The sequence below is a fragment of the Bacteroidales bacterium genome (assembly GCA_035299085.1).
Taxonomy (GTDB): Bacteria; Bacteroidota; Bacteroidia; order Bacteroidales; family UBA10428; genus UBA5072.
In genome coordinates this window covers 115,344-173,014 of sequence record DATGXG010000045.1, presented here as the reverse complement: position 1 = coordinate 173,014, position 57,671 = coordinate 115,344, and the positions used below count along the sequence as shown (strand labels likewise).

The 57,671-nt window shown below is 40.6% G+C and carries 54 protein-coding genes (2 of these 54 cut by a window edge); 23 read left to right on the top strand and 31 right to left on the bottom strand.

Features of this window, described 5'->3' with window-relative positions:
* A protein-coding gene (gene dapB, locus VK179_14980; protein ID HLO60050.1) for a 4-hydroxy-tetrahydrodipicolinate reductase crosses the window boundary here: on the top strand, positions 1 to 14 show its end. Its footprint begins 703 nt before the window's first position; the window shows 14 of its 717 coding nt (coding positions 704–717); the start codon falls outside the window, past its left edge; the stop codon is at positions 12 to 14.
* A gap of 193 nt (positions 15 to 207) precedes the next feature.
* Positions 208 to 1,584 carry a S26 family signal peptidase gene (locus VK179_14975; GenBank protein ID HLO60049.1) on the top strand — a complete coding sequence of 459 codons (1,377 nt, stop codon included), beginning with the start codon at positions 208 to 210 and terminating at the stop codon, positions 1,582 to 1,584.
* A gap of 155 nt (positions 1,585 to 1,739) precedes the next feature.
* Here VK179_14975 and rplI read toward each other — a convergent pair whose 3' ends face one another.
* The 4 genes from rplI to VK179_14955 all read right to left on the bottom strand — a co-directional run bounded on the left by rplI (position 1,740) and on the right by VK179_14955 (position 4,429).
* Positions 1,740 to 2,186: a 50S ribosomal protein L9 gene (gene rplI / locus VK179_14970; GenBank protein ID HLO60048.1), complete on the bottom strand. Its 447-nt coding sequence runs from the start codon at positions 2,184 to 2,186 to the stop codon at positions 1,740 to 1,742.
* A gap of 17 nt (positions 2,187 to 2,203) precedes the next feature.
* Entirely contained in the window at positions 2,204 to 2,485 is a 282-nt protein-coding gene (gene rpsR, locus VK179_14965) for a 30S ribosomal protein S18 (protein ID HLO60047.1), read from the bottom strand.
* A gap of 3 nt (positions 2,486 to 2,488) precedes the next feature.
* A complete protein-coding gene (gene rpsF, locus VK179_14960; protein ID HLO60046.1) occupies positions 2,489 to 2,848 on the bottom strand; it encodes a 30S ribosomal protein S6 in 360 nt (119 codons plus the stop codon).
* 180 nt (positions 2,849 to 3,028) lie between these two features.
* Positions 3,029 to 4,429, bottom strand: a complete 1,401-nt coding sequence (locus VK179_14955) for an MBL fold metallo-hydrolase (protein ID HLO60045.1) — start codon at positions 4,427 to 4,429, stop codon at positions 3,029 to 3,031.
* A gap of 121 nt (positions 4,430 to 4,550) precedes the next feature.
* Here VK179_14955 and VK179_14950 point away from each other — a divergent pair, with 121 nt between their 5' ends.
* The 6 genes from VK179_14950 (at position 4,551) to VK179_14925 (ending at position 11,370) form a co-directional block, all read left to right on the top strand.
* The gene (locus VK179_14950; GenBank protein ID HLO60044.1) at positions 4,551 to 5,285 is read left to right on the top strand and encodes an NUDIX domain-containing protein; all 735 of its coding nucleotides are present in this window, start codon (positions 4,551 to 4,553) and stop codon (positions 5,283 to 5,285) included.
* A gap of 25 nt (positions 5,286 to 5,310) precedes the next feature.
* On the top strand, positions 5,311 to 6,801 hold the full coding sequence (locus tag VK179_14945) for an FGGY family carbohydrate kinase (protein HLO60043.1): 1,491 nt from the start codon (positions 5,311 to 5,313) through the stop codon (positions 6,799 to 6,801).
* A gap of 33 nt (positions 6,802 to 6,834) precedes the next feature.
* Positions 6,835 to 8,163 carry a xylose isomerase gene (gene xylA, locus VK179_14940; protein HLO60042.1) on the top strand — a complete coding sequence of 443 codons (1,329 nt, stop codon included), beginning with the start codon at positions 6,835 to 6,837 and terminating at the stop codon, positions 8,161 to 8,163.
* Positions 8,164 to 8,173: 10 nt separating this feature from the next.
* Complete coding sequence (xylE, locus tag VK179_14935; protein HLO60041.1) at positions 8,174 to 9,553, top strand: D-xylose transporter XylE; 1,380 nt, start codon at positions 8,174 to 8,176, stop codon at positions 9,551 to 9,553.
* 161 nt (positions 9,554 to 9,714) lie between these two features.
* Positions 9,715 to 10,389, top strand: a complete 675-nt coding sequence (locus VK179_14930) for a YggS family pyridoxal phosphate-dependent enzyme (GenBank protein ID HLO60040.1) — start codon at positions 9,715 to 9,717, stop codon at positions 10,387 to 10,389.
* 3 nt (positions 10,390 to 10,392) lie between these two features.
* On the top strand, positions 10,393 to 11,370 hold the full coding sequence (locus tag VK179_14925) for a dihydroorotate dehydrogenase-like protein (GenBank protein ID HLO60039.1): 978 nt from the start codon (positions 10,393 to 10,395) through the stop codon (positions 11,368 to 11,370).
* Here the strand turns inward: VK179_14925 and VK179_14920 are convergent.
* The 7 genes from VK179_14920 to VK179_14890 all read right to left on the bottom strand — a co-directional run bounded on the left by VK179_14920 (position 11,364) and on the right by VK179_14890 (position 17,444).
* Positions 11,364 to 11,879 carry a hypothetical protein gene (locus VK179_14920; GenBank protein HLO60038.1) on the bottom strand — a complete coding sequence of 172 codons (516 nt, stop codon included), beginning with the start codon at positions 11,877 to 11,879 and terminating at the stop codon, positions 11,364 to 11,366. The two genes, VK179_14925 and VK179_14920, sit on opposite strands and share 7 nt — an antisense overlap.
* A 9-nt stretch (positions 11,880 to 11,888) precedes the next feature.
* Entirely contained in the window at positions 11,889 to 13,223 is a 1,335-nt protein-coding gene (gene tilS, locus VK179_14915; protein HLO60037.1) for a tRNA lysidine(34) synthetase TilS, read from the bottom strand.
* A gap of 45 nt (positions 13,224 to 13,268) precedes the next feature.
* Entirely contained in the window at positions 13,269 to 13,772 is a 504-nt protein-coding gene (locus VK179_14910; protein ID HLO60036.1) for a hypothetical protein, read from the bottom strand.
* On the bottom strand, positions 13,769 to 15,079 hold the full coding sequence (gene creD / locus VK179_14905) for a cell envelope integrity protein CreD (protein ID HLO60035.1): 1,311 nt from the start codon (positions 15,077 to 15,079) through the stop codon (positions 13,769 to 13,771). The genes VK179_14910 and creD overlap by 4 nt, the downstream gene beginning before the upstream one ends.
* Before the next feature lie 55 nt (positions 15,080 to 15,134).
* Positions 15,135 to 15,431, bottom strand: coding sequence for a transcriptional regulator (locus VK179_14900; protein ID HLO60034.1), 297 nt, complete (start codon positions 15,429 to 15,431; stop codon positions 15,135 to 15,137).
* Positions 15,428 to 16,057, bottom strand: a complete 630-nt coding sequence (locus VK179_14895) for a hypothetical protein (protein HLO60033.1) — start codon at positions 16,055 to 16,057, stop codon at positions 15,428 to 15,430. The genes VK179_14900 and VK179_14895 overlap by 4 nt, the downstream gene beginning before the upstream one ends.
* Positions 16,058 to 16,253: 196 nt before the next feature.
* A complete protein-coding gene (locus VK179_14890; protein HLO60032.1) occupies positions 16,254 to 17,444 on the bottom strand; it encodes a Gfo/Idh/MocA family oxidoreductase in 1,191 nt (396 codons plus the stop codon).
* Positions 17,445 to 17,567: 123 nt separating this feature from the next.
* Here VK179_14890 and VK179_14885 point away from each other — a divergent pair, with 123 nt between their 5' ends.
* Both VK179_14885 and VK179_14880 read left to right on the top strand, forming a co-directional pair.
* Positions 17,568 to 17,972, top strand: coding sequence for a hypothetical protein (locus tag VK179_14885; protein ID HLO60031.1), 405 nt, complete (start codon positions 17,568 to 17,570; stop codon positions 17,970 to 17,972).
* A gap of 37 nt (positions 17,973 to 18,009) precedes the next feature.
* Positions 18,010 to 20,211, top strand: a complete 2,202-nt coding sequence (locus VK179_14880; GenBank protein HLO60030.1) for a CotH kinase family protein — start codon at positions 18,010 to 18,012, stop codon at positions 20,209 to 20,211.
* A gap of 2 nt (positions 20,212 to 20,213) precedes the next feature.
* On the opposite strand, the gene VK179_14875 is transcribed toward VK179_14880, so the two are convergent.
* Positions 20,214 to 20,741: a C40 family peptidase gene (locus VK179_14875; GenBank protein HLO60029.1), complete on the bottom strand. Its 528-nt coding sequence runs from the start codon at positions 20,739 to 20,741 to the stop codon at positions 20,214 to 20,216.
* A gap of 231 nt (positions 20,742 to 20,972) precedes the next feature.
* On the opposite strand from VK179_14875, the gene VK179_14870 reads away from it, so the two are divergent.
* Positions 20,973 to 21,998, top strand: coding sequence for a polysaccharide deacetylase family protein (locus VK179_14870; protein ID HLO60028.1), 1,026 nt, complete (start codon positions 20,973 to 20,975; stop codon positions 21,996 to 21,998).
* Between the two features lies 1 nt (position 21,999).
* Positions 22,000 to 23,076, top strand: a complete 1,077-nt coding sequence (locus VK179_14865) for a hypothetical protein (protein ID HLO60027.1) — start codon at positions 22,000 to 22,002, stop codon at positions 23,074 to 23,076.
* Here VK179_14865 and VK179_14860 read toward each other — a convergent pair.
* The 3 genes from VK179_14860 to VK179_14850 form a co-directional block, all read right to left on the bottom strand.
* The gene (locus tag VK179_14860; protein HLO60026.1) at positions 23,070 to 23,489 is read right to left on the bottom strand and encodes a hypothetical protein; all 420 of its coding nucleotides are present in this window, start codon (positions 23,487 to 23,489) and stop codon (positions 23,070 to 23,072) included. The genes VK179_14865 and VK179_14860 overlap by 7 nt on opposite strands.
* A 173-nt stretch (positions 23,490 to 23,662) precedes the next feature.
* Positions 23,663 to 24,400, bottom strand: a complete 738-nt coding sequence (locus VK179_14855) for a response regulator (protein ID HLO60025.1) — start codon at positions 24,398 to 24,400, stop codon at positions 23,663 to 23,665.
* Between the two features lie 42 nt (positions 24,401 to 24,442).
* Positions 24,443 to 26,566 carry a histidine kinase dimerization/phosphoacceptor domain -containing protein gene (locus VK179_14850; protein HLO60024.1) on the bottom strand — a complete coding sequence of 708 codons (2,124 nt, stop codon included), beginning with the start codon at positions 26,564 to 26,566 and terminating at the stop codon, positions 24,443 to 24,445.
* A 96-nt stretch (positions 26,567 to 26,662) separates the two neighbouring features.
* Here VK179_14850 and VK179_14845 point away from each other — a divergent pair, with 96 nt between their 5' ends.
* Positions 26,663 to 27,016, top strand: a complete 354-nt coding sequence (locus tag VK179_14845; protein HLO60023.1) for a DUF2752 domain-containing protein — start codon at positions 26,663 to 26,665, stop codon at positions 27,014 to 27,016.
* On the opposite strand, the gene VK179_14840 is transcribed toward VK179_14845, so the two are convergent.
* From VK179_14840 to VK179_14815, 6 genes are read right to left on the bottom strand one after another with little or no spacing between them, the layout of a single operon-like run.
* Positions 27,013 to 28,356, bottom strand: a complete 1,344-nt coding sequence (locus tag VK179_14840) for a DUF58 domain-containing protein (protein HLO60022.1) — start codon at positions 28,354 to 28,356, stop codon at positions 27,013 to 27,015. The genes VK179_14845 and VK179_14840 overlap by 4 nt on opposite strands.
* A 12-nt stretch (positions 28,357 to 28,368) precedes the next feature.
* A complete protein-coding gene (locus VK179_14835) occupies positions 28,369 to 29,343 on the bottom strand; it encodes a MoxR family ATPase (GenBank protein HLO60021.1) in 975 nt (324 codons plus the stop codon).
* Positions 29,344 to 29,351: 8 nt separating this feature from the next.
* On the bottom strand, positions 29,352 to 30,539 hold the full coding sequence (locus VK179_14830) for a DUF4350 domain-containing protein (protein ID HLO60020.1): 1,188 nt from the start codon (positions 30,537 to 30,539) through the stop codon (positions 29,352 to 29,354).
* On the bottom strand, positions 30,526 to 31,254 hold the full coding sequence (locus tag VK179_14825) for a hypothetical protein (GenBank protein ID HLO60019.1): 729 nt from the start codon (positions 31,252 to 31,254) through the stop codon (positions 30,526 to 30,528). The genes VK179_14830 and VK179_14825 overlap by 14 nt, the downstream gene beginning before the upstream one ends.
* Before the next feature lies 1 nt (position 31,255).
* Positions 31,256 to 32,122: a hypothetical protein gene (locus VK179_14820; protein ID HLO60018.1), complete on the bottom strand. Its 867-nt coding sequence runs from the start codon at positions 32,120 to 32,122 to the stop codon at positions 31,256 to 31,258.
* Positions 32,103 to 33,080: a stage II sporulation protein M gene (locus tag VK179_14815; GenBank protein HLO60017.1), complete on the bottom strand. Its 978-nt coding sequence runs from the start codon at positions 33,078 to 33,080 to the stop codon at positions 32,103 to 32,105. Before VK179_14815 ends, VK179_14820 begins: the two co-directional genes overlap by 20 nt.
* Before the next feature lie 76 nt (positions 33,081 to 33,156).
* On the opposite strand from VK179_14815, the gene VK179_14810 reads away from it, so the two are divergent.
* Complete coding sequence (locus VK179_14810) at positions 33,157 to 33,870, top strand: RDD family protein (protein HLO60016.1); 714 nt, start codon at positions 33,157 to 33,159, stop codon at positions 33,868 to 33,870.
* Between the two features lie 3 nt (positions 33,871 to 33,873).
* Here the strand turns inward: VK179_14810 and VK179_14805 are convergent, their stop codons facing one another.
* Together VK179_14805 and VK179_14800 are read right to left on the bottom strand one after the other, a co-directional pair.
* Positions 33,874 to 36,186 (bottom strand): hypothetical protein, encoded by a 2,313-nt coding sequence (locus tag VK179_14805; protein HLO60015.1) that lies wholly within the window; start codon positions 36,184 to 36,186, stop codon positions 33,874 to 33,876.
* 52 nt (positions 36,187 to 36,238) lie between these two features.
* The gene (locus tag VK179_14800) at positions 36,239 to 36,859 is read right to left on the bottom strand and encodes a dihydrofolate reductase family protein (protein HLO60014.1); all 621 of its coding nucleotides are present in this window, start codon (positions 36,857 to 36,859) and stop codon (positions 36,239 to 36,241) included.
* Between the two features lie 110 nt (positions 36,860 to 36,969).
* Here VK179_14800 and VK179_14795 point away from each other — a divergent pair, with 110 nt between their 5' ends.
* The gene (locus tag VK179_14795; protein ID HLO60013.1) at positions 36,970 to 38,979 is read left to right on the top strand and encodes a TonB-dependent receptor; all 2,010 of its coding nucleotides are present in this window, start codon (positions 36,970 to 36,972) and stop codon (positions 38,977 to 38,979) included.
* Here the strand turns inward: VK179_14795 and VK179_14790 are convergent, their stop codons facing one another.
* Together VK179_14790 and VK179_14785 are read right to left on the bottom strand one after the other, a co-directional pair.
* On the bottom strand, positions 38,980 to 40,773 hold the full coding sequence (locus tag VK179_14790; GenBank protein ID HLO60012.1) for a glycoside hydrolase family 15 protein: 1,794 nt from the start codon (positions 40,771 to 40,773) through the stop codon (positions 38,980 to 38,982). It abuts the gene before it with no gap.
* An 85-nt stretch (positions 40,774 to 40,858) separates the two neighbouring features.
* Entirely contained in the window at positions 40,859 to 41,518 is a 660-nt protein-coding gene (locus VK179_14785) for an NAD-dependent epimerase/dehydratase family protein (protein HLO60011.1), read from the bottom strand.
* A 93-nt stretch (positions 41,519 to 41,611) separates the two neighbouring features.
* On the opposite strand from VK179_14785, the gene VK179_14780 reads away from it, so the two are divergent.
* Complete coding sequence (locus VK179_14780) at positions 41,612 to 44,128, top strand: hybrid sensor histidine kinase/response regulator (GenBank protein ID HLO60010.1); 2,517 nt, start codon at positions 41,612 to 41,614, stop codon at positions 44,126 to 44,128.
* 1 nt (position 44,129) lies between these two features.
* Here VK179_14780 and VK179_14775 read toward each other — a convergent pair whose 3' ends face one another.
* From VK179_14775 to VK179_14755, 5 genes are all read right to left on the bottom strand, one after another.
* Entirely contained in the window at positions 44,130 to 45,467 is a 1,338-nt protein-coding gene (locus VK179_14775) for a sigma-54 dependent transcriptional regulator (GenBank protein HLO60009.1), read from the bottom strand.
* A gap of 198 nt (positions 45,468 to 45,665) precedes the next feature.
* Positions 45,666 to 46,376, bottom strand: coding sequence for a hypothetical protein (locus VK179_14770; protein ID HLO60008.1), 711 nt, complete (start codon positions 46,374 to 46,376; stop codon positions 45,666 to 45,668).
* 203 nt (positions 46,377 to 46,579) lie between these two features.
* Positions 46,580 to 47,500 carry a DUF3078 domain-containing protein gene (locus VK179_14765; GenBank protein ID HLO60007.1) on the bottom strand — a complete coding sequence of 307 codons (921 nt, stop codon included), beginning with the start codon at positions 47,498 to 47,500 and terminating at the stop codon, positions 46,580 to 46,582.
* A 34-nt stretch (positions 47,501 to 47,534) separates the two neighbouring features.
* The gene (locus VK179_14760) at positions 47,535 to 48,287 is read right to left on the bottom strand and encodes a DUF72 domain-containing protein (GenBank protein HLO60006.1); all 753 of its coding nucleotides are present in this window, start codon (positions 48,285 to 48,287) and stop codon (positions 47,535 to 47,537) included.
* Between the two features lie 63 nt (positions 48,288 to 48,350).
* Positions 48,351 to 48,614 carry a heavy metal-binding domain-containing protein gene (locus VK179_14755; GenBank protein HLO60005.1) on the bottom strand — a complete coding sequence of 88 codons (264 nt, stop codon included), beginning with the start codon at positions 48,612 to 48,614 and terminating at the stop codon, positions 48,351 to 48,353.
* Positions 48,615 to 48,765: 151 nt separating this feature from the next.
* Between VK179_14755 and VK179_14750 the strand changes: the two genes are divergently transcribed.
* The 4 genes from VK179_14750 (at position 48,766) to VK179_14735 (ending at position 53,099) form a co-directional block, all read left to right on the top strand.
* Positions 48,766 to 50,979: a transglycosylase domain-containing protein gene (locus VK179_14750; GenBank protein HLO60004.1), complete on the top strand. Its 2,214-nt coding sequence runs from the start codon at positions 48,766 to 48,768 to the stop codon at positions 50,977 to 50,979.
* A 67-nt stretch (positions 50,980 to 51,046) separates the two neighbouring features.
* Positions 51,047 to 51,898: a hypothetical protein gene (locus tag VK179_14745; protein ID HLO60003.1), complete on the top strand. Its 852-nt coding sequence runs from the start codon at positions 51,047 to 51,049 to the stop codon at positions 51,896 to 51,898.
* Positions 51,899 to 52,057: 159 nt separating this feature from the next.
* On the top strand, positions 52,058 to 52,789 hold the full coding sequence (locus VK179_14740) for a redoxin domain-containing protein (protein HLO60002.1): 732 nt from the start codon (positions 52,058 to 52,060) through the stop codon (positions 52,787 to 52,789).
* Positions 52,790 to 52,805: 16 nt separating this feature from the next.
* Complete coding sequence (locus tag VK179_14735) at positions 52,806 to 53,099, top strand: glutaredoxin family protein (GenBank protein ID HLO60001.1); 294 nt, start codon at positions 52,806 to 52,808, stop codon at positions 53,097 to 53,099.
* Positions 53,100 to 53,147: 48 nt separating this feature from the next.
* Here the strand turns inward: VK179_14735 and VK179_14730 are convergent, their stop codons facing one another.
* On the bottom strand, positions 53,148 to 53,615 hold the full coding sequence (locus VK179_14730; protein ID HLO60000.1) for a GNAT family N-acetyltransferase: 468 nt from the start codon (positions 53,613 to 53,615) through the stop codon (positions 53,148 to 53,150).
* Positions 53,616 to 53,673: 58 nt separating this feature from the next.
* Between VK179_14730 and VK179_14725 the strand changes: the two genes are divergently transcribed.
* The 3 genes in view from VK179_14725 to VK179_14715 are tightly spaced (at most 6 nt apart) and all read left to right on the top strand, a layout consistent with a single transcriptional unit that may run on beyond the window.
* Positions 53,674 to 56,076: a PAS domain S-box protein gene (locus VK179_14725; protein HLO59999.1), complete on the top strand. Its 2,403-nt coding sequence runs from the start codon at positions 53,674 to 53,676 to the stop codon at positions 56,074 to 56,076.
* A complete protein-coding gene (locus VK179_14720) occupies positions 56,073 to 56,513 on the top strand; it encodes a response regulator (protein HLO59998.1) in 441 nt (146 codons plus the stop codon). The genes VK179_14725 and VK179_14720 overlap by 4 nt, the downstream gene beginning before the upstream one ends.
* A gap of 6 nt (positions 56,514 to 56,519) precedes the next feature.
* Positions 56,520 to 57,671: the 5' portion of a response regulator gene (locus VK179_14715; protein HLO59997.1), read on the top strand. It continues 795 nt past the right edge of the window; only the first 1,152 of its 1,947 coding nucleotides appear in the window; the start codon lies at positions 56,520 to 56,522; its stop codon lies off the right edge, out of view.

Below are 57,671 nucleotides of genomic sequence, written 5' to 3'. Positions count from 1 at the left end.
TGATTAGAATCTGAAGTAGTCTCCCTGAGCGTCTACCCTGAGCTTGTCGAAGGGAGTCGAAGGGCAATTAGAATATGCTTCGACTACGCTCAGCATGACAAACCGTTAAAAATATTTAAAAGGGGTGTTTTTTGAGAGCACTTCATAATCACCGGAATAAATCACCCGAAAAAAATAGTACATTTAGCACAATAAATAATACTTACAATGAAAGCAGATCGCAGAGACTGGATATGGTTTGGTACTGTTGCCTTTATCTATATCCTTTTTGTCATTTGGTTACAAAATTTCTGGTTTATCCTGGGTTTGGGTGTAATCTTTGACATGTACATTACAAAGAAGGTTAACTGGACATTCTGGAAGAAAAGAACCGGCCCTAACAGCAAAGCTGTTGAATGGTTAGATGCTGTAATTTTTGCTGTAATTGCCGTTACCCTCATTAACATCTTCCTTTTCCAGAATTATAAAATTCCAACCGGTTCCATGGAGAATACCCTTCTCATAGGCGATCATCTCTATGTAAGCAAGGTTGCTTACGGACCAAGAATCCCCAATACCCCGCTTTCATTTCCTTTCACACAACATACAATGCCCTTCACCCGTGGCACAAGGTCTTTTGTGGAGTGGATTAAGCTGCCTTACAGGCGACTTGCCGGTTTTGGCAAGGTGAAACGCGATGATGCAGTTGTGTTTAATTTCCCTGCTGGTGACACTGTAGTGATTGATCATCAAAACGTCAGCTATTATTCAATAGTCAGGGATTCAGCCAGGGAGCGCAAGGCAAGGGATCAATATTACGGCCGTCCTGTTAAAACGGATAAGGAATACTACAATCTTGCAAGGAACGCGGTATGGAAAAATTTTGATATCACTATCAGACCGGTTGACAAACGCGATAATTATATAAAGCGTTGTGTGGCTATTGCCGGCGACACCTTGCAGGTTATAAATAAAAGAGTTTATGTTAATGGTGTACCTGAAAAAGAGTATCCTGGCATACAACACAATTATTATATTTTTCTGAAGGACGGACAGAATATTTCAGAAAGGGTTTTCGATCGTATGGAGATTTATGATGTAAATCGTTATGCAAATGTAATACAGGCTTACCTGACTGAAGATGAAGTAAATAAAATAAGGGAATTTAAGAGTGTGCAGCAGGTGGTACCCAATGATTATTTTGATAAATACATGTTTGACACCTTTCCTCAAGACACAAATTATAAATGGACGATTAATAATTTCGGTCCCTTATATATTCCCAGGAAAGGCACTACAGTTAAAATCAACACAAAGAACCTGTGTTTATACGAGCGCATCATTTCAACCTATGAAAATAATAAGCTTGAAGTTAAAGATTCGACTGTCTACATAAACGATAAGCCTGCTACAGAATATACATTTAAAATGGATTATTACTGGATGATGGGGGACAACCGTCACAGCAGCCTGGATTCCCGCTTCTGGGGTTTTGTTCCCGAAGATCATATCGTGGGAAAACCGAAACTAATCTGGCTGTCGATTGACAAAAACAAAAAGTTCATCAACCGGATACGGTGGGAGAGGATGCTGAAGAGGGTGTAAGCGAAAAACCTGACAGCGTCCGAAGGACCTGTAAGCGTTTGAGCGTTTATATAAACAACGCTGTCAGGTCCTCCGGACGCTGACAGGTTGGTGCGCAGACAAACAAAAAAACCCGGCAGTTAAACTGCCGGGTTTTTTTTACTCCTTACTCCTTACTATTCCCCTACAATTTCGAAAGGAATTTCAACGTGAACTTCTTTATGAAGTCTTACACGGGCGTGGTAGGTACCCACTTCCTTTATAAGATCTTCCTTGAAAGTGATATTCTTACGGTCGATATTAAAGCCTTTTTCCTGTAATGCTTCAGCAATCTGGATGGCATTCACAGATCCGAAAATCTTACCCTTTGTGCTTGTTTTGGCACCGATGGATAAAGAAACACCTTTAAGAGTTTCAGCCATTTGCTGAGCTTCCTGTTTGATTTTCTCTTCCTTGTGAGCTCTCTGTTTCAGAATCTCATTGTGTGACTTGAGAGTGGAACCGGTAGCAGAAACAGCTAATCCCTGGGGAATCAGATAGTTTAATGCATATCCGTTTCTGACGGTTACGATATCGTCTTTGTATCCGAGGTTCGGTACATCATGTTTCAGTATAATTTCCATGATTGATCTGGTATTAACTATTTCAACAAATCGGTTACATATGGCAGTAAGGCGAGATGACGGGCCCTTTTTACTGCTGTGGCCACTTTACGCTGATACTTCAGTGAAGTACCGGTAACGCGCCGGGGTAATATTTTACCCTGTTCATTCAGGAATTTCTTCAGAAATTCAGGATCTTTAAAATCCACATATTTAATATGGTTTTTCTTGAACCTGCAATATTTCTTCTTTTTTACTTCAACAGCCGGCGGTGTTAAATACCGAATCTCTGACTGACTTGTTTGTGTTGGTGCTGCCATAGCTTATTCCTCCGTTACTTTTACTGCTGCTGATTCTTTCTTGTTTCTTCTCTTTTCGGCATACTCAATTGAGTATTTATCGAGCCTGGTTGTGAGAAAGCGGATAATCCTCTCGTCACGTTTGTACTCAATTTCAAGAGTTTTTACCAGGTCCCCCGGTGCCTTGAATTCAAACAGATTGAAAAAGCCGGTTGATTTTTTCTGAATGGGGTAGGCCAGTTTTTTTAATCCCCAGTTCTCCTCGTTGATGATCTCACCGCCTTTGCCGGTGATCACACCACGGAATTTTTCAACCGCTTCCTTCATCTGGGCCTCAGACAAAACGGGAGTTACAATGAAAACGGTTTCATATTGGTTTAACATAGTAAATAAATTAAAAGGTTAATTTTTAATGAGCCGCAAAGATAATATTTTTTATTTAGAGAACAAATTGTTAAGAACTTCATTCCCTATAAAGGCTTTAAGAAAACTCTGACAGGTCCTGCCGACTCTGTCAGCTCATTAACTACTCCGGTATTCTTCTGATCGGGGAAAGGGTAAAAGCTAAATTTCGATTGTTTCCCCGATTTCCGGAATAGAAATATTGGTATAGCCCGCCTTCTGCAATTCGTTCTGGAAAAACTGCTGAGATTTGTATTCCCCGTGAACAAGGAATAGTTTTTTTATTAAGGATTTATCCTGACATTCCAGAAACCTCATAATCTCACTGTAATCGGCATGTCCACTGTATGAATCAAGTCTTTCAATATCCGCTTTTACAGGATAAACCGTACCGAAAATGGATACTTCTTTATCGCCTCTTAAAATCCGGGCACCCAATGTGGACGGTGCACAATACCCCACAGCAAGAACAGTATTTTTTGGATTCGAAATACTGTTGGCAAGATGATGTTTCACCCGGCCGGCTTCCATCATACCCGATGCGGAGATGATTATGCACGGCTCCTGTGTGTCATTCAATCTTTTCGAATCCTCTACCTGCGATATGAAATGCAGGTCATTGAAGCCGAAGGGATCGGGATCCGTTTCCATTAGTTCGGCAATGGTTTCGTTAAAACACTCCTTATGAAGCCTGAATATATTGGTGGCATTAACGGATAAGGGACTGTCAACGAACACTTTTATTTTAGGAAGTTTTCCACTGTTATAAAAACTATTGAGAGAAAATAGCACTTCCTGGGTACGGCCTACACTAAATGACGGAATAATCAGTTTGCCTTTCTTTTCAATACAGGTATGCCTTATGATATCCAGTAATTTATCTTCCGCATCGCGTAACGGTTCATGCAGCCTGTCGCCATAAGTCGATTCGCATAAAAGGATATCGGCTTGCTTAAATGGTTGTGGAGAAATCAGGATTCGGTTCACCGGCCGGCCTATGTCACCTGTAAAGGCTATATAAGTCACTTTCTCGCCTTCTTTTATCTTAATGTTGATTACAGCGCTGCCTAAAAGGTGACCACTGTTTGTGAAAGTAACTTTCACCCCTTTTGTAACACGGTAAGGCTTATCATAGGCTACACCGATGAAATTCTGCATGGCCATTTCGGCATCAGCTTTCGTATATATAGGTTCTAAAGGGGGTAAATTTTTTCTTGCCCTTTTCTTGTTGTTTACCTGTGTATCATGTTCCTGGATCTTTCCGCAATCGGCCAGCATAATGGCACATAAATCACGCGTTGCATGCGTGGTAATCACTTTGCCGGTAAAACCGTTCTTGGATATATAAGGTATTAATCCCGAATGATCAATATGGGCATGACTGAGCAGAAGAAAATCAATTTCAGGGGGATTAAAGCCCAGGTTGCGGTTCATTGTATCGGTATTCATGCCTTTTCCCTGGTACATACCACAATCGAGAAGGATTTTTTTACCACTGTCAAGTGTAATCAGGTGTTTGCTGCCGGTAACCTCACGGGCGGCTCCAAGAAATTGAATTTTCATAGTGTTTGATTTCTTTACCCACAAACTTAATCATATTTTTTTTCAATTTTCACAAAAAGCTTAGCGTAAAATATACGCTAAGTTTTTTGGAAATACAATTCTTTTATTTTAATTTGGTGTCATGAAAAAAAAGACAGAAACCAGCCTTAACCCTCATGTATCCGTTGACTGCGTTGTATTTGGTTTCAATGATCAGAAACTTAAGGTATTGTTGATTGAAAGAGAAAAGGTTCCCAAGAGTCATTTAAGAGGTCACAAATTAAAATTACCGGGCAACCTGATATCTGAAATAGAGGAGTTGGATCTTTCAGCCACCAGGACACTCAAAGAACTTACCGGGTTAAACAATATTTTCCTGAAGCAATTCGGGGTGTTCAGTTCCCCTAACCGGCTTTCGCCGCCTGAAGATCTAAACTGGCTTAGAAAAACAAGCGGACTTTTAGTGGAAAGGGTTGTTACGGTGGCTTATTATTCACTGATCAAAATATCGGAAAGCAATACAACGGACAGAACGATATGGCATACTGTAAATGAGTTGCCGGAATTAATCTTCGACCATAATCTTATAGTGCATAAAGCGCTTGAAGCGCTAAGAAAAGAGATCCGTACAGAGCCCGTGTGTTTTGAGCTTCTCCCAAAAAAATTCACAATAAGGCAAATGCAGAACCTCTACGAGGCTATTTTGGGTGAACGATTAGATAACAGGAATTTCAGAAAGAAAATAAAACCCCTTGAATTCCTTACACCATTGTCTGAAAAAGAAAAGGAAGTGAATCACAAACCGGCACAGTTATACAAATTCGATAAAAGGCTGTATGAAAAACACCGCAAAGTGATCAGCGGCTTTAACCTGTAATTATTTACTCATTATAATTTAAACTATGTATTTATTAGGTTACGACATTGGAAGTTCATCCGTAAAGGCCAGCCTTGTTGAAATCAATACAGGCGAATGCATTGCAGGAGTCTTCTATCCGAAACAGGAAATGCCTATTATAGCGGTGAAAGCCGGTTGGGCTGAACAGGATCCTGCCATGTGGTGGGATAACCTGAAACTGGCAACCCGTGAAGTACTGCGGACTTCCGGTATAAAACCTTCTGATATCAAAGCCATCGGTATCTCTTACCAGATGCACGGGCTTGTTTGTGTTGACAAATACAATAAGGTGCTCCGGCCTTCAATAATCTGGTGCGACAGCCGTGCTGTTGAAATAGGCAGCAAGGCATTCAAAGATAATACTGAAGAAAAATGCCTCAGTCATCTGCTCAATTCTCCCGGTAATTTCACAGCTTCTAAACTGATGTGGGTAAAGCAGAATGAACCTGCCATCTTTAAAAATATACATAAAATCATGCTTCCTGGCGATTATATCGCGATGAAGCTTACAGGCGAAATCTGCACTACGGTAACCGGTTTGTCCGAAGGTATGTTTTGGGATTTCAGTAAAAAGACGCCTGCCGGTTTTCTCATGGATTATTATGGCTTTTCACATGACGTGCTTCCGGAAATTAAGCCGGTCTTTTCTGTTCAGGGAACAACAAACCGGTGGGCTGCTGATGAACTCGGCCTTGCTGAAGGTATTCCGGTTGCCTACCGCGCCGGTGACCAGCCAAACAATGCTTTCTCACTCAATGTGCTTGAGCCGGGTGAAATTGCTGCAACAGCCGGAACTTCAGGCGTAGTTTACGGCGTGTCGGATGTGGTGCGTTATGATCCGCAATCCCGTGTAAATACATTTGCCCATGTGAATTATACTAATGATCAGACAAGGCTTGGTGTGCTGCTATGTATTAATGGCACCGGTATACTGAATTCATGGGTAAAGAAAAATTCAGGATTTGCAGGCTATGATGAAATGAACGCCGCAGCTTCCGGAGTACCTGTAGGTTCGGATGACCTGTCTATTCTTCCTTTCGGAAACGGTGCCGAGCGGATGCTTGGAAACCTTGATCCCGGCTGTTACCTGGGTCATATCGATTTCAACAGGCATAGCAGAAATACAGTTGCCCGTGCCGCCCAGGAAGGAATTGTGTTTGCCTTTCATTATGGTATGGAAATCATGAAGCAAACAGGCATTAAACCTTCGGTTATCCGGGCGGGACATGCCAATATGTTCCTCAGTCCCATTTTCCGTGAAACCCTTGCCGGCATATCCGGTGCAGTCATTGAACTGTATAATACCGATGGCTCACAGGGTGCAGCGAAAGGAGCGGGAGTCGGTTCAGGATATTACAAAAGCGCAAAAGAAGCTTTTTCGGGACTCAGGAAAATCGCAGTTGTAAATCCCGATTCTTCAAAAACTGAGCAATACAGGGAAGCTTATAAAAAGTGGATCGACATGCTGAATAAATTTTTACCAGAAAATAAGTAACAACCAATAAAAATTACCTAACAAACAATTCATATGAAAGTAACAATCGGCAAAAAAGAGTTTTTTCCGGGTATTGGAAAAATAAATTTCGAAGGCTGGGAATCAAAAAATCCCCTTGCTTTTCGCTGTTATGATGAGAACCGCAAGGTTGGCAAGAAAACAATGAAAGACCATTTCAAATTTGCAGTGGCTTATTGGCACTCATTCTGTGGTGGCGGCAGAGATCCGTTCGGTCCTGAAACAAGGCCAATGCCCTGGAACGAAAGCACCGATCCTATACAGAATGCCAAGGATAAAATGGACGCCGCTTTCGAATTCATCACAAAAATGGGAATTCCGTATTACTGTTTCCATGATATAGACCTGGTTGACGAAGGTAATCTTTTCAAAGATTATGAAAAGAGGCTGAAAACTATGGTTGACTATGCAGGTAAAAAACAAAAGGAATCAGGAGTTAAATTGTTGTGGGGAACTGCCAATGTTTTCGGAAATCCGCGATACATGAACGGTGCTGCTACCAATCCCGACTTCAATGTTCTGACCTGTGCAGCTTTCCAGGTAAAAAATGCTCTTGATGCTACTATAGCTCTTGGCGGCGAGAATTACGTTTTCTGGGGCGGTCGTGAAGGCTATATGAGTCTCCTGAATACCAATATGAAACGCGAGCAGGAACACCTGGCAAAATTCCTCCATACGGCTAAGGATTATGCCCGCAAGAATGGTTTCAAAGGCTGGTTCTTTATTGAACCCAAACCCATGGAGCCCACAAAACACCAGTACGATTTTGATGCTGCAACCGTTGTTGGATTCCTCCGCAATTACGGACTTGACAAGGATTTCAAACTGAATATCGAGGTTAACCATGCAACACTTGCAGGCCATAGCTTCCAGCACGATCTGCAGGTAGCTGCTGATGCCGGAATGCTGGGCAGTATTGATGCAAACCGCGGTGATGCTTTCAACGGATGGGATACAGACCAGTTCCCCATTGACCTTTATGAACTGACTGAGGCTATGCTTGTAATTCTTGAGGCAGGTGGCTTACAGGGCGGCGGAACAAACTTTGACGCAAAAATCCGCAGAAATTCAACGGATCTCGAGGATCTTTTCATCGCTCATATTTCTGCCATGGACGCATTTGCAAGGGCTCTTACAATTGCAAATAATATCATGGAGAAATCACCGTACCTCAAAATGCGCAAAGACCGTTATGCTTCATTCGACAAAGGCAATGGAAAAGCTTTTGAAGAAGGCAAATTTACCCTCGAAGATCTTGCTGCCCTCGCTCAGAAAAATGGCGAACCTAAGCTGATCAGCGGTAAACAGGAGCTTTATGAGGCATTGATAAACATGTACATTTGATTCTCAAAACATGAAAGGTCGCAACGTAGTTTACATTTATAGCCTGACACTGGTTGCAACCCTGGGAGGTCTGCTGTTCGGGTATGACACTGCAGTTATATCCGGGGCTGAAAAGTCCCTGCAGACCTACCTGATCACGAGCCTTGGATTGAACTCATGGATTCATGGGGCTACAATTTCAAGCGCACTGATCGGTTGCATCATTGGTGGAATTTTCTCCGGAGTGCTTTCTTCACGATTGGGCAGAAAGAGAACCATGCTGCTTTCATCAGCTTTGTTCTTTATATCTGCTTTGGGTTCAGGATACCCTGAATTCCTGTTTTTCACCAAAGGTGTACCAACTCTCGGAGTCCTCTTTATGTTCAACTTTTATCGTATCATCGGTGGGATAGGGGTTGGACTTGCATCAGCGGTTGTACCCATGTATATTGGAGAAATTGCACCTGCGGATATAAGGGGAAGACTTGTATCGTGGAACCAGTTTGCCATCATATTCGGAATGCTGGTTGTGTATTTTGTGAACTGGGGTATTGCCCATGGTAAAACCATCGAATGGATTGACAGCATTGGCTGGAGATGGATGTTCTTCTCCAACGCCGTTCCTGCAGGATTATTCGGTATCTTGCTTCTTTTTGTGCCCGAAAGTCCACGTTTTATGGCACTTTTAGGTCATGACGGGAAAGCGCTTGATGTTCTCACAAAAATTAACGGCGCCGAAAGGGCAAAGGACATTTTCAGGGAGATCAAAGATACAGTTGAAAAATCTTCAGGAAAGCTGTTCTCTTATGGTAAGATTGTAATTATCATAGGAATCCTGCTCTCGGTGTTCCAGCAGTTTGTTGGAATTAATGTGGCCCTGTATTATGCTCCCAGAATTTTTGAAAGCATGGGATCAGGAAAAGATACCTCTATGATGCAGACTGTGGTTATGGGATTGGTAAATGTAATATTTACAGTTCTTGCTATAATTACAGTCGACAAATGGGGCCGGAAACCATTGCTGATGGTTGGATCCATAGGCATGGCCATTGGTATGTTCGCCATCGGCGCCCTTGCATTTTTTAATGTAATCGGTATAGGTACACTTATTTTCATTATTATCTATACTGCTTCATTCATGATGTCGTGGGGACCGATATGCTGGGTACTGATATCCGAGATATTCCCGAATAAGATCAGGGGACGCGCTGTTGCTATTGCCGTAGCGGCACAATGGGCGGCCAACTATCTTATTTCATCCACTTACCCTGCCATGATGGAATTAAGCAGCGCAGGAACCTATTGGTTTTATGGTGCTATGAGCATTCTTTCATTCATATTCGTCTGGAAAATGGTTCCTGAAACCAAAGGCAAAACGCTTGAGGAGATGGAAAAGCTTTGGAAGAAATAGATCTTTAAAGACGTGGGCCTGTAGTAGAGACGCACGGCCGTGCGTCTCTACGAAACCGAACGCCGAATACCAAATACCGAATACTGAATACCTCAACGTATTCAGTATTCTCTTTTTGTACAGACCCCTTTTTTAATTAAATTTGTTATACACACTATGAAATGGGTATAGCAGAGAACATAACCTCCCTCAGGAAAGCCATTCCTCAGAACGTTGAGATCATCGCAGTGTCTAAAACAAGACCTGTTACTGATCTGCTCACTGCTTATAATGCAGGTCAGCGTGCCTTTGGTGAAAATAAAGTACAGGAAATCATTCAAAAGCAACCTCTTATGCCTGATGATGTGGAATGGCATATGATCGGACATCTCCAAAGTAACAAGATCAAATATATCATTTCCCGGATTCATCTTATCCATTCGGTCGACAGCCTTAAACTGCTGGTTGATATCAACAGGGAAGCCGCTAAAATAAACCGTATTGTCGACTGTCTTTTACAGATTCACATAGCAAGCGAGGAATCGAAATTCGGATTGAGTTTTGATGAGGCTTCTTCACTGCTGAATTCTGATGAATATAAAAAAGCATCGCATATTCGCATCAGGGGCCTGATGGGCATGGCCACTTTTACGGATGATGAAATACAGGTCAGACAGGAATTCGATCAATTGGCATCCTTTTTTAAGGTTATTCGTGAAAAGTGGTTCACTACAAATACCATGTTTTCCGAGCTGTCAATGGGTATGTCGGGCGACTATAAACTGGCAATTGATGCCGGGTCAACAATGGTCAGGATCGGAACCTCAATATTCGGGGAAAGAAACTATAATCTTTAAATCATGGCGGATATCACCACAAATTATCTTGGTATGGGCCTTAAAAGCCCTTTGATCATTAGTAGCTCCGGTCTGACCAATTCTCCGGAGAAAATTTTGAAGTATGAACAATATGGCGCAGGTGCAGTAGTTCTTAAATCTCTTTTTGAGGAACAGATAAACTATGATTCAGGAAGACTGGTTGAGGACGGACTGTCACCCGAAGCTCACGATTATATTACAGGATATTCAAAAGCCAATTCTGTGGAAGAATATCTGAAACTGATCGAAAAAGCTAAAAAGACTGTAAGTATCCCTGTAATTGCAAGTATTAATTGCATGAGTTTGCGTGACTGGGTTTCCTATGCCAGGAATATTGAAAGTGCAGGTGCTGATGCTCTTGAACTGAACGTATTCTTTCTGGCTTCAGATTCAGGCCAATCGTCAGAGAGTATTGAAAATTTATACAACGACATCCTTATTAAGGTAAGGTCGATAACCAAATTTCCCATTGCTGTGAAAATGAGCAGTCATTTCACCAACCTGGTTCATACCGTCAATAATTTATACGTAAGGGGAGCAAGCGGTGTGGTTCTGTTCAATCGTTTCTATGAGCCGGATATCGATGTGAATAAGTTGGAAATCACTTCTTCCGCGGTATTTAGCAAACCGGCAGATATAAGACAATCCCTCAGGTGGATCGGCATCATTTCAGATAAAGTGGAAAAAATCCACATTGCAGCATCAGGTGGCGTGCATGACGGTGAAGCGGCAATAAAGCAAATTCTGGCAGGGGCAAAGGCAGTGCAGGTTTGTTCGGTAATTTATGAGAAAGGTGCCGAATACATTAAGCAAATAAACAGTGAAATAAGCTCCTGGATGGATTCAAAAGGATTTTCATCCATTGAACAGTTCCGTGGAAAACTCAATTATAAAAATAACGGCAATCCTGCACTTTATGAGAGATCACAGTTCATGAAGTACTTTTCGGAACATCAGTAACTTTCAACAACCTTACGAAGCTCCCTGAACAGTGGCATTTTTTCTTCGGCTATTATATTCTCCGAGTCTTTGAGAATATGAATGCATTGGTGTATTTCTTCATCCCCGGCATTGGGCAATGACTCTTCAATAACTGTAAAGGCTTCAAGAGCGGTTTCGTAATTTCCGCTGATAAAAAGGCCTGTGAAAACATCCAGGAATTTACTGAAATCGAGTCCCGACTGCCAGCACGCAGCAATGATGTCCTTCTGGTTGTCACCATAATCCTTGTTTTGAAGGGATTTGGCTATGACCGGAACAGCATTTTGCGACTTAATCTCACTGATCATTTTAATAATCTCATTGCTTATTACGGGGAAATCGTTCCTGTGCAGCTGCTCAAAAAGCACAGGAAGAATATTGATTGAACCCGAATTGCGAACTTCCATGATGGCCTGCATCATTCGTTTTGCATTCGAACTTTCAAAAGATGCCACCCAGCTTTTTTCTATACTGTTCAATTTTTCCATAAAGAAGAATTACTGCAATTCAATTATAAGAATATTTTGCGTTTGTTCAGTTATCTTAAACCTGTCATCAATTCTTAGGTTCACTATCCATGCTATTTTTCCTTCTGATTCAATTACCCACACGTTATCTTTGTCGGGAAGCGGAAGCTTAATGTTGATCAGAAAGTCACTCAGTTTTTTAGAACCGTTTGAACCAAGAGGATAAAAACGGTCGCCATGGGTCCATTTTCTAACTAGTATTGGAAATCGGATCAGGTCAGCATCCAACGCAGCAGTTTTTGGACTTACCGGTATCGTAAAATCGTCCGTTTTTTTTATCCTTGTGAGTTTAATAGATAGAGGAAAACGGATTTCAGATGTGTTTTCATGAATCATCACTTCAGCGTTTTGATGATTCTTATTCTTTGTGACAATCAGATAATCCCTGTCACGGGTGAGAATATGTGAACCGGTATGAAATTGCTTTCCCGAAGCGGAACAATCAAGCGTCCTGATCAATGCATCCTGGTTCAGATGAGTAATTCCGAATGGCTTAAGAAATTCAAACAGGATCAGTTCATAAGCTGGTAATTGTTTTAATCCTTCTATATCAATCAGTATCCTGTCATCCTTTTCATTCCACAACTTTTCTTTAGCCTGCGCAATAAAATGATCAAGTATAACGCCTGTCTGCTGCACACGATCTATTGTATCCAGGGCATTCTGGAGAAACGCGGGATTAATCGATTCAAAAGCAGGAATAATCAGATGCCGTATTTTGTTCCTGTGATACTTGGTTTGTTCATTGGATGAATCATCGCGCCATCGAAGATTATGTTCACCGGCGTATTTTTCAATGTCAGCCCTTGTTGCAAATAACAGAGGTCTAATGATAAGGCCATTAACCGGTTTTATGCCCATCAATCCCCTTAAACCGGTTCCTCTGGATAAATTGAGCAGCATGGTTTCAACCACATCATTTTTATTATGACCAGTAGCTATATAATCGTAGTTGTATTCACCTGAAAGGGTTGTGAACCACTCATACCGGAGGTCGCGGGCTGCCATCTGGATTGAAATTCCTTTATCAGTGGCATATTCGGATGTTTGAAACCGGCGTGAATAAAAAGGTACGTTATACTGCACTGCCAACTCCCGGACAAATTTTTCGTCACCATCGGATTCAGCGCCACGAAGGGCGAAATTACAATGGGCTATGGCGAACGGCAATCCGGCGGAATGAAAAAGATGGGACATAACAGCGGAATCGATGCCACCACTTACGGTGAGCAAGAATCTTCCGCTGTTATGTCCCTTGCATATCGAATCAAGGTATTGCAGGAATTGCTGAAGCATGACTGTCATACAATAACTGCGCGAAGTTAATTATTCTTCTGCAGTAAGCTGTCGTCAGTATAGTTTTATCCTGATCCTCTTGAATTCATTCAGATTCAGCACGTCACCCATGAGCATATATCCTCGGACCATCACGTAAAGATTCTTTGCATTTCGCGGAACATCAAATATTAATATGGTTTCCTGTGAATCTCCATGTTCCGTGATATATTCCTTTTGCCAGTTAAATGGATGTAATGAATTATAGGTCTTCTGCAAAGCAGTGTTGTTTTCAAATATGCTTCCTTTTTCAGTCATCACATAGGCAATTGTATTATCCCATTTATGATCCACTCTGAGTGCGTTGTTCTGAACTCTGTAGTGAACAATAACAAACCGGCCTGCCGGATATATCCATGATTTTTCCGATTGAATAGAATCGGCCTTTTCAAAACCTGTAACGCTGTACTCGAAATCGTCATGGCGTATGCTTTCATTGAGGCCGATGATCTGATTCTTGCAGCCTGCTGTAATTCCAAAGAAAAGCAGCAAATAAAATAAACGGAATGCATTCATCATACTCTTTTTTTAGTCGTGGAATACCAGTCTATTTTTCTTGAGAAATACATAATAATCCCGAGAATGATTATTAGGCCAATATTTCCGAAAAGCAGTGAATAATCCGAAAGCTGCAGAATGACAAACAAAAAGGTATACAGCGATATTAGTGCCAGGCAAACCGTAAGGGTTACCTTCCTGATTCTATAGATCGAGTGTGTGTACAGGCCCATCATCATAAGGATTACAAGCGCAGCCACAAAATAGGATAGATTGAAAGGTAAATACTCCGCCAGGGCTATGAGCAACGAATAGAATATGGTTAACGCAAAACCTGATAAAATGTAACTCACAGGGTGAACACGGATGCCGGTCATAATTTCTGCGAAAAAGAATACAAGAAAAGTTAGGCCGATAAAAAGTATGGCATACTTTGCCGAACGTTCTGATTTCTGGTAAGTGTCCACCGGTGTTAGTAAGTCAACACCGAAAGCGGATTCTTTAATTGAATAGTTATTGTTGATCCACTGCTGGGGATAATTTCTGTTAATTTCCAGGATATTCCAGGTTGCTTCGAATCCTTTTTCATTCACCTTATTGCTATCCGGAAGAAATGATCCGCTGAAGCTTGGAGATGACCATGGAGAAGTAAGATGAACACTGGTTTCTTTTCCGATGGGGACAAAATTAACCGACTGGCTTCCATTCAGGTCAAGATCAAAGGAAAACTCAGCTCCTGACGAAGGATCAGCCATTACTATCGCGTGAATCCCGGATTCAGCGAAATCGTTGGTTTTCAAGCCGGGAATAACAGGAACCGTTGTATCGCCCCATTGGATACTAATGTTCTTATTTATACCCCGCATATCGGGTATGCCGATTTCAATATACGCCTTATTCCTGCCAGCCAGATTCAGATTCAGGTTTTTCAGGTCGAGGGCTGAGAAGTGTCCTTTCACATGAAGCCTTGCATTATATAAGGTTACAGTATATATTCCCCTGTGCCGTTCCTCCGGTAATACTGTACCCTCAACAGTAAGGTTATCCGGCAAAAAATGGGCATATTCCGTAACAGTGTAGGACTCCTTACCATTCTTATGAAGGCTCTGATAAGGAATGGTTAAAACGGGACCTGTAATAGTCTGTGAATTTCCCCATGACGACGATACTTCATTGATGGTTTCTGTCCGGCGCTGCTGCCGTTCCCTGATCAGGTCAAGAATCATCGCTGCAGGAATCAGCAGAAGAAGAGAAAGAAAACCGATAAGTCCGAGCTTGAATCCGACGGAGCTGAAGAAACCGCTCACTGATTTTTCTAATGTTTCCATAATTTTAATTTTAAAAGTACTTTGAAATACAGAGTGAATGAATAAAAAAATAGAATTATTTTTTGGTTAATAATTTTGATAAGTTTTCAAGATGTTCTGAAAAGGCTTTCCGGCCATAGTCTGTCACACTGAATGTTGTATTTGGTTTTTTACCAACGAACTGCTTATGCACTTCAATAAGACCGTTCTTTTCAAGCGCGGTGAGGTGACTGGCCAGGTTACCATCAGTCACATCCAGCAGTTCGCGCAGGCTGATGAAGTCAATCGTGTCGTTAACCATAAGGATTGACATTATGCCTAATCGTATACGGTTTTCGAACTGCTTATTCAGCTTTGAAATAATCTCTTTCACGATTCAGATTTTTCGTAGCGGTTATACATGAACGAACCGTAAACTATATGTAGAAACCCGAATCCGAAAGCCCAGATAAGCAGGGCATAATCGGGTAAAAATCCTGAGATAAGTCCCAGGACTGTTTCAAAAATCCCTAGCAGCCTGATTTCGTTAAAAGTGTACTTTCCTGCATTTAAAAGGGCCAGACCGTAATAAATCAGGGTTGACGGTAGGATGAGGAAAAAAAGTCCATAATAGGCAAGCAGGCCGCAAAAGATTCCGCCTGTAGCAAGCGGCAGGCACAGATTAATCACAAGCCGGCGGGCGGTCCGGTCCCATACCTTCAGTCCCTTGCTCCTGGCTCTGCGAGTGGTAAAAAAGACTGCTGCAATGAGTGCAACAACAAGGACTACAAGGGCACCGGCAAGGATATATAACCAGCGATAGTCGCCCGGTTCAAAATCCCTTAAGTTGAAAAACTCAAGATTATAATCAAGGTATATATAAACTGCCACTGTGCCGATAAGGGCAATAATTCCTGCTGAAATGCCTGATAAACCGCTCAACGAAATGAATCTCGATGAGCGTTCCATCAAATCGCGGATTTCATTTAGCTGCTGTATGGGTTCCTTATTTTGTGCCATAAAAAGTACTTTGAATGACAAAGTAACGAATATTATTTTTATTCTCCAAATGGTTTCACCCTTGAAGGGTACCGATTCCTTTTATAATATCAGTAGATAGAGAGTTACAGAAATAAAAGACACCCTTGAAGGGTATAGGTAACTGATTTAAGATTAACGAAGTTTAACCCAAACCTCAAACCTCAAACCTCAAACCTCAAACAAACCTCTGACTTATAACACCGGTATTTTTATGCTTAAGGATCAATTTCACCTTGCCGTCGGGTAAGGTTTCCTGCTTTACAAGAAGGTGATTTGCATCAAATTCTTTCAATGCGTTGATGGGATCCGTTTTTTCATTTCCCAGCCAGATTTCGGTTTTTACAGGTTCCCATTTCTTTGATCTGGATGACCGGTAACAGGCATCCATAATCTCATTCACAATGTAGCCATCATAAAATGTTTCTTTGGGTTCCTTTTTATTTTCAAATGAGCTGAACATGTCAGTAAACATATCGGTATAACCCAGCTCAACCACTTCGTCACCAACAGGGAAAAGCCATCCCTTTTCAGTCTCTGCTTTTTCAGCTACATAACTGCCCTTTCCGCCTGCAGTGAACATTTCAAACCCGGTTCTCATAAAATTGTTTACCCAAATGGTGCCTTCTGTTCCCATCACTTCATCACGCAGATCCATACCGCCTCTGAATGACCAGCTGACTTCAAACTGGCCAATGGCTCCGTTTTCATATTTTACCCAACCCAGTGCATTGTCCTCGGCTTCGATGGGTTTAACAAGGGTATCAGCCCAGCACATCACTTCAACCGGTCTTATATTTTTTCCAATGTAATTCCTGGATATTTCGATGCAATGGCAACCCATATCGAGCAAAACTCCACCGCCGGATATGTCTTTTGTCCAGAACCACGCACTGTGCGGGCCGGGGTGTGTTTCTCTTGATCTTGCCCATGTAACCTGTCCGATAGCTCCTGAGCGCACTGATTGTACCGCTTTCAGTGTTTTGGGCGTATAAACCAGGTCTTCAAGGTAACCGTGCATAATACCTGCTTTCTCAGCTGCATCCAGCATCTGCTTTGCTTCATCGGCATTGCATCCCAATGGTTTTGTGCAGAGAACGGCTTTCCGGGCGGCAGCTGCCAGTTTCACCGCTTCAAGGTGAAGATTATTAGGAAGCGCTATAACTACAATATCTATGTCAGGGTCTTCTACAGCAGCTTTCATGGATGTCGTCCATTTGGGAATACCGTGCTTCATAGCAAATGCTTTGCCCCTGGCGTCATCTCTTGAGTAAATAATTTCAACCCGGTCACGGCTTCGCTGACCGTGAAGTGAAAACGTATAAAAATCGCCGATAAAACCGGCACCCAGCATGGCTATCTTTGTCATAAAATAAAAATTAAGGCTTTTATCAAATTTACATTTTCATCTTTTACAAAAGAAATACTGGTGATATCTTTTTTGAATTCCTGCTTATTTCTTCGTATCATCGTCAGCTAAAATTTAACCATCATGAATAAAATTTTCATCATCGCACTGGCAATCTTCTGGCCGGTTGGTATTCAGGCACAGGACAAAAAAGCCGTAAATAATAATCTCAAAACCATTAAAACATATGAACAGAAATGGGAAAAGGGAACTGCCGGCAAAGTAAACTTGGAAAGCATGGTTACTTATGATCAGAAAGGAAATTTAATTGAAGAGATAGAATACAAGGAAGGTAAAATTGACAGGCATTTCACCTATAAGTATGATGAAAACAACAATAAGACCCAGGAGACAGAGCTTGATCCTTCAGGCAAAAAGATAAAGATCATCGTTTATGTGTATGATAAAAATCTGAAGACTGAAAAAACAGTGTATGATGGAAGCAATCATATTCTCTCTAAGAAAACTTATAAATACGAGACTTATTGATCAGATTTTCGTACGATAGGTATTTCAATCTCATTTTATGCGGAAACAAATACTATTTTGCTCTGTCCTCACTATTTTCTTACTGAACCACGCATTTTCACAGGTAGCTGATCACTGGGAGTCCATCATTTATGCGGACGACACCTGGCGTTATAATATTAATACCGGTACATACCCGGATGCCGGTTGGTATCTGCCTTCTTTTGACGATTCTTCATGGCTCCGGGGACCAGGAGGTTTCGGATATGCCGATAATGATGATGCCACCGTAGTTCCGAATCCGCCTTATCCTGTTTCTATTCAGATCAGAATTGCTTTTGATGTTACCGATACTTCGCTTATTGCAACAGCTGTACTTAACATGGACTATGATGATGGTTTCATAGCCTGGATCAACGGTACAGAGGTTGTACGCTTCAATATGGGCAATGCTGGTGATGATCCGGCATTTTCACAACCGACCACCGATCATGAAGCGGTCATTTACCAGGGACAGGTACCTCCATCCTTCCTTATTTCAAAACAAAAACTGGCTTCCTGTTTAAAAAACGGACAAAATATCCTTGCCATCCAGGTCAATAATTTTGGCAGTGCTTCAAGTGACCTCAGCTGTATACCATATTTATCAGCAGGCATTACAACTACAGATCGTATTTACAGGGATGTGCCGTATTGGTTTGCTGCACCGTATACCGGGTTCCAGGGATCCACTCTGCCGCTTGTTATGGTTAAAACAAACGGAACAAGTATCGGATCAGAGGTTAAGGTGATGGTTGACTTCGGCATTGTGGATAATGGCGCAGGAAATCTGAATAAACCCGATGATCCGTGGAATGGCTATAAAGGCAAAGCCGGAATAGAATACAGGGGCTCCTCATCCATGATGTTTCCCAAAAAAAATTACGGATTTGAAACGAGAACAATATCAGGAACTGATTCCGCTGTTTCACTGCTTGGAATGCCTGTGGAAGCCGACTGGGTCATGCACGGGCCATATTCAGATAAGTCGCTCGTAAGAAATAAACTGGCGTACGATTTATCCAGACGGATGGGCCATTATGCCCCGAGAACCAGGTTTTGCGAACTTTTTGTTGACAACCAGTACCAGGGTGTTTACGTGATGATGGAAAAAATCAAGCGCGACAGTAACCGGGTAAATATTGCTGTGCTCGACAGTACGGATATATCCGGATATGACCTCACAGGAGGCTATATAATTAAAATCGACCGTTCAGCTGACGGCAGCTATCTCGACGGGTGGTATTCACCGCACCTGGGCAGTGGCAGCCAGGGGATAGGACCATTTTTTGCCTGGCACTACCCTAAATGGGAAAACATCCTTCCTGTTCAGATGAATTATATCAAAAACAAAGTCACTCATTTTGAGGATGCCTTGTTTGCGCAGAATTACAGGGATCCTTACACCGGATACAGGCCCTATATTGATGTCATTTCTTTCATTGATTATTTTATCCTGGTTGAAATGAGCAAGAATGTGGATGGCTACAGGTTAAGCACATTTTTATATAAAGACAGGGATGACAGGGATCCGCGTATTCATATGGGACCGGTTTGGGATTATGACCTTGCTTTCGGAAACGCTGATTATTATGATGCTTCGGTAACTGAAGGATGGAATTACCCGATAATAGCAGACGGATGGGGAACACCCTTGTGGTGGACACGATTTATGTTGGACAGTTATTTTACCGACAATCTGAAATGCAGATGGTCAGCTCTCCGTGAAGGGGTCCTTTCCGACGAATCGATTTCCGATATAATAAATGCATATACTGATTCTATCGGAGATGCACAGAACCGAAATTTTACACAGTGGCCGATTCACGGTATGTACGTATGGCCCAATGCTTTTGTAGGTAACAGCTACTTCGAAGATGTGAACTACCTGAGAACCTGGATACTCAACCGGATTGAGTGGCTTGATGCAAATATGCCCGGAACCTGCACTGTAACCGAAAATCCGGATGAGCAATCACAGTCATTTTCGGCGACCATCCGTCCGAATCCCGGTCGTGGTTCAATTACTGTAGAATTGAGAAATCCGGAACATCATAAAGTAGCAATATCGATTGTAAATTTGGCCGGTATAACCATTGACTCCGGAATAGCCGGAAATGAAAGTTATCTGTTTAAGACTTTCGCAGCCAATCCGGGCTTATACCTGGTGAAAATTTCAGATGGATTGAGTGAACTTACACTTAAAGCCCTGGTGGAATAATTCTAATTGATGATGTTCCCGAAACCTGCCAGGTGCTTTTTAAAATATATGTTATCAAGGGAATCAATGGATACCTGTCTTCCGGTTCGAGGTGCATGAATAAATGAGTTATCTCCCAGGTATATCCCTACATGAGAAACCCTGTGACCCCTTGTAATAAAAAACACAAGGTCACCGGGTTTTGCCTTCGTTCCGGCAAGCCGTTTGCTTGAATGAAATTGCTCAATTGAAGAATGGGGCAGCGTATAACCAAATTGGCCGTAAACGTACTTAACATAGCCTGAACAGTCAAATGCATCGGGATTTGACTGACCCCATTTATAATTGACACCGATAAACTCCCTGGCTTTTTCAACAATCAGCAGGCGAAGTGTGTCATCAATAACTCCGGTCTGCTCTGTTCTGGCAAATGAAGAATCTTTTCCATGTACTTCCGGAGCATCATCAAAAATAACCTGAACGTCCTGGGAATAAGTAAATGATGCAATTAATAAAACCGGAAACATTACAATCAGCAACTTCCCTTTCATGCGCAATTTTTCTTTGAGCAATATAATCAAATCAACTTTTTAAACATCCCTTAAATTGTGAGATTGTAAAAATGATTGTCATAAAAAGTGTTAATTTTATTACTGTTTAACATTCCTTGCACCTAAAATCACTGATCTGTAAGCATTTTCTGGTATGGAAAACAACGTTATTTATAAAAGGTTCATTTTGAACTTTGTGCAGTCCTGCATGATCACCGGCAAAATCTATATATGAAAGACGTATTCCTGCAAATAGCCGGCGCTTTCAGGTTCCTCCCGGATAATCTGCTTTTATCACCGGCAAGAAAAGCGTGTTTGTTTCCCGTGTATCATGCAGTCTCTGATGACGAACTGATTCACATCAAACACCTGTACCCAATAAAATCAGTTAAGCAATTCGAAAGGGATCTTGATTTTTTCCTCATGAACTTTACCCCGGTTGATCCGCTTGAACTTGTAAATTCTTTAAAACAGGGAAAATTCAGGGAAAACACATTTGTTCTGACTTTTGACGACGGACTAAGACAATTTTATGATGTCATCGCCCCGATTTTACTGAAAAAGGGATTACCGGCGATTTGTTTTCTGAATACTGCCTTTATAGGCAATACAGGGCTTTTTTACAGGTACAAGGCCGGCATTCTTAAGGAAGTCTTTAATGAAAGGAATATTTCAAATGCAACAATCAGCAGTATACACAAGCTAATCACCTCATATAACCTCCATTTCGATCATGACGGAAAGTTTCTTCTGAGTATATCATATGAAAACAGGTCAGCTATGGATGAAATCGCCATCCTCCTGGATGTTGATTTTGAAAGTTATCTGAAGCATGAAAAACCTTATCTGGATGCTGAACAGATCCGGACTTTGTCGGGCAAAGGCTTCATTTTCGGCTCTCACAGTGTTGATCATCCCGTATTCAGTTCACTGAACACCGAAGATCAGCTTGCACAGATAAAAGAAAGCACCGATTATGTGTGGCAAAACTTTTCACCACCTGTGCGTCTTTTTTCCTTTCCTTTTACCGATTTTGGTGTCAGGCAGGAATTTTTTGACCGCGTTCTCAATTCGCAACCTCCATTGGCTGATTTTACATTCGGATGCGCCGGACTTAAGTATGACATGATCGCAAGGAATATTCAGCGCATTCCCATGGAGGAGAGAGGACTTCCGGCACAAGATATTATGAGGGGAGAAACCCTTTATTTCAGAATGAAATCGGTCATCGGAAAAAATACAATCCAACGTTCATAGTATGGATGTGAAAACATATAACCGGCAACAGCTAAGGATTTTTATTGAGTCCGATGAATTCAGGCATCTTGACAATATACCGATCACCACTCATCGCGCTCTTTCGCAAATCGTGAATCCCCGGTGTGATGATGAAGATGTATTGCTTACAGCGGTTTACAGGGAACATAGACTGATCGGTTACCTTGGCGTGCTGCCGGACAGGATATTTTATAACAATTCTGGTTATAAGTGCGGTTGGCTATCCTGTTTCTGGGTCGATGAAAATTCAAGAAATGAACCGGTAGCAGCCACCCTGCTTCTTAAAATAATGGAAGCATGGGATTACAGGATCCTGATAACGAATTTTGTTCCAAACCTGGCTGCGCTATATCTCAGATCGGGGATGTTTCTTCCGCCTTTAACCATGACAGGCATCAGGGGGTATCTCCGTTCAAACCTGGCTGAAATATTACCGCCCAAAAATCAATGGTTCAGCAAGATAGCCTTTTTTCTCAGGTTCACTGATCATATTATAAATGCCGTAACGGATATTCGGTTTTACAGGATTGGTAGAATGGTTACAGGATATTCCACGCCGGAACAGTTGGATGAGAAAGACGAACAATTTATATGTGAACAAAACATACATTCGCTGACGCGTCGAGGTGCTGCGGAACTTCAATGGATCATCAACCATCCCTGGGTTAAAGAAAGTAAACCCAACGAGGAAAGTCGCCGTTATTACTTTTCTTCAGTAAGTATGAAGTTCAGGTACCGGTTAATTAAGATATCAAAGAATGAGGAGGTTTCTGCATTTGCATTAATTTGTATAAGAAACCAGCATCTGACTGTTCCCTATGTTTTTTCAATATCGGGATACAATGAATTGGCTGACATACTTTTTAACCTGATGGTAAAAGAAAAGCTGGGTAGAATTACAGTATTTCATCCGGACCTGGTGAAAGCCTTTACAGAAAGAAGGTTCTCTTTTCTTTTAAAAAAGAAAATTCAGAAACCCTATATTTTCTCAAAAAGATTAAAAGATGTTGCCGAATTGAAATTCAACGACGGGGACGGAGACTGTGCCTTTTATTGATCCTTATTTTCAACTGCCCGTGATTGGTTGATGTCATTAACTTCGGCAACAGGTTTATCATCGGAATCGATTTTCAGAACATAAAGTCCGAAACCGAAATTCTTGAGGTTTATCTGGTTATTAATGGCGTCCAGTTTTACAGTTTTAAGTACTTTTCCATCCATATCTGAAATGGTACCAGTATATACTTTTTTAAAATCGGCCATTCGTACGACATTCACAACCGAACTTGTTTTCAAAGGGAATACAAGTAATTCACTATCCCTGAATGAATTCTCGTTAAGCAATGCATCATCAATGGTTTCGGAATTGGTAACCACCGTATCAGCAAGATATGATATATTAATACTTACCTGACTGAAGCTCGTAGTCAGAATATTCAGCAGCAATAAGCCGATTAGTCCTTTTTTCATATAACAGGTTGGATGTTGGGGTTACAAATATACAGCTTATTTTCAAATCATTGGGAAATTTGAAAATAAATCAACATTGAAAATTCGGAATTCTCAACTATACAAACAAAAATTTGTGGTTTACAGGCTGAATCTTTATATGAAAAGTCAGGATACAGGGATAAACTGCAATTTTACAAATCAAGCTTCAGTGATGAGCGTATCTGGTCTAAATAAGCACGACCAATAGGGATTTTATTAATACCGAGCCATACCTGGTTGTGATCAATTGCTGTTATATATTTTGTATTAATGCAATACGATTTATGAATTTGTAAAAACAGTTCCGGTGGAAGTTTCTCCTTGAATTCCTTTATGGTGGAACGGATCAGATGACGGGCTTCTTTACAGTGCAATTCAAGGTAATTGAGTTCTGATTTTATCCATATCAGGTCATCAAATTTTATTTTGATCAGCATATAATCTTTCCTGATAAATATACTGTCTCGGATCACCACACTTATTGAATCGTCATGTGCTATTTCAGCTGTATGTCTCTTCTCATAATTGAAAAGAGCAATTTCAATAGCCGTAAAAAGATCTGCCTTTTCAAAAGGCTTAACGATATAACCATCCGGCATAACATGTTTTGCCCTTTCCACTGTTTTTGCGTCAGAATAGGAAGTAATAAAAATGACCGGTATATCCATTTTTTTCCTGATGATTGATGCCAGATCTATTCCGTCATCAACACCTTTCAAATGAATATCGATAAGGGCAATATCCGGCATTTCATGTGAAAGGATTTCTTCTGCCTCCTTTATATCAACAGCTATACCAGTGACTGTATGGCCCATATCATTTAACATTCCCCGAATATCCTCAGCAATTATGAGTTCGTCTTCCGCAATGAAAATTTTTACAGCACTCATAAGGCTTATATTTTTATATAAAAATAATTGAAAAAGAGATTCTTAACAATTTTCATCAAAAAATATAGAAAATGAAGAGCCATTATGATTTCTGAATTCAAAAGATGCTTTAATCTGTCTTGACAGGATTCGCACCAGTTTTAAACCCAGGGTGTCTGTGTTTTCGGGATCAAAACCTGGCGGAAGACCTTTCCCATTGTCTGTTACGCTTAGCATACATTTTGTGACGCTGACTTTTTTGAAGACTACATCAATTTCTCCTGAATCACGATCTTCGAAAGCATATTTATAGGCGTTGGTTGCAAGCTCATTGGTAATTAAGCCGAGAGGAATCGCAGTATCAATATCAATATGGATATCTTCGGCATAAACCCTGTATTGAATTTTTGATCCTGGCCGGATATAGGCACCCTGAAGTGAAGCCAGGAGCTGTTCAAGATATTTTGGGAAATCAATACGTGTAAATTCTTCAGTCTGGTATAATAACTGATGTATCAATGCCATTGATTTGACACGGCTCTGGCTTTCTTTTACTGCTGACCGGGTTTGATCATCTGTTATATGACCCGATTGGAGATTGAGGAGACTGCTGATAACCATTAAATTATTTTTCACACGATGGTGAATTTCCTTTAATAAGGATTCCTTTACCTTATCCGCCTTTCTTGACCGGAGATAACTTTTGTACACGAAAAATGCCGAAATGATAATGATAAATCCCAGGATCAGTGAAAAGCCAAGTTCCGTCCTTTTTCTTTTCAGCCGTGTCTCAAATTCGAGTTTTTCGCTTAAATGATTTAATTCGAGAATATTTGATTTCTTATCATATACATGCTGCAATTCGAGCTGTGTTATACGTTTTATATTTTTGCCGCTGACGATACTGTCGTTGATCCGTCTGTTAATAACCAGGTAATCAAATGCTCTTTTATAATTACCGGTTTTCGAATAAGCTTTGCTTAATGCTCCGGACGCTTCCTGTAATATTACCGGTTCTTCATATTTCTGTGCTATTGAGTAACTTCTTTCAAGATTTTCAATACCCGGCGAGTAATTATTTTTCAATAATTGAAGCTTACCAAGGAGAAGAAATGTTTTTGCCAATCCTTTTTCATTGTTTATTTCCCTGTCAATTCTCATGGATCGTTCAGTGCATGTGAAAGCCTTATCTATACTGTCATTCAGAAGATAATACGTATTGGCAACATTATGAAGAGAATTACTCAGGGCTGGTTTAAAATTCATTTGTTCCCTGACTGATAATGCTTTCAGATGATAATTCAATCCAATACTGTAATTATTCAACGCATTATAGGCTTCACCAAGGTTAGTGTAGGTAATACTGAGCTCATACTGGTTATTCTGATGGCTCAGAATTTTTTCCTGCCTAAGATAATATTCAATAGCTTTATCATATTCCTGGAGGTATAAATGGGCCAATCCCACACTCCCTGTTGCATTGGCAATTTCAACTGAATCGCCTGACTGTTCAGATAATTTAAGGGCTTTATAAAAGGCTTCTATGGCAAGATTTAAATAGGCCTGGTCGATGTAATGATTACCAAGGTTATAATAACTGTTGGCCATTTTCTTCTTGTCGCCTATTTTCTCAGCAGTGATAACCATTTCCTGCATCAATGAATCAACTGCCTTTGAGTGATGAAGCTGGTTATGCAGGTAGGCAAGGGCTTCAAGACAATCATAGACTTTCGGGTAATTTTTGATTTCAGCATATAATTCTTTTGATTTTTCAGCAAAGACAAGCGATTTTTCGAGATCCTGTAAAACACTGTAATCGTAACTCAGGCTAAAAAGAACAAGTGCCATGCGATTTTTATTCCCGCTTTCCCTGTAATAGTCATACGCTTTGTTCTGTAAATAAATAGCCGTGTCATAATTGAATTTATAAAAAAAGGCAACACCCATAAACTCATAGGAGTCACCAATTCCATTGATATATTCAGCGCGTATTGATTTCTGCAAAGTCTGGTTTAAAATACACAGGGCTGAATCGGGTTTTTTTTGCAGAATTGTCGTTGCATAACGAATTGTTGAATTAATACCCGCGGTATCTCCAGGCACTGATATAGTATCCGACGGTCCGAATCGATGACATCCGGTAAGAATGATAAGAAGGCCCACGACTGTTATGCAGGTTTGTTTCATGGGTAAATAACAGAGGCCATTGAGAATCAATATACTAATTTACTAAAAAGGAACGATATAAGAATATTCAATTCAATATAATAGTTATATTGCCGTATGAATGTGAAGATCCCGGTGAAATATTATTTTATTACCGCAGGAATTGTCTTGTTCCTCGTTTTACCTGAATCATGGGTATTTGGCGGCAAATCACTATGTATCTTTAAAAATGTCTCCGGGTACCAATGCCCGCTTTGCGGAATGACAAGGGCCACATTCCTTGCATTACGGTTTCATGCTGAATCGGCGATTCATTATAATCCCCTGGTAGTATTTTTGCCTTTGCTTTTACTTTCTGAAATCATTTTTGATCTCAGATTCGATGCAGGTAAGTCGATCCGCAATAGTATCCGGATCGCCTTCAGTTTGGGTTTGCTTGTACTCTTTTTTATAAGGATAATCTTTGCCTAAATCAATCCTCTGTCTTTAAGCTCAAGATATTTATTAACAAGATTAACAGTGAGATCAGCAGGCCGTGTCAGAACAGAGAGAATACCGTGCTTTGTCAATTCACGTGTAATTAAAGCTTTATCATAAATGAATTTTTCAGCTATGGTTTGATCATATATAGCTTCAAGATTCATGGCTGATTCCTTTTTTCTGTATTCTTCAATTTCAGTGTTCAGAAAAACAACGACAAGCAAAAGATGGCTTCTTGATATACGCTGGAAATAGGGAAGCTGGCGTTTAAGCGAAGCCATTGATTCAAAATTGGTATACATGATCAGCAGGCTTCTGTGGGGTATTAATTTTTTTACCGAGGCAAAAAGTAATTCATAATTCGATTCAGCGAAACGGGTTTGCTGGTCGTACAGTGCCTCAAGCATGGTTAAAAGCGTATTACTTTTCCTTTCGGCTGCTATAAAGCTGTTTACCGCAGTATTAAATGTGATAAGTCCTGGTTTGTCGTGCTTAAACAGTGCTGTATTTGCTATAATCAACGAAGAATTTATCGAATAATCCAACAATGACAGGTTATTAAAGGGCATCTTCATCAAGCGGCCCATATCTATTATATTGTACACCTGCTGCGAACGTTCGTCACGGTATTGGTTTATCATCAATTTCCCCCTTTTCGCAGTGGCTTTCCAATTAACAGTTCTTGCATCATCACCTGCAACATAATCCCGTATTTGCTCAAATTCGGTATGGTGGCCCGTTCGCCGGATTTTTTTAATTCCGGCATCCGTTAACGTGTTTGAAATAGCCATTAACTCATATCTTCTTATATTCAGAAAAGAAGGATATACGGGCACATTGATGGCCTCTTTGTTAAAAACGCACCTTCGCTCAAGCAAGGCCAAAGGACTTTTCACATAAGCCAGGGTCCTGCCGAATGTATGTACGCCCCTGAGTGTAGGTCTCAAGGTATATTCGAGCTGTTTTTCCTGTTGAGAGCCCAATCTATGTCTTATCGAGAAATTTCTGACCTGGAACTGCACAGGGATCTCATCAATCAACATTAAATCAACAGGAAATGCGTGGACATTTTTAAAATATATATTAACCCGGTTCATATCGCCGTTTGAAAATTTATCCGGTAATTCTCTTTTTAACAGGAGAATCTCCCTGCGGGTAAAAAACAGAAGGTATAAATCAAAGAAAACAAATACTGTTAAAACAAGAAGCAGGATCTTTGCCATTAAAAAAAGCGGGTCATACAGATAACCGGTAATAAACAATAAAATGAGAAATACAGCCGAATAGTAAAAACGACGTGCAATATACAGATTGCTGATTATGGAAAACACCTTATTCACCTTTCACCGTGGTATTTCAACTGAAGCAATCACATCTTCAATCACCTGCTTTTCTGTAAGTCCTTCCAGTTCTTTCTCGGGAGTAAGGTAAATACGGTGATTTAATACCGGGTAAAGAACTGTCTGAATATCCTCAGGGATAACAAAATTCCGGCCGTTCATTGCTGCTATTGCTTTACATGCTGTAAGAACATTGATAGATGCCCGTGGTGATCCTCCAAGATAGATTGAAGCATGATTTCGTGTCTTCTGGATAACTTCTGCAATATACCGGATTAGCTGTTCTTCTATATGTATGAAACGGACAGAACGCTGATACGAAGTGAGCTCTATACCTGAGAGGACTGGTTTTATTAATTCGGTTTCCTTAATGTCTTTGCGGTCATTTGCCTTTTTAAGGATTTCAATTTCCTGTGCCAGGTTCGGATAGTTTATGTTAATTTTAAAAAGAAATCTGTCGAGCTGGGCTTCCGGCAGTCGGTATGTGCCTTCATGTTCAAGCGGATTCTGAGTGGCAAATACGAGAAACGGATTTTCCATCGGGTATGTCTTGCCGTCAATGGTGACCTGTCTTTCTTCCATTACTTCAAACAGGGCGGATTGTGTTTTTGCCGGGGCCCTGTTGATTTCATCTATAAGGACAATATTGGCAAAAATTGGCCCCGGGATAAAATCAAAGGATGATGTTTTGGCACTAAATACCGATGTCCCCGTAACATCCGACGGCATCAGATCTGGTGTGAATTGTATTCTTGAAAATCTGGCATTTATCAGCCTTGCCATCACTTTAGCTGTAAGTGTCTTGGCAATTCCGGGCACTCCTTCAAGTAATACATGTCCGTTGGAAAGAACAGCCGCAATAAGCATGTCGATCATTTCATGCTGGCCTACTATTATTTCGGCTATTTCATTCTTCAACTGGTTAACGGCATCCTGTAATGGTTTAAAATCAAGGATATTATTCTCTTCAGTAATCATAGGATTTATTATTTGCACTTTTTATAAAATTCCTCTATCAGGAAATTGATTCGAATTAATTCTTCGGCATTAAGATCGAGACTTTTTTCAGTATATGCAGCACGCCTCAGCATTTCATCAATCAGATCAATACCTGCACCTGTCTTTTCAGCAAGTGATTTTATGTTTTCTTCTGAAAAATCGATTGACCTAAATCCATACCGGTTTCTCAGAAATTCCCTGAGATAAATTACTTTCTTTTTAGCGATATCGATATGATTCTGGCCTTTGTAATAAAGCTTTCCGATTGATTTGATGAATTCAAGCGATGAGTTCTGAGGTGGATCTATTATTTCAATGGCATGCTGTCTCCTTTTTGCACCGAATATCAAATATACCAGGATGGTAAAGGTTATCAGATACCAGGCTGAGCGAAGAGATTTTTCACTTAAGATATACCTCATGGGTGAAGCATCAATAACCCGGTCGGGTTTGTAAAACTGGTCCCAAATAACAGGTAAAACAGGCATTGCCGACAGCACAGCGGCAGCATATTGATGATTGCTGTAAAGGATATGATAATTGGTAAGGGCCAATGGCTCACAATGCATGAATATTTTACCTTTTCCGAATTCAGTCATAATATAGTCAGGCCTTTCAAACCGGTCAGTGCCTAAAACAATAACGTGATCAGCCGAGTCGATATTCATAAAATAATGTTCCGACATCCGCCTTGAAAAATGAAATGCAGAATCATCAGCATAGTACGCCAGGTGCAATTTTTCAGGATACTTTTTAAGGACCGAGGTATCAAGAGTAGTCTCGTTATCCTTTATCCCCAGTGTATCACACAATTCCTCAGAAAATGAAAAGGCCGACATAAAAACATTGTTTCCTTTGGAAACGAAATGAAGCAAAGCCTGTAAGTCAAGTGAATCGGGATAGAAATCTGTTGTAACAACAACAAGATTTCTTTTGTTATCACCTGATTTCTTGAGTGAAATAAAGAAGCTGCTGTTATTTTCATCAATGGAGGATCCCGTGAATATGTCCTTCAATAAGAGCCTTGTCACGCTGCACCCGTAAGGAATTTTTTTGTATCCGCTGAAGCTTACTGACCAGTCGACCTGTTCAGGTTGCATATGCTTGATTACAATAAGCATTGCAAAGAGTAGGACCGGAATAAAGACTATATGTTTCTTTTTAATCCTGAACATATAAGTCTGTATTAAATTCAGCAAATTCAGGTAACACAGAGTCCAGTTCAGTTCTGCTCAAATCATATTTGCCGTACCATACCCGGTTATAAATGTCAGTGAGCCTGAGGAATTTTTGCCTCGTCAAAGAATCACCTATTTCAAATGAATAATCCCTGTTCGTTTTTTCAGCTGATAATTGAATCTTTCGGCTATTATTGAGGTCTTTCAGCAATTTCAAATGAGAAAAACGGATGGCGTCTTTGTATTTATTCAGGGCTATTGCTTCAGAAATTGCCTTTTCAAAATCGAATTCATCAGGCAGGCTTATTTCCCGGAAATACACATTTTCTTTTTGTTTTTCGAAATAGAATAGCCTGTATAATTTTGTTTTTGTGGCGATTACATAAATCAATAATATCAGAATTACAATAATCAGTATTCTGAACCCAACCGGCCAATAACTGAATGCTTTCATTCCGAAGCCGATCATTTTTACGATCCAACGCAAAAGCCTTGCTAAAATACCTGTCTTGGCAGGAGGTTTATAAAATTCACCATAATCATACTTTTTATCCTTTAGAATTTCGTTGATCCTGTTTTCGGAAGGGATTCTGATCCCGTTTTCCGGGAAAAAAGCTTTCACCGGGCTGACGGAAACAGAATCCCCGGCTTTCAATTGACCGAAGAAAATGATTTCAGCAAAAAAACAGATTAACAGGACCTTACGGATCATGTTATGATATCTGATCTATTTTTTCCTGTAATGAAGGCCTGTCCTTTAATTCAACCAGGCTGAAATAGTTGAATATTAGAATGATCAGCGGAATTGAAATAAGAACATAAGTGACAAGCTGAGTAATAGAATTAAGAATATAGTAGCCGGTCGAAATATGCACCTCGGCATGACTCGCTAGGGCAAATAGTGTTTTGAATCCCATGAGCATTGAAGGGATAGAAAGCAACAAACTAATCATATACACGAGTATGTAAGAGACGATCATCAACCCGAATGTAAGCCACCATTTTTGGGCGGTTAGCTGAAAGCTGCGGTTAAACGAGTTTCCAAAACCTTTCTGTTCATAAAAATAGGCAGGCAGAATGAGGGATAAAGACACGGCGAGGATGATTCCTGGTATAATACAGAAAATAGTACCAATTATTATGAGAATAAAACATATGAGTGATATTCCAAGAACGGGAAATATCCTGGATTTAACTTCATTCCATACTTCTTCGGTTGTAAAATTTCCTTTTCCTTTTTCGATATAAAGCTTAATATATCCCATGATGGTGCATTGGAGAACACTCATTCCAACCATATAAATCATCATCATCAGGAAAATATATTTATATGCCTGACCCACCATGGATAGTGATTCCGAGAGATCTGTCGAGTTTTGTAAATTATAGGAATTCATTAATTGTTGTGACTGAATTCCAAAAACAACGCCAATTATTGAAGCAATAATCAGGAAGGGCATGGCATACAAAAGTATTGCCTTTCCGAGTGGTTTAAACTCTTCACCAATAAAGGTAAAAGTGGAATTAAAGATTTCTCCGAAATCGCGGATACTTTTAAAATTAACCGGATTGTTTTCCATAATAAGGGTTTTTAAATTGTGAAGTATTGGGGTAAATGAAAAAATAATAAGCAAGGATGACAGCTGATAAAATGATTATTGAAAGCCTGAGCACGAAAGGCGCATGCGTGTATCGGGTAATAAAACCTTCAAGAAAACCGGCCACAATGAAGAACGGTATAAGGCCGGCTACCAGTTTTATGCCTTTTAATGCACCCATTCTGAATGACACCGAACGTTTGTAGGTGCCTGGAAAAACGATTCCTTTTCCAAGGATAATACCTGCTGCTCCGGCAACGATGATAGAAAATATTTCAATTGTTCCGTGGATCCAGATGGTTGAAATGGTCTCAAAACTAAAACCTTTCTGCATTAAAAAACTATGAAAGGTTCCCAGCATTATACCGTTTTTTAAGAGGATCATTCCAGTTCCCAGCGGTGTGAACAAACCACAGACAAAAGCCTGGAATGCAACATAAATATTATTTAATGTAATGCCCAGGAACATATCCACCTGGTTCATACTTTTATAAACGGCAAGAGGATCACCCTTCTCAATGTTAGCCAGGGTCATGTTTATGTAGTGGTCACCCATTATGATCCGCGCGAATTCAGGATCAAACAGGTTTGAAAGCCACCCAGTCATTGAGGCAAGAAGCAGAATTAAAAAAGACACAGTAATTTCCCTGTAAGAACCCTTTACAATGGTTGGATATTCGGTTTTCCAGAAATGTACAAACAGGTTGCTTTTTACCGGTTTGTTCTGATATATGAGACGATGAGCTTTCTGAGCCAGGTTATTAAGATAACCGTTAACCGGCGAATTGGTGAAATAAGTCCGGGCATAGGAAAGATCATCGGTCAGGCGGATATACAAGTCCGAAATCTGATCAGGATTTGACTGATAACCAGTTTCCAAAAGCTCTTCGAATTCCTTCCAGTGATGTTGATTGGTATGAAGAAAACGAATTTCGTTCATTAATGTTAACCTGATTCGAATACATTCGTAAGATATCAAAAAGTTTTTCAATTTTACATTCCCGCGGGCACATTTTATGGACAATATTGCAATACTGACTTCACAAAACATTGCTATCGAACAAACTCCTGCAAGTGTAGGGGAGAGGATATTGGCTTCGGTAATTGACTATGCGTTTTGTTTTGCTTATATGATGTTAATGCTGTTGTTTTCAGGAATAATTGATAATACTTCAACTGTGTTTATGCTGTTTGTATTCGGCCCCCCTGCCTTTTATCACTTTGTGAGTGAAATGGCAATGGATGGACAGAGCTGGGGGAAAAAGATAGTGAAGATAAAAGTGGTGAAAATAGACGGTACTGAAGCAGATTTTGTTACTACGCTGATCCGGTGGATTTTCAGAATTGTAGATATATGGTTTTTATTTGGCAGTATATCCTGTATAACCGTTATTCTTAACAAAAAAGGTCAGCGGTTAGGTGATATGGCAGCCAATACAACAGTTATCAGGTTGAAGGAAAAAGAATTCACGGAAACACTGTATACTTCAATTCCTAAAAATTACGTTCCCCTTTTTTCACAGGTTTTTAAATTATCGGATTCAGACATTTACACAGCACGTGATGTAATTGAATATTTAACCGATTCCTATTCCAGTGAGCAATCCATTGAAATGGCACAAAAAGCAAAGACAGCACTGTCAATGAAAATGGGCGTAGATTCAGAACTTAGTCCCGAGAAATTTTTGCAGGCCGTTATTAAAGACTACAACTATATCCATTCAAGATAATTGTCATTCAGGATCACCGTAAAGTGTACCCCGACCGTGTGTGCCCACATACACCCTTCCATATTTCTTCGGATCCCCTGTTATATGCAATAATAGTCCCCACTGGTGCTGATCATCGTTAATTCTTACCCAGTTTTCTCCTGCGCTGTCTGACCTGAATATTCCTCGCATTCCATTGATGGTTCCTATAAGATAAAGTGCAGGGTAATCTTTTCCCGGAGCGCTTTTCCCGAATCCAAAAGCATGAATTTCACTTACCCCGTTGGTTTTAATAAAATCTGTCCTGTTGGTGGAACGATACAATCCGTCGAATGCTGCAACCCAAACTTCACCCTCTTTACCCGGAGTGCTGTAAATACGGTCCTGGCCACCCCTGTTGTCGGCCCTGTAGCCTCTTGTTGTAATACCTCCGGGTAGAGAAAGGGTCTTTTCTTCAAAGGTCACTCCTCCGTCTAAGCTTATATACCATTTTTCCCTGAGCACATCACAGGCATAGAAAAGCATCGGATTCATGTGATCGGCCACAACCCTCGTGCTTTCAGGAATTCCGGAACATTTGGTCCATGTGGATCCTTTATCAGTGGTTCGGTATACGGGAAATTGCTGAAACCTGCGGTTCTGACCAAAACCTTCATTCACAGGATCAGGCGACCAGATCCAGGTTTCACCGTCAGCTGAAACGGCTATATCACCCAGTGAGGCTCCGGGTTCAGGAACATTTGCAGGACTCCATGTTTTTCCCCCATCGGTTGAATACCCTATAGTTTTACCCGGGTTATCTCCTGTGGCGCGGCCTACCCTCACGATTATATCGGGGTTGTTTTCTGCGCATGCTATACCGTTTGTGTTTCCGAATCGGGGATTAGAAAAATTATCGTCAGGCACAATGTCAGGATCAAAATGAACGGCACCGCCATAATCACCGATTGCAGTGATGACCTGGGCGCCTTTTGAAGGACTCAGCAATTCAAGCGGAACTGTTTCTTCAATTCCTGTGCTCAGAACCTGCCATGTAGTTGGCTTACCCGCATCGAGATCAGTGAGGTTAAATGTTTCATGTCCACCGTAACCGGTTGTAAACAGGGCGTGATCGGGATTAAAAGGATCGATTTCAAGATCAAAGAGCCAGTGAATACCTGTATGTGCGGTGTATGGAGCGGCCTTTGATTCAATTTTTCCCCCGTTGGCAAACACCTGTTTCCATGACTTACCGCCATTGGTACTGCGGAATATATCTTCACCGTTATCAACCTGGTAGCGATTAAATGAGCTTACTATCAGAATATCAGGATTATCACTCTGTACGGCAATACCCGCATAACCAAAAGCTCTTGTTTTGGGATCGGGATGATCTGGTGTTATATCGGTCCAGGCGGAAGAATGCGGATCATATTTCCATACTGCGCCGTCCGTCATTCTTGACGGTCCTGGCATGTTACCATAAGTAATATAAAGAGAACCGTTTTTGGCCATTACCGCATGGGTAGGCCTGTATGCAACAGGTTGTCCTTTTACCGGTTCCCAGCTTTTTCCGGCATCACGGCTTACCAACAGGTTTTCCCTGTTCATCAGCGATACGCCGGCATAGATAACCTGGCTGCCTTTTCCTTTTTTACCACTTTTACTGTCAAACAACACAAAAATAATCCCTGATCCGCGGTTCATCCGTAACCACCGGGTTATACTATCCTGGTCATGCATCCTGGAAGGTGCTTTTTCTTCAACCGAAGGAAAACTCTCAACTTTTGTCCATGTTGCTGCTCCGTCATTGCTTTTCCACAAACCGGCATTCCGTGTTCCAAAATAAAGTATGGAGGAGTTATTAGGATCAACTGCAAGTCTTTCACCATTGCCCCGGCCATCTTCGTTGCCTCCCATCTTGAAAGGCACATCGGCCCGTTTGAAAGTCTTTCCCCTGTCGTCCGACCGTAGAATAGCTCCGTTGGGTGTGCCGGGATTTGTATAGGTGCCGCATGCAATATAAAGTTTATCAGGATTCTGCGGATCAAGCGCTATGCTTTCAACTCCCATCAGGTTGCGGTCGTCATAGGATATCCAGTCAAGGAGAGGTTCCCATCTCATTGTAACCGGGTTTCTTCTGTAAGCACCTCCCATGTCGGTCCGGCAATAGCAAAGATTTTTTTCGGCAGGATGAAATACAAATCCGTCAACGAAACCGCCCCCTGCATACTGAACACTTTTCCAGTCATATTTTTGGGTTGGAACAGTGACCTGTGCGGAACAGGTATAAAATGACGAATATAAAAAGAACAGCATGAGAAATGCCCTGAACACCAGTAATGAAAGCTTTTTCATTGAGAAATATGTTAGTCTCAACGAAAATACTAATTGATTCGGAATATTGAAATTATTTCTCTGACTGAATATTTGAAGTTACGGCAGCATTCTCTGAATTCTGCTCCTTAAAAGGCTTTACATAACACAATGCGGTAATACCGCAGTCAAATGACGTGGAATATACAAGCTGCAGGTTAAGTTTATTTTCAAGTGAAGAGAACAGTGATCTTCCTTTACCGAGCGCTACTGGATTTACAAAAATATTGTATTCATCAATCAGATCGGTTTCAATAAGCGATGAAAGAAAGGTTACGCCGCCATAGGCAATTATATCCCTTCCCTTCATTTGTTTAAGCCTGATAATCTCATCCCTTAAATCTCCGCTTACCAACCGGGTATTCTTCCAGGGATTGTTTTCCATTGTTTTAGAAAATACAACCTTCGGGGTTTCAACCATTTTTTTTGCAAAAGTGTCAGAGGCCGAGGCATCATTCAGGCGGTTTTGCCAGGTATCTATAAACCCGTGGGCAAGGTTGCGTCCCATTATGACACAATCAACGGGTCTGGTGAGATTAAATACATATTTCTTGAGTTCGTTATCCCAATTTCTGACCATCCAATCCATTTCGCCACCAGGCCCTGCAATAAAACCGTCGATTGACGTCTGCACCTGCACTTTTAACTTTCTCATTACAATAAAAACTTAATTGCAGTTATATAAACATATCTTTTTTCTATTTGTTGTGTACCCCGTGTTTTAAACAAAAACATCTTCCCAGAGGTTATTGCATAAACTTAATAATGAAGCCGGTCGCATTTTTTTTCCCTCTTTTACTTTTCTTCACAATACCGGATATATACGCTCAGTTTGCCGATTCAACCTTTGTTCTGGATGAAGTAAAAGTAAGTGCTTACCAGGTAAGTTCCGCTTTTCGTTCAATCCCCGGAAGTATTTCAGTAATCACCGGCAGGGATTTTCAGGAATCGGATAACACCCAGCTGTTCTCGGTTTTAAACTCAATGCCCGGTGTGACTGCTCAATCCGGTACTTACACAACCAACCGGATTGTAATCAGGGGAATGGGAAGCCGTACGCCATATAATACAAACAGGATCCGGTTTTACCTGGATGATATTCCTTTAACCTCTTCAGACGGCCTTTCTTCACCTGAAGAAATAGAACCGGAAAACACAGGACGCATTGAAATTGTCAAAGGCCCTTCTTCAGCGCTTTATGGCTCAGGACTTGGAGGAAGCATAAATGTGTATACTCCTGACGTAAATGAAAACAATACAACGGTAAATGCCCGTTATGGCAGCTTTAATACCTCACGATTCAGCGCAAGTCATTCTTTTTATTCAAAGAATTCAGCCGTATGGTCAAGCCTGGCCAACCTGCATTCACAGGGCTGGAGAGATAACAGCACGTATGATCGCTCTTCATTGCTGCTGGCTGGAAAGGGAAGGAGAATTGATTTTCTTTTTCTGTTAAACCGTGTGAACAGTGAATTACCTTCTTCACTGGGATTGACTTTATTCAAGACAAAGCCGGGGTCAGCCGCTGAAAACTGGAAGAAATCCGGTGGATTTAAAAAATATGTAAGGGCTGTTGCAGGAATAGCAATTAACAGTAGAATATCAGACAAAACAACAAACAAATTCATTCTTTTTGCCAAAGGAATTGACAGTTACGAGAAGAGACCTTTTAATAACCTGGATGATGAATCGACAGGCGCCGGGATACGCGAGAAATTTACAGTTCACCGTGCGAAATCGGACTGGCTTGTCGGATTTGAATGGATAACGGAGCAGTACAGGTGGAATCTTGATACAAACGATTTCAGGATAAACCGTAACCGTGAAAACAGGAATCATGCAAACCTTTACTTTATAAGCTACCAAAAACCTCTTCCGGGTCTCACAGTTTCTGTCGCTGGTGCCATGAATTATATTCGTTACAGGCTTAATGACCTGTATCCTGAAAACGGCGATCAGTCTGGTAAAAGGAATTTCCCATTGATAGTTTCACCCCGGTTTGGAGTTAATTATAACCCGATTCCGGAAATCGCTTTTTATGCTTCAGCAGGTCATGGCTTTTCATTGCCCTCACCTGATGAGACTCTTCTTCCGCAAGGTGATGTTAACCGGAATATTAAGCATGAAAAAGGATGGCAAATTGAGGCCGGTACCCGTCTTAATCTGGTTCATAACCGGATTTCAGCAGACATAGCTGTTTACAGGATCGATCTGAGTGATTTGCTTGTAACCAAACGATTGTCAGAAGATGTTTTTACGGGTATCAACGCAGGAAAAACACGCCATTATGGTATTGAATTATCGAGTCGCATTTTAGTCCTGCAACATAATTCATTTCCGGGAAATCTATCCCTGTCCGGCTCTTTTACAAGATCGATGAATCATTTCCTTGAATTTTCAGACAACGGAATTGATTTTAAAGGTAATATTCTGCCCGGCATTCCTGCCTGTGCCACTTCAATTCAACTTGAATGGCTGCCTGTAGAAAAAGTTCAAATTGCTGCTGAAATGAAAAGTTCGGGAAAACAATATCTTAATGATGCCAATACACTGGTGTATGGATCATATTCCGTTCTCAATGCAAGGGTGAATGTACAATTCACACAGGGAGGTAAGCTGAAATCAATGCTTTATGCTGGACTGAATAATATTACAGATTCAGCTTATGCCTCAATGCTTGTTGTTAATGCTCTTTCAGTGAATGGAAGTGAGCCACGCTATTTTTACCCGGGTATGCCCCGGAATTTATATGCCGGGTTGTCGGTAACTTTCTGATCAGGGTTTAATGAATCGTGAGGTGATTTTTTCTTCTGAGAACAATGAGGCTGTGCTTATAAGCGCCAGGTGTGAATAAGCCTGTGGAAAATTGCCGAGAAGCCTGCGATTATGAAAATCAATATCTTCACTGAAAAGTCCCACGTGATTTGAACAAGAGAGCAGGTCATTGAATATTTTCTCTGCTTCGTCTTTTCGTCCGGTGTTATACAGGGCTTTGATAAGCCAGAAAGTACAAATCGTAAACGCTGATTTGGGTTTGCCGAAATCATCCATGGTTGTATACCGGTACATCAGACCATTATAAAACAGGGCATCCTTAACGGCAGTGACTGTTTTCGTAAATTTCTCATCTTCGGTTGTTATAAAGCCATATTCTGCAATTAACAGCAGGGAGGCATCCAAACTGGTGCTTTCATACGACTGGGTAAAAGTCTGCAGTTCTTCATTCCATCCGTTCTTATAAATATCGGCTTTGATTTCGGTTGCCAGGCCCTGCCAGTCGTCGGCATATGAATTCTTATGAAGGAGCCTGGCAATTTTGGCTGCACGGTCCATAGCCACCCAGCTCATTACTTTTGAAAATACAAAATGGCGGCCTTCGCCTCGGAATTCCCAGATTCCCTTATCAGGCTTTTCCCAGTGAGTTGTAACAGTCTGAATTATATTTCGGACTATTTCCCAGATATCCTCTATTTCATCAAGAGTTCCTGCAAAATATTCGTAATAGCGGTGAATAACATTCAGGAGGTATCCAAAAACGTCATTTTGCTTTTGCAGGTAAGCGGCATTTCCCACTCTTACAGGCCTTGAGTTTTCATATCCCGACAAATTGGACAGTTCGGTTTCGGTGAGGTCTCTTTCACCCCTGATTCCGTACATAATCATGAAGGTATCACTTTTTGATTTCAGGATTCGCATAATGAATCCGAGAAACCGGCGGGCAGCATTATAATGTCCCATTCCCAGGAGAGTGTCAACCGACATGGATGCATCGCGCAGCCAACAGAATCGGTAATCCCAGTTTCTCACTTCGCCGATGGTTTCAGGGAGGCTGGTTGTAAGTGCCGCCAATATGGCTCCTGTTGAATCATACGACATGATTCTCAATACAAGAAGGCTGCGCTGAATGTATTCGTTGTAGCTTTTGAATTTCTTCGACCGGTTTGTCCAGTTCAACCAGTAAACTTTTGTTCTGTGAAACTCAAGATAAACACGGTTCAAATCCATGTCTATGACTTTCTGGTTATAGGAAACCAGGAGGTAATGGTCCGAATTAATTTCGATTTCTCTTTTTTCAAGGATATCATTCAGATCAAAACTCGAATACAGGTAAATGCAATCGGTCGGCCAGTCAGTTGAATAAGTTCTGATATGATCGTCCTGTATGACATGGGCAACCGGGTCTCGGGCATAATTAAGAATCGGGTTATACTGTATTCTCACTTTTGGTTTTCCGGAAATGTGCTGAATCAGACGGTGAATTTCTGCTGGGCGAAAATACTCGCGGTCAGTTATCTGGTAACGGGGCATAAAATCAATGATATCAAAGGCACCTTCCGGAGAAGAAAAGCTTGTCCTGAGAACATTGGTATTATTAATATATTTCTGGTTAATTGTATAACTGTCATTAACTTCCAGGCTGAAATACCCGCCTTTTTCATAGTCGAGAAGCCTTGCAAACACTGAAGGAGAATCAAAATCAGGCATACAACACCAGTCAATGCTACCATACTGTGATATAAGTGCTGCACTTCTGCAGTTGCCTACAACACCATAATTCAAATTGTCCATGAACTCTTCTGTTTGGATTTGTTTTACCGGGGTTGGACCCGTTCAGAGAAATAACAAACAAAACACCTTAATTTCCAATAAGTATTCAAATATCACTGGAAAACAATTCGTTGGATTCTACATAAAACTTTTCTTTCGGAAGTTTCGTGGCCTTTATCATGGCTTTGGCCACCAAACCGGCATCGACCCCCCTGTATTTTTTCAGAGGGCCGACAAATATCCAACCCATAGCTTTCATCATGGATATGGCAACTTTCTCGCCGAAACGGGTTTCATTTCTTTTTCCCATTAAAAGGGAAGGCCGGATAAATTTCAAATTTCCCTTGTATTTATTCCTGACAGCATATTCCATTTCACCTTTGGTTCTCAGGTAAAAATTCTTTGATCCCGGATCAGAACCGACTGAAGAAATCACAATGAGATTGGGAATTGACATATCCTGAGCGATTTCTGCAATCCGTAAAGGAATTCCAAGGTCAACCATTTTAAAGGCATCCTGTGATCCGGCTGTTTTTATTGTTGTTCCAATGCAACAGAAATAGTCATCGGCTCCCAGTTTTCTCTTATGATCAGGAAGATTGTTAAAATCCCTGAGAATTAAGGTTTCTACTTTTGAAAAGTGAAGATCGGTATCCTTGCGTACAACAGCCATCACCCGTTCGTACTCATTGTTGAGCGCCAGTTCTCTTACAAGCGCTGTTCCTACCATACCTGTTGCACCAAAAACAACTGCAGATCTTTTCATAATAACTGTTTTATACAAATTTGGTGAAATTATTGCAGAACTTTTAAGTGAGGGACGTGTTATTATCTGAAATGGTAAAACTACTGTTGGTTAATGCGAAAGCCTCCCCGGGAAACGGTTAAAACAAAAATCCTGCTTGGTTACTTATTTCTGACTGGAATTGCCGCATTTACTGTGTGGCTTATTTATTCCGAAATTCTTCTGTATTCAGAAAATAAAACGAGGATAAGTAAACTGAATAATAAGATCTTGTATTTCAATTCGGTACTTACAAACCTTTACCAGGCTGAATCGCTTGAAAGAACCTATTCGCAAACCGGCAATACAGTACATTATGAGAATTACGAGAAGCTCATGGATGCGATTCATTTGCAGTTTGATTCGTTATCTGTGTTGGCTGATAACCCGGCCGAGAAGTTTCATACCGACAGCATACTGAGCCTGCTCGAAATGAAAAGAAGAAACTTCCGTGAACTCATCCTGATCAAGAGGAATACTTCCGCCGACATGTATGAAAAAGCGCTCAGCCGGTTCAATTATAACCGTGACTCAATCTCCTCGATGCTTAGCAAACGCGGTGCAATTACGAATAAGAAGGAAAGCACACTTAAAAAGATGAAGTTTCTTGAAAGGCTTTTGGATGCATTTAACCAGCCTGATACAACAGATTCTTCGACTACTTTCAGTAAGTCACCCCCGATAATTCAGATTGATACGGTCACAAATGAATTCAATGCCGCTGATTCTGTGATACAGTTCTTGTCATCCATTCTGGCTGATCTTAGAAATGAAAGCAGGAACAGTGAAGAACTACTCAATAAAAAGGAAAGCGCCGTTCTGGCCAACGACCGCACTATTATGCTTCAGTTACGTGAAATGCTGACCATTTTTGAAAAAGATATTTTCGTCAACTCTCTTACCGAACTTCAATCATTGCAGGACAGGATAAGGCTTACAACCTGGTACCTGATTGCTCTGGGTGCCCTTGCATTGGTTGTCATTGTATTCTTCATTACACTTATTCTTAAAGATATTACAAAAAGTCAGCATTACCGCTTTGAACTTGAACAGGCAAAAGCGTTTTCAGATTCGCTCCTCAAAACAAAGGAGCAATTCATGCTCAGCATTACACATGATTTGAAATCACCGGTTGCTTCTGTCACAGGTTATGCGCGTTTATTACATGAATCGGAAGATAAAGATAAAAAGAGGCATTACCTGGAGAGTATCAATAAGGCCGCTGATCATATTCTGAAAATGATCAGTGATCTTGCTGATTTTACGAGGCTCGAAACCGGGCAGATGAAAATTGAACCGGTGCCTTTCAGCATTCATTCTCTCACAAATGAATTATATGATACCTTTTACCCGCTGGCTGTTACAAAAAATCTCGAATTTTCAGTTTTTGACCATATTGAAGGTCCGGCTGTATACATTAACGATCCTTTACGGATAAAGCAGGTACTTGGAAACCTGATATCAAATGCAATAAAATATACGTCAAAGGGGAGCGTTCAGGTGAATGTGTTAATTGAAAAGCATGAGAATTCATCCGATACTCTCAGGTTTGAAATATCCGATACAGGAGTAGGAATTTCTGAAAATGACAGCAAAATTATTTTCAATGAATTTACCCGACTTGAATCTAAAGAAGGATTAAAGAATGAAGGTGTCGGGCTTGGTTTAAGCATTGCCCAACGGATTGTTAAGCTTCTTAAAGGTTCAATTTCCCTTGAAAGTACGCCGGGTTCCGGAAGTCGTTTTACAGTTATTCTTGCACTTGACCGGTCGCAGTTGCCGGTTGAAGAAATGAATAAGTATGAGGCCGTGCCTTTGCAATCACTTGTAAGTACTGGCAAAATCATGGTTATTGATGATGATGAAGTCTTTCTTGAAATGACATCAGAGACAATTGAAAAAGCGGGAATGCAGGTTATCCGGTGTAATTCTGCCCTTCAGGCCATTCGTATAATGGAGCATTCGGTTCCGGAATTGATCATTACGGATATTCAAATGCCCAATATGAATGGACTGGATTTGCTGGCTTATCTTCAGCGCAAAAATGGAAAGAAGATACCTGTAATTGCCGTTACAGGGCAGGATTCTCCTGATTTCAGCAATGTAGACCTGTCTGCGTGTCTTAAAAAGCCTTTCCCTGCCCATGCATTGCTTAAGGCAATTGATAGGGCCCTTGGAAAGGATAAAGTAAGAAAAGATATAATAGAAAGAAGCATTGAAAAAAATGGTTCCATACCTGTTTCAACCCCATACAATCTCGACCAGATAAAGCAGTTCGCCCTGAATGATGAAGAAAGCATTCATAAGATACTGGTATCTTTTGTTGAAACCAGTTTTGAACATCTCAACCTGTTCAATCACCTGACCGGCCAGCATGACAGGAAATCTCTCGGTGAACTTGCCCATAAAATGCTCGCCATGTTCCGCCAGCTTGAGGCATGGGATATTGTGAATAATCTTTTGGTCATCGAACGAAGTCCCGATTATAATTTAAACGATAACCAATGGGCTGACCTTGCAAAAGAAACTGCCGCCCGGATTGAGTCATTCATTGATTTATTCTGTGAAGAGCAGGGTATTCTGATTCGCTGATTCAGTTTTTTTCAGGTGCATTTATATTGTAAAGCTTAAGCTTATTGTAAAGAGTTTTCCTGTCGATATTCAGCAGTTTTGCAGCCCTGCTTTTATTGAATTCGGAAGCCTCAAGGGCTTTTATAATTCGTTCAGGTTCATTTACAGGGTTATTATAAGCCACGTGGTGATTGTTAAACGATTGTTTCTGATAAATTTCAGCCGGTATTTCATTTAATGTAATCTGGTTGCCTTTAGCAAGCAATGTGGCGCGCTTAACCACATTCCGCAATTCTCTCAGGTTTCCCGGCCATTCATAATGTTCAAAAACATTCTCAGTTTCGTCATCAAATCCTTCCACCGATTTTCCGAGATAGTTATTCGCCTGTTTCAGAAAATAGCCTGCAAAGTGCATAATGTCGGCACGGCGATGGGCGAGACGGGGCGCTTCAATCCTGAATTCATTCAGCCTGTGATAAAGGTCTTTCCTGAAAGTTCCTCTTTCCATAGCTTCCGTAAGGTCTTCATTTGTAGCCGTAATTATCCTGATATTTACTTTTACTGACCGTGTGCTTCCCACCGGCCGTATAACAGGCTCCTGCAGAGCTCTTAACAACTGAACCTGTGTATCATAAGGAAGGTTCCCGATTTCATCGAGAAAGAGAGTTCCCCCGTTTGCTATTTCAAAATAGCCAGTTTTGTCTGCAATTGCACCTGTGAATGAACCTTTAACATGTCCGAAGAATTCGCTTGTGGCGAGTTCTTTGGGTATGGCACCGCAATCGACGGCGACGAACGGGAAATTTTTCCGGGGACTTTTCCTGTGGATAAGGCGGGCAATATATTCTTTCCCGGTACCGCTTTCGCCTATTATAAGCACCGACATGGGAGTAGGAGCCACCAGGTCGATTATTTCATTCATCTCATGCGCCGTTTTACTAACTCCTTCGATGTAGTCATCATCCGGCTCTTTTGATTTCTGCGGATTAGAGTTCTGCCCGTCAGACTTTAAGGCTTCTTTAATCAGGCTGAGCAATTCATCAGGGTTCAGCGGTTTTGATATATAATCGAAAGCTCCCTGCTTGATTGATTTAATGGCTGTGGTAATATCGGCGTAACTTGTCATCAATATGATCTGGGTTTGTGGCCATGCCTTTTTTATAGGAAGGATCAGTTCAAGACCGCTCATCTCAGGCATACGCATATCGGACAAAACCACATCAAAATGCCTTTCCTTAATAATTCTCCTTGCTTCTATCGGGGAAAACACGCTGGTTACATCATAATTATTTTTTTCGAGCAGTGTTTTAAGCATCAGGCAGAAGGTGACATCATCATCAATAATCAAAATCGTGGCCATTAATAACTTATATTAAAATTCTACTGCAATGCAAATGGTAAACCTCACCGGTAGTGATTTAGTTCAAGAGGCTTAAAACATTTTATCTTTTTTTGTAAAAAAAAACCTCTGTCCCAGGATGTCTCCTGCGACAGAGGTGAGTCAATTTCCTTACCAATAACTGACTTAAGTAAGGCTTGGTTGCGAATTTAGATCAGCTTATTTCTGCATTTTTACAGATTCGCCTCTTTCGTCAAAGAAAAGGGTCTGTTTTTCGTCACCTTTGCTTACAGTAACTTTATAGGTTCCGTCACTTGCTTTAAAGGCTTTATCGGTTTTATAACCAGGATATTTTTCATTGATTGCCCTGGTTACTGCGGAAGGAAGTTCTGAAGATTTTACTTCTTCATTGTATTGGCTCATTGAACTTGAACTGCTGCCAGTACCCATACTTCCTGACGATCCTGATGTGCTTGAACCACTGCTGGTTCCTGTACCTGAACCGCTTGTGCCAGTACCGCTACCGCTGGTTCCTGTACCCTGCCTGTTTTGGTAGGTTCCTGAACCACTGGTTCCTGTGCTGCTACCACTTGTACCAGTACCCTGTGAACCGGTTCCGTATGAACCTGAAGTTCCGGTTCCTGTACTGCTGCCAGTTCCTGTACCCGACTGTGAGCCGGTTCCATAAGAACCTGAAGTACCCGTTGAAGTACCCGTTCCTGAGCCTGACTGTGAACCTGTTCCGTATGATCCTGAAGAGCCTGTACCTGCATTATCGTCATCCTGGGTTGATGATGAAGATGATGAAGGGCTCGTGGTACCTGTACCGGCACCTGAAGAACCTGAACCGGAACCAGCACCCTGGCCAAAATTAGGGGCACTTATTCCAAGAAGAGCCGCTGCAACTGCTAACATCATTATTTTTTTCATAACATATATGTGTTTAATTTGAACTTTGATTGTCATGGGGGTAATTGAAATATTCATGCCATAAAATCTCATTATTTTGGCAATTCAGATAACTATCAAGTATTCAATATGATATATTTTTAAAATCAGAAGAAGTATTACGTTTAATGGGAATTCTTGTGTAGATTCTACAGTAGGTTGTGTGGAATTTCCACACCTTTTGTTTAAAACTTCAATACAAAACCAACCCCGAACAGTTCCTTGAACTGAACCCTCGGGCCCCTGTGATCAACGATCCCATCACGATCACTGTCAATTTCGAGCTTTACATCATCATCGTAAAGCATATTCATTGATATTGACGCGCTCATAATCTTATTTATTTTCAATGACAATCTCAGTTCCCAATCAATATCAATATTTTCTGGTTTCTTCAGGTAGTTTGAAAAAAAATCAGTCCTCATATCTACAGATACATTTTCAACAAGGTCTTTCCTGTATAGCATTCTTATAAAGCCGCCTACCTCGCTCCGTGACCTTTGACCACGGGTTACGCCGTAAGAACCAGAATCAGCCAGTGCTTTGTCCAGAACAAATGTAGTTTTGCATGTTACCGGGGAAAAGAATGCTGAAAAATAATCGGTTGGTTTAAAATCGAATCCTATTGCTCCTACAAAATATCCCGGCGACATGAATCGTGAAATGACAACGCTGTCATTCGGATAATAGTACCCTGTGTTTATTTGGGTTTTTAAGGAAAGCAATCCTGAAAAATACCATTTGTCAAATACTTTATAACCGAATTTTGTAGCTGCATTGATCCGGTCATCCGTTTTTATAAAACCTCCTCCGTCGCTCTGGTTCATTATGCCGTAGCCCGTTTCAAATGAATTATCCCAGTTTATATTAACTGCCCTGTAATTAAGGTCCATTGTAAATAAACCGTTTACAGATAAGGAATTTCTTCCACCAGCAGCCCAGTTTGTCAGCGAAGCCTGGGAAATATTCAGTGAAAGTGTGACGTTTTTTTTCCATCCGCTGGCAGTATCAGGAGTAAAGGCTTTGAGAGTGCTCATTACATCTGTCAACTGAGCCTGCACGCATTGTAAAACAAATAATGAAGAGATGACCAGAACTGATTTCATTCATTCATTTTCATTCATTCATTCATTCATTCATTCATTCTTTCATTACTTTCATTCTTTCATTCAACGATCTTGCATTTTGAACCGCATAACCATGGATGTCGTTATTGAAAAAAACCCACACCTGTTTTCCTTCCTCTAACCATTTCCCAATTTTCCGGGCATATTCGGTCAATTCATTCGGGTTGTAATCAGAAGCATACAACTGGCCGTTGCCATGAAAACGCAAATAAACAAAATCGGTAGTTGTTGTTTCATAATATGGGTATCGCTCACCCGAATCTGCAATTGTAAAGGCTATCCTGTTTTCTTCAAGTATTTTGAAAGCTTCATCAGTAATCCACGATTTATGCCGGATTTCGAGTGCGAACCGGTATTCACCGTAATACTGGTTAAGTATGTTGAAAAAACTTCGTACTTTATTACCTTCAAAGCGCAATCCTGGAGGCAATTGTATAAGCACAGGACCCAGTCTGGATTTCATAATATCAAAAATTCCGAAAAACCGTTCAAGTGCTTCTTGGGCATTATTCAGCCTCAGCTGGTGGGTAATATACCGGCTTAATTTAGGACAGAAAATAAAATCCGGGGGAGTTCTCCTCATCCATCCTTCTACAGTAGTATTCAAAGGCAGATGATAAAAACTTGAATTCAGTTCAACGCAATCAAATTGTGTGATGTAATATTCGAGATATTTTGCAGATGTCAGATCATCGGGATAAAAAATATGATGCCAGTGTTTATAGCTCCATCCTGATGTGCCAATATGTAATTTGTCGTTATCCATACTTCTATATAACATAAAACCTGCCTGAATGGGCAGGTTTTATAAATACCGGTTACACATTTTTTACATCGCCATAGAATCAGCTGCAGGTGCATGAGTTGAATCGACTGCCACCAGTTTCATTCCACACTTGGGACAGTCGCCTGGCTTATCACTGACTACTTCCGGGTGCATCGGACATGTATATTTTACATTTTCTGACATTTTATTATTATCAGATGATTCAGTTCCCGTGGTGTTGCTTTCGGAACGATTGGTATTACTGCTGCAGGCAGCAGCGGTAACTAATAATGCACCGGTAAGAATCATTACTCTTATTGTTTTCATTTAATTAGTTTTTTTGTTAGTGTTATATAAAAAATTGTACGTCCTGCATTTCAGAAAGACGCGTGGAACAACATCTTGTTGTTAAAACATACTAAAATATGATTTGTTCTGTTAAGTTGTGGGATACAGGTTGTAATTTTACTGACTCAATATGAACAACAAGCAAAAAAAAGTACTAAAAATCGCGGGATTAATATGCCTTGTACCGGCATTGATTTTTTTTGTCGTCCTGGTCAGGGCCCTAAGCATACTTGAGTCAAAAGAAAAAATTCTGAACTATAACAATGCCACCGCTTCTGTCGTGCTATCGGATGACGGAAGAATAATAGGTAAAATTTTTACTGAAAACCGTACCAATGTTAATTATAAGCAAATTCCCGATCACCTTATCCATGCCCTGGTTGCAACCGAAGATGTACGTTTTTTCAAACATCATGGTATTGACGCCAGGAGCCTTTTCAGGGTATTTTTTAAAACTATTCTATTAAGCAGGGAAAGCTCAGGCGGAGGAAGTACAATTACACAACAACTGGCTAAGAATATGTTTGGCAGGACTAATAAAGGTCCTTTTCCGCTTCTAGTAAATAAGCTGAAGGAATCTATCCTGGCACGCCGCATAGAAAAGCTTTTTTCAAAAGAACAAATATTAACGCTTTACCTGAATACGGTTCCTTTCGGTGAAAATGTTTATGGGATTGAAGCAGCTTCCCTGAGATATTTTAATAAAACCACTTCAGATCTTAAAATTGAGGAATCTGCGGTATTGGTTGGAATGCTTAAAGCCAATAATCTCTATAATCCAAGGATAAATCCCAAAAAGGCATTGGAAAGAAGGAATCTGGTCATCAGGCTGATGGTTGAAAATAATTACCTGAAACAAAAGAAGGCAGATTACCTGGCCACCCTGCCATTAAAAATAAACTACAGTAATATCGAATCAAAAGGTCCCGCTGACTATTTTATTTACCAGATAAGAAACCAGGCAGAGAAAATACTTGCTGATCTGGATGACAACAAAAAAAAGTGGAATCTTGAAGAAGACGGGTTAATTCTCAATACAACGCTTAACCTGGATTTGCAGAAAAAGGCAAATGAAGCTTTCTATGAGCATCTGTCCGTCATGCAGAGGAAATTGAACGAACAGTATAAAAAGGGTTCAGGAAAAAAATACCTCGATTGCTGGGTAAAAAAAGAACTCAAAGCAGCCGGTTTTTCAGGAGATGAAAAAGAAGTGGGACTAAGGACAGTATTTGACTGGAAGGGTACAAGGACTGATTCGATATCCGCAATTGACAGCGTCAGGATGAATCTTAAATTACTTCACGCCGGACTATTGGCAATGGACCCCCTTACCGGTAGCATTAAAGTATGGGTGGGAGGAATTGATTTTAAGACACAGCCTTTTGACCAGGTATTAGCCCGCAGACAAATGGGGTCAACCCTGAAACCATTTATTTATGCCACAGCCTTTGAAAACGGAATCAGTCCCTGTGAATATTTAAATAATGATTCCATAGTCATTGAAGGTTATGACGACTGGCATCCGGCCAATTTTGATAATACATACGGGGGTAAATATTCACTTACCGGTGCATTGGTCCATTCAATGAATATTCCCACCCTTAATTTGTTTCTTGAAACAGGATTTGAATCGCTGGATTCGTTATGGAAAAAACTGGGATTTTCTTTTGATCTTGACAATACTCCGTCACTGGCAATGGGGACTTCAGAAGCAAGTGTGCTTGAAGTGGCGGTTGCATATTCTGCCTTTGCCAATGGTGGTTTAAAAATGATTCCGCAAATTCTCGTATCAATTACAAAACCCGATGGCACCATATTATGGAAGGCGGGAAAAAAGAAATACAATCAAAGAGTTTTATCAGAGCGCACATGCACAATGATTAATTATATATTGCAAAAGGCAATAAACCAGGGGACAGGAAGTCCTCTCAGATACAGTTATAATGTGACAGTTCCCCTTGCAGGGAAAACCGGAACTTCACAGGATTATACCGATGCATGGTTTGCTGCATACAATCCTTCAATTGTTATGGTAAGTCGCGTGGGCGGCTCAATTCCTGCAATTCATTTCAACAGTGGTTCCCTGGGTACAGGCAGTGCACTTGCTCTTCCGCTTGTCGCTCTTACACTAAAAGAACCGGTCCCCGAATATACTTCGGGATTTCCGGAGCTCGACAGTGAATTGCAAATCCAATTTGATTGTCCTGATTACCGTGAAAAAGATGTAATAGATAATATTCGTGAATTTTTTAAAAGGAACAGAATTTACTATGATTCAACGGACACAAGGGAAATAAGGAAAAGACCTTCTTTTTTCAAACGATTATTTGGGAAAAGAGAATGAATTATCTATAATTTTTTTAAAGCCAATAATTTGTCTATCTTTATTTTCAAATTAATTAATATAACGCATGAAAAAAAAATCAATAAAAAGTAAGATTAACACCTTTTCGAAAGAAGTAAAATCAATTAAGAAAAAAGGTGCATACGAGAAAGGTCAGAAAGCCCGTTCAGCTTTCCAGGCCATGGAATCAGATCTTAATATAACAATTGATTTGCAGAAAGAGATACGCAATTTAAAAGGCGCATTAAAAACAAAAAAGAAAGATTTGGTGTTAGCACTTAAGAAATTAAAAAGTGACAGAAATGCGTTTAAAAAAGCCAAATCACTGGTCGACAAAATTGACCTTACAATTCAAAGAACACCAAGAAAAAAGAGAGAAGTTTTACCAGCTCCCATAGTTGATAATGTTCTTCCGCAGCCTAAAAAGAGAGGGAGAAAACCAAAGATTTCTGCTGATAAGCCATCACAGACAAAGGTAAGAGCTGCACGCAAACCGGTGGTAGTAAAAGAAGCTGCGGCTGAAGGTCAGCCAAAACGAGGAAGAGGAAGAGCCCGTAAGGTTGCTGAACCTGTCGCAAAGGTCGAAACAAAAGCTCCTGCAAAAAGAGGCCGTAAAAAAGCAACTGAAAAACCTGCTGCCAAACCTGCAGTAAAAAAGGCACCCCGTGCTGCCGCTAAAACTGTGAAACCGGCGAAACTGGTAAAAGCTGCAAAACCTGCAAAAACAGCTAAACCGGCAAAAGCTGCAAAAACAAGCAAACCGGCAAAGGCTGCAAAACCCGCAGCTCCTAAAAAGGGCGCAAAACCAGGTCGTAAACCTGCAGTTAAAAAAGAAAAACCGGCTGAAGTACAATCGCAGGTAACGGAAAATCCGGCACCCGCTGAAAACCAGGGAACTCCTGAGACCCCGGTTCAATAACCAAAACCATTGAGTTCTATAGCCCGTTAAGTAATTAACGGGTTTTTTTTTGAAAAAATCAAACATCAAACAAAAAACCTGAAACTTCAAACAAAATATTCTGAACTTTTTTGAAGCAGAAACCTTATATCTGTTGATGTTTGTTCAAATTTAAGTTATATGAAAAGCGATAAGGGAAATAACAGTTATGCAAGCCGGTTACATCATCTTCAGGAAAAATTCAGGTTACTTGAACCAGCCATCGAGGATTCAGAGGTGAAACAGGCTCTGTCTCTTCTTCATGGAATGCTGCAGGAAACATTGAGAACAATTAACACTGCAAATACACAACCCATGAGTAAAAGCGAATCCATGCCCGATGTGGCTAATTTATTCAGATCAGCGCCGCCTATGCAGGGACCTGCTCTGAACAAACCTTTGCCCCGGGGCAGCCAGGCTCCTGATTTTGCCCTGAAAGACGCAGACGGAAATATTGTTAAGCTTTCCATGTACAGAGGCAGCCGAGTACTACTTGTATTTTATCCGCTGGATTGGAGTCCGGGATGCAGTCAGCAACTTGACTTATATCAATCCGAAATTTCGGAATTCGAGCGCAGAAGTATTAAAATCCTTGGCATTTCAGTTGATAGTATATACAGTCATGGAGCATGGACAATGGTCAGAAACCTGCAAATACCGCTGTTATCCGATTTTAATCCGAAAGGTGAAATAAGTAAAAAATACCAGGTTTACCGTGATGCCGACGGATTCAGTGAAAGAGCACTTTTTCTTGTAGATGAGGAAGGAACCATCCAGTACAGTCATGTTTCTCCTCAATTGCATCATGTACCTGATATAAACGAGCTTTTCATAAAGCTTGATGAAGTATTTAAACCAGTTTTAAGCAAGTAAATTAGGAGATGAAATCATGTTTTGGGAAAAAGAAGAATCAAACCGGAAGGAAACCATATCGTTAATACCGGGTCAGGTTGTAATATACGGAACATCGTGGTGTGCAAAAACCCAAATGGTACGGAGGTTTTTCGAACGAATGCAAATTCCTTACAGGTATCTCGATATCGAAGATAATCCTTCAGCAGTAAAAGAGCTGCGATGGCTTACAGGTGGCCATGCCAGTCATCCCACAGTTGTGATTGATGGGCAGACTTATATAGAACCCACAGTTTCAGAACTTGAAATGGTAATTGCGAAATATAAATAATTAACGTGGTAGAGACGCACAATCGTGCGTCTCTACGATCGTGTGTCTCTATGGCCGTTTCATATGCCATATTAAATGGCTTCTTCCTGTCTCACTAAAACCGATTTCGCGGTATAACTTTTTGGCTCTTTTATTATTTGGAGTAACTTCAAGGAATAGTGCCACACAATGGGGATCACAGGTTTCTGACATATACGCAAAAAATTGATGCGCAATACCCTGGCTTCTGTATTTTTCCTTTACATACAGTTCGTCTACATGAACCACAATTCCGCCATATTCATTGCTCCAGAAATTAATAAGCAAAGCATATCCTGCCAGTTCATCGCCTGCATAAAACAACAAAAATGTTCCCATCTCCGGATGATCGTTCAGGTATTTGAAAGTATCCCTTATTTTTTCATCCGACATTTTCTCGCATCCCTCATCCTCAATGTAAAGTTGTTTTATAAGACTGGTAAGGTCTTTGTCTGTTTCTCCATATGCTTTTAACCTGGAAAAAGATATTTCTTGCACAGCTTTGTCCTTTTTAGTAAATTGCTAATGTATTAATTTATTTGTGTCTGTTTAGTTTATGATAAGCGCAGAGGCAATTTTGTGGTTTAGTCTTTCTTTCCTTGTTATTGCTGTGTTCTTGGTTTTCTTTCTTTTTTTCAAGTTTAGAGAAAGCACACAAAGAGCAAACCATTACAAGTCCGATGCTGACAGGTTAACGACGATTTTCGACAACATGCTTGAGACTTGCCTGATTGTCGACTCAAATGGTAACATTCTGTATGCCAATCATGAAGCAGCCCGAAATAAATATTCTTCAAGAAACGAGCTAACTGGTAAGAACATCCGGGAAGTACTTTTAAAGTTTATTTCTGTTGACCGGGTTAATGATATTTTGAAATACCTGAAATCGCATGCTTACTGGAAGGGCGAAACTGAACTTCTATATGAGCAAGGCATTAAAAGATGGTTTGAATTAAGTCTTCAGCCGGTTCTTGAAGGAATGATGATCCTTGGCAGGGATATTACGGATAAGAAAATAGCTGAAGAAAACCTCCGCATAAGTGAGGAACAGTTTGCAACCGCTTTCGAAAGCAATCCCAACGCAATTTCAATTACCCGGATCCATGATGGATTAATTATCGAGTTGAACAAAACTTACGAAGAAATCACAGGCTATAATCGTAATGAAATTATCGGCCGGTCATCTCTTGACCTTGGAATATTTACTTATAAAACTCAGCGCGAGGAATTAATCAGATTATTGCAGGAAAAAGGCAGGCTTGAAAATGTTGAAATCGAAATAAAGAATAGCAAAGGGGAATTAAAGTATGTGATCCTGTCTTCTGTTCCCATAAACGTGCACACACAGGAATGTTCTCTTAACATCATGCTTGACGTTACAGAGAGAAAACTGGCTGAGATTGCAAGGGAAAAAGCAGAAAATGAATTAAGGGAAAGCGAATTAAGATACAAGCTCGTCACAGAAAACGGAAATGATGTGATCTGGTTGTTTGATCTGAAAGAAAACCGGTTTGTATATGTCAGTCCATCTGTTTACAAATTGCGCGGATACACGGTTGAAGAGGTCATGCAACAAGCTATGCCTGATTCGATGACCGCCGAATCATTTTCACAGATAGCTGAGCTTTTACCACTCCGCATTGCCGCATTTTTGAATGGTGATGAATCATGCAGAACACAAACTCATGAAGTCGACCAAACCTGCAAGGACGGCAGTATTGTCCCTACAGAAGTTGTTACAACGCTCATAACGGATGCAAACCACAATGTAGTACAAATACAGGGTGTAAGCCGGAATATTTCTGAGAGAAAAGCAGCAGAGAAAAATCTATTTGAAACCGTCGAATTGCTGAGAATTATGGGTAAAACAGCTAAAGTCGGGGGCTGGGAATTGAACCCGGTAACGGGTGAAGGAAAGTGGACAGAAGAGGTTGCCAGGATTCATGACCTCGATGAGTCCGTTGAACCAAACCGTGATCTGGGATACTCTTTTTACACTTCAGAATCGGTTGAAATAATTAAGTCTGCAGTTAATGATGCAATAAACAGTGGAATTCCTTATGATCTTGAACTTGAAATCGTTTCAGCTCTCGGCATTCATAAATGGATACGAACGATCTGTAACCCGGAAATGAAAGACGGCAAAACAGTAAGGCTTAAAGGATCATTTCAGGATATTTCAGAGATTAAGAAAATCAGGGATGAAATTGAAAAACTCAATTCCGATCTTGAACAACGTGTTGCTGAACGTACGTCACAGCTTGAAAGCGCAAATAAGGAACTGGAATCTTTTTCATATTCGGTTTCACATGACCTTAGAGCTCCGCTTCGTCATATTTCAGGATATGTTGATCTGCTCACAAGAAATTATTTAAAAGAATTACCCGAAAAAGGTAAACATTACATGCAATCCATCACTGATGCGACTCACCAGATGAGCGTACTTATTGATGATCTTTTGTCGTTTTCAAGAACTACAAGGCAGGTAATGAAAAAAAGCTATCTGGATATGAATGATCTGTTCGCAGGGATCATTAAAGAAAGTAAATTTGATGCAAAAGACAGGAAAATTAACTGGCATTTACATCCATTACCGGGTATTCATGCAGATCACGGACTACTAAAAACAGTGTGCGAAAATCTGTTAAGCAATGCATTAAAATTTACAAGAAATAGACAGGATGCTGTAATTGAAATAGGCTACACAAAAGACGGTAATGAGTCAATTTTTTATATTAAAGATAATGGTGCAGGCTTCGATATGGAATATGCCCATAAGCTTTTCGGAGTTTTTCAGCGGTTACATTCGTCTGAAGAATATGAAGGTACAGGTATTGGCCTGGCTAATGTTCACAAAATTGTAACCCGCCATGGGGGCAGGGTATGGGCTGAAGGCAAAATTGATGAAGGTGCGACCTTTTATTTTTCAATTCCTGATATACATAATACAGAACAATGATCAATCTTAGAAACATTTTACTGGTAGAAGACAACCTTAAAGATGTTGAGCTGACTCTCGAAGCACTCAAAGAGCATAACCTGGTAAACAGGGTTGTACACGTTCATGATGGAGTGGAAGCCCTGGATTACCTGAAATGCAGGAATCCATACAATAACAGGACCCCTGAAAATCCCTCTGTAATACTCCTTGACATAAAAATGCCAAGGATGGACGGTATTGAACTGCTTGAAGTCATCCGGTCGGATGATAATCTGAAAAGGATCCCGGTAGTAATGCTCACCTCATCCCGTGAGGAACCGGATCTGAAAATATGCTATAAATTGGGCGTCAATGCCTATGTGGTAAAACCAGTCAATTTTGTGGCATTTATGGATGCAGTGAAAGGGTTGGGTGTTTTCTGGGGGTTAATTAACGAATTGCCTTTTGAATATTAAAATACAATGAGCCTAAATAAACCGGTATTATCTATTCTTTCCCTGGAAGACTCAAAGGAAGATTTTGAGTTGCTATCGGAGTTTCTCAATCAATCGGATATCGAATTTACAATAAGACGGGTTGATAATGAATCAGAGTTTAAAAAAACAATCCAGACTGAAAAGTATGATGTGATTCTGGCCGACTTCAATCTGCCGGGATATGATGCTTTCAGTGCATTGGAAGCTGCGAATCAATTATGCACTAATGTTCCTTTTATTGTTGTCTCCGGATCGCTAGGCGAGGAAACGGCAATAGAGTTTATTAAAAAAGGAGCCGTTGATTATATTCTGAAAGATAAACCCGAACGTCTTCCTTTTGCCATAAAAAGAGCCATAAATGAGATAAAGGATAAGGAACTCAGGCTTCAGACGGAAATCGCTTTAAAAAAGAGCCAGGAACAATATTGGAATCTGTTTAATTCAAGTCTCGATGCCATTCTTATGATTTCAGAGAAGGGCAGGGTAATGTCAGCAAATCCTTCAGCCTGTGAAATTTTCGGTTATCAAAAAGACGAAATCAATAATGCTCAGCTTGGCGATTTGCTGGATGGCGCCGATCCTGGTCTTTCCGCTGCGTTTGATGAGTTGTCGGCAAATGGGAAGTTTTTGTCCGAATTAACCTTGATTCGGAAAGATCATTCAAAATTTCCGGCAGAAATAAGTGCAGCCACTTTTATCAATAAAGATCACCGGATCATCACCAATATGATCATCCGGGATATTACTTCCCGGAAAATTAATGAGGAGCAATTGCTTAAAGCCAAGCAGAAGGCCGAAGAAAGCGATAATCTCAAAACTGCCTTTCTGCACAATATATCCCATGAGATCAGAACACCCTTAAACGCCATTGTGGGTTTCTCCACATTAATAGCGGAAGAAACACCGGCCGAAAATCGCTTTCATCATTACAACGATGTAATTGTAAAGAGCAGTGATCAATTATTATCTATTATCTCTGATATTATCAATATAGCTACTATCGAAGCAGGCCAGGCTGTCATTAATGACGAACCGGTAAATATTACCGAACAGCTTGAATTGCTGTACAACCAGCATAAACCCGGCGCTAATGAAAAGGGTATTGATATCAGGTTCGAAACAGATTTAACTGAAAAT

Coding starts and splice junctions, on each gene's coding strand:
- VK179_14975 (HLO60049.1), top strand. CDS start 208: ATGAAAGCAGATCGCAGAGACTGGATATGGTTTGGTACTGTTGCCTTT.
- rplI (HLO60048.1), bottom strand. CDS start 2,186: ATGGAAATTATACTGAAACATGATGTACCGAACCTCGGATACAAAGAC.
- rpsR (HLO60047.1), bottom strand. CDS start 2,485: ATGGCAGCACCAACACAAACAAGTCAGTCAGAGATTCGGTATTTAACA.
- rpsF (HLO60046.1), bottom strand. CDS start 2,848: ATGTTAAACCAATATGAAACCGTTTTCATTGTAACTCCCGTTTTGTCT.
- VK179_14955 (HLO60045.1), bottom strand. CDS start 4,429: ATGAAAATTCAATTTCTTGGAGCCGCCCGTGAGGTTACCGGCAGCAAA.
- VK179_14950 (HLO60044.1), top strand. CDS start 4,551: ATGAAAAAAAAGACAGAAACCAGCCTTAACCCTCATGTATCCGTTGAC.
- VK179_14945 (HLO60043.1), top strand. CDS start 5,311: ATGTATTTATTAGGTTACGACATTGGAAGTTCATCCGTAAAGGCCAGC.
- xylA (HLO60042.1), top strand. CDS start 6,835: ATGAAAGTAACAATCGGCAAAAAAGAGTTTTTTCCGGGTATTGGAAAA.
- xylE (HLO60041.1), top strand. CDS start 8,174: ATGAAAGGTCGCAACGTAGTTTACATTTATAGCCTGACACTGGTTGCA.
- VK179_14930 (HLO60040.1), top strand. CDS start 9,715: ATGGGTATAGCAGAGAACATAACCTCCCTCAGGAAAGCCATTCCTCAG.
- VK179_14925 (HLO60039.1), top strand. CDS start 10,393: ATGGCGGATATCACCACAAATTATCTTGGTATGGGCCTTAAAAGCCCT.
- VK179_14920 (HLO60038.1), bottom strand. CDS start 11,879: ATGGAAAAATTGAACAGTATAGAAAAAAGCTGGGTGGCATCTTTTGAA.
- tilS (HLO60037.1), bottom strand. CDS start 13,223: ATGACAGTCATGCTTCAGCAATTCCTGCAATACCTTGATTCGATATGC.
- VK179_14910 (HLO60036.1), bottom strand. CDS start 13,772: ATGATGAATGCATTCCGTTTATTTTATTTGCTGCTTTTCTTTGGAATT.
- creD (HLO60035.1), bottom strand. CDS start 15,079: ATGGAAACATTAGAAAAATCAGTGAGCGGTTTCTTCAGCTCCGTCGGA.
- VK179_14895 (HLO60033.1), bottom strand. CDS start 16,057: ATGGCACAAAATAAGGAACCCATACAGCAGCTAAATGAAATCCGCGAT.
- VK179_14890 (HLO60032.1), bottom strand. CDS start 17,444: ATGACAAAGATAGCCATGCTGGGTGCCGGTTTTATCGGCGATTTTTAT.
- VK179_14885 (HLO60031.1), top strand. CDS start 17,568: ATGAATAAAATTTTCATCATCGCACTGGCAATCTTCTGGCCGGTTGGT.
- VK179_14880 (HLO60030.1), top strand. CDS start 18,010: ATGCGGAAACAAATACTATTTTGCTCTGTCCTCACTATTTTCTTACTG.
- VK179_14875 (HLO60029.1), bottom strand. CDS start 20,741: ATGAAAGGGAAGTTGCTGATTGTAATGTTTCCGGTTTTATTAATTGCA.
- VK179_14870 (HLO60028.1), top strand. CDS start 20,973: ATGAAAGACGTATTCCTGCAAATAGCCGGCGCTTTCAGGTTCCTCCCG.
- VK179_14865 (HLO60027.1), top strand. CDS start 22,000: ATGGATGTGAAAACATATAACCGGCAACAGCTAAGGATTTTTATTGAG.
- VK179_14860 (HLO60026.1), bottom strand. CDS start 23,489: ATGAAAAAAGGACTAATCGGCTTATTGCTGCTGAATATTCTGACTACG.
- VK179_14855 (HLO60025.1), bottom strand. CDS start 24,400: ATGAGTGCTGTAAAAATTTTCATTGCGGAAGACGAACTCATAATTGCT.
- VK179_14850 (HLO60024.1), bottom strand. CDS start 26,566: ATGAAACAAACCTGCATAACAGTCGTGGGCCTTCTTATCATTCTTACC.
- VK179_14845 (HLO60023.1), top strand. CDS start 26,663: ATGAATGTGAAGATCCCGGTGAAATATTATTTTATTACCGCAGGAATT.
- VK179_14835 (HLO60021.1), bottom strand. CDS start 29,343: ATGATTACTGAAGAGAATAATATCCTTGATTTTAAACCATTACAGGAT.
- VK179_14830 (HLO60020.1), bottom strand. CDS start 30,539: ATGTTCAGGATTAAAAAGAAACATATAGTCTTTATTCCGGTCCTACTC.
- VK179_14825 (HLO60019.1), bottom strand. CDS start 31,254: ATGATCCGTAAGGTCCTGTTAATCTGTTTTTTTGCTGAAATCATTTTC.
- VK179_14820 (HLO60018.1), bottom strand. CDS start 32,122: ATGGAAAACAATCCGGTTAATTTTAAAAGTATCCGCGATTTCGGAGAA.
- VK179_14815 (HLO60017.1), bottom strand. CDS start 33,080: ATGAACGAAATTCGTTTTCTTCATACCAATCAACATCACTGGAAGGAA.
- VK179_14810 (HLO60016.1), top strand. CDS start 33,157: ATGGACAATATTGCAATACTGACTTCACAAAACATTGCTATCGAACAA.
- VK179_14805 (HLO60015.1), bottom strand. CDS start 36,186: ATGAAAAAGCTTTCATTACTGGTGTTCAGGGCATTTCTCATGCTGTTC.
- VK179_14800 (HLO60014.1), bottom strand. CDS start 36,859: ATGAGAAAGTTAAAAGTGCAGGTGCAGACGTCAATCGACGGTTTTATT.
- VK179_14795 (HLO60013.1), top strand. CDS start 36,970: ATGAAGCCGGTCGCATTTTTTTTCCCTCTTTTACTTTTCTTCACAATA.
- VK179_14790 (HLO60012.1), bottom strand. CDS start 40,773: ATGGACAATTTGAATTATGGTGTTGTAGGCAACTGCAGAAGTGCAGCA.
- VK179_14785 (HLO60011.1), bottom strand. CDS start 41,518: ATGAAAAGATCTGCAGTTGTTTTTGGTGCAACAGGTATGGTAGGAACA.
- VK179_14780 (HLO60010.1), top strand. CDS start 41,612: ATGCGAAAGCCTCCCCGGGAAACGGTTAAAACAAAAATCCTGCTTGGT.
- VK179_14775 (HLO60009.1), bottom strand. CDS start 45,467: ATGGCCACGATTTTGATTATTGATGATGATGTCACCTTCTGCCTGATG.
- VK179_14770 (HLO60008.1), bottom strand. CDS start 46,376: ATGAAAAAAATAATGATGTTAGCAGTTGCAGCGGCTCTTCTTGGAATA.
- VK179_14765 (HLO60007.1), bottom strand. CDS start 47,500: ATGAAATCAGTTCTGGTCATCTCTTCATTATTTGTTTTACAATGCGTG.
- VK179_14760 (HLO60006.1), bottom strand. CDS start 48,287: ATGGATAACGACAAATTACATATTGGCACATCAGGATGGAGCTATAAA.
- VK179_14755 (HLO60005.1), bottom strand. CDS start 48,614: ATGAAAACAATAAGAGTAATGATTCTTACCGGTGCATTATTAGTTACC.
- VK179_14750 (HLO60004.1), top strand. CDS start 48,766: ATGAACAACAAGCAAAAAAAAGTACTAAAAATCGCGGGATTAATATGC.
- VK179_14745 (HLO60003.1), top strand. CDS start 51,047: ATGAAAAAAAAATCAATAAAAAGTAAGATTAACACCTTTTCGAAAGAA.
- VK179_14740 (HLO60002.1), top strand. CDS start 52,058: ATGAAAAGCGATAAGGGAAATAACAGTTATGCAAGCCGGTTACATCAT.
- VK179_14735 (HLO60001.1), top strand. CDS start 52,806: ATGTTTTGGGAAAAAGAAGAATCAAACCGGAAGGAAACCATATCGTTA.
- VK179_14725 (HLO59999.1), top strand. CDS start 53,674: ATGATAAGCGCAGAGGCAATTTTGTGGTTTAGTCTTTCTTTCCTTGTT.
- VK179_14720 (HLO59998.1), top strand. CDS start 56,073: ATGATCAATCTTAGAAACATTTTACTGGTAGAAGACAACCTTAAAGAT.